This window comes from Nakamurella endophytica (assembly GCF_014646215.1).
In the GTDB taxonomy this organism is placed as follows: Bacteria; Actinomycetota; Actinomycetes; order Mycobacteriales; family Nakamurellaceae; genus Nakamurella; species Nakamurella endophytica.
The window spans coordinates 648,751-705,522 of the sequence record NZ_BMNA01000003.1 but is presented as its reverse complement, the minus strand read 5'-3'; the positions used below and the strand labels follow the sequence as shown (position 1 = coordinate 705,522).

Annotated in this window: 53 protein-coding genes (1 of these 53 only partly in view); 32 read left to right on the top strand and 21 right to left on the bottom strand. The window is 75.3% G+C overall.

Going from position 1 to position 56,772, the window contains the following annotated elements; genetic code table 11:
• The 6 genes from IEY37_RS10340 to IEY37_RS10315 form a co-directional block, all read left to right on the top strand.
• Positions 1-413, top strand: the 3' end of a protein-coding gene (locus tag IEY37_RS10340; protein WP_188941415.1) for a glycoside hydrolase domain-containing protein. Its footprint begins 448 nt before the window's first position; 413 of the gene's 861 nt are visible here — the last part of the coding sequence; its start codon lies beyond the left edge, outside the window; its stop codon occupies positions 411-413.
• A 149-nt stretch (positions 414-562) separates the two neighbouring features.
• Positions 563-1,039: an ATP-binding protein gene (locus IEY37_RS10335; protein WP_188941414.1), complete on the top strand. Its 477-nt coding sequence runs from the start codon at positions 563-565 to the stop codon at positions 1,037-1,039.
• Between the two features lie 142 nt (positions 1,040-1,181).
• Positions 1,182-1,634, top strand: coding sequence for a pyridoxamine 5'-phosphate oxidase family protein (locus IEY37_RS10330; protein ID WP_188941413.1), 453 nt, complete (start codon positions 1,182-1,184; stop codon positions 1,632-1,634).
• Between the two features lie 71 nt (positions 1,635-1,705).
• Complete coding sequence (locus IEY37_RS10325) at positions 1,706-4,096, top strand: ATP-binding cassette domain-containing protein (RefSeq protein WP_188941412.1); 2,391 nt, start codon at positions 1,706-1,708, stop codon at positions 4,094-4,096.
• Between the two features lie 95 nt (positions 4,097-4,191).
• Complete coding sequence (locus IEY37_RS10320) at positions 4,192-4,620, top strand: winged helix-turn-helix transcriptional regulator (protein WP_188941411.1); 429 nt, start codon at positions 4,192-4,194, stop codon at positions 4,618-4,620.
• A 127-nt stretch (positions 4,621-4,747) separates the two neighbouring features.
• On the top strand, positions 4,748-5,086 hold the full coding sequence (locus tag IEY37_RS10315; RefSeq protein ID WP_188941410.1) for a thioredoxin family protein: 339 nt from the start codon (positions 4,748-4,750) through the stop codon (positions 5,084-5,086).
• A gap of 48 nt (positions 5,087-5,134) precedes the next feature.
• On the opposite strand, the gene IEY37_RS10310 is transcribed toward IEY37_RS10315, so the two are convergent.
• The 3 genes from IEY37_RS10310 to IEY37_RS10300 are packed head-to-tail and all read right to left on the bottom strand — an operon-like array spanning position 5,135 to position 10,208.
• Positions 5,135-6,412 (bottom strand): PP2C family protein-serine/threonine phosphatase, encoded by a 1,278-nt coding sequence (locus IEY37_RS10310; protein WP_188941409.1) that lies wholly within the window; start codon positions 6,410-6,412, stop codon positions 5,135-5,137.
• Positions 6,409-8,931 carry a serine hydrolase gene (locus tag IEY37_RS10305; protein ID WP_188941408.1) on the bottom strand — a complete coding sequence of 841 codons (2,523 nt, stop codon included), beginning with the start codon at positions 8,929-8,931 and terminating at the stop codon, positions 6,409-6,411. Before IEY37_RS10305 ends, IEY37_RS10310 begins: the two co-directional genes overlap by 4 nt.
• Positions 8,928-10,208, bottom strand: coding sequence for a hypothetical protein (locus IEY37_RS10300; protein ID WP_188941407.1), 1,281 nt, complete (start codon positions 10,206-10,208; stop codon positions 8,928-8,930). The genes IEY37_RS10305 and IEY37_RS10300 overlap by 4 nt, the downstream gene beginning before the upstream one ends.
• Before the next feature lie 724 nt (positions 10,209-10,932).
• Here IEY37_RS10300 and IEY37_RS10295 point away from each other — a divergent pair.
• Complete coding sequence (locus IEY37_RS10295; RefSeq protein WP_188941406.1) at positions 10,933-12,618, top strand: cellulase family glycosylhydrolase; 1,686 nt, start codon at positions 10,933-10,935, stop codon at positions 12,616-12,618.
• A 39-nt stretch (positions 12,619-12,657) separates the two neighbouring features.
• Here IEY37_RS10295 and IEY37_RS10290 read toward each other — a convergent pair whose 3' ends face one another.
• Entirely contained in the window at positions 12,658-13,317 is a 660-nt protein-coding gene (locus IEY37_RS10290) for a hypothetical protein (protein WP_188941405.1), read from the bottom strand.
• A 370-nt stretch (positions 13,318-13,687) separates the two neighbouring features.
• Between IEY37_RS10290 and IEY37_RS10285 the strand changes: the two genes are divergently transcribed.
• The 11 genes from IEY37_RS10285 to IEY37_RS10240 all read left to right on the top strand — a co-directional run bounded on the left by IEY37_RS10285 (position 13,688) and on the right by IEY37_RS10240 (position 21,644).
• The gene (locus IEY37_RS10285) at positions 13,688-13,972 is read left to right on the top strand and encodes a hypothetical protein (RefSeq protein WP_188941404.1); all 285 of its coding nucleotides are present in this window, start codon (positions 13,688-13,690) and stop codon (positions 13,970-13,972) included.
• A gap of 112 nt (positions 13,973-14,084) precedes the next feature.
• Positions 14,085-14,333, top strand: a complete 249-nt coding sequence (locus IEY37_RS10280) for a hypothetical protein (protein ID WP_188941403.1) — start codon at positions 14,085-14,087, stop codon at positions 14,331-14,333.
• Positions 14,330-15,292, top strand: a complete 963-nt coding sequence (locus IEY37_RS10275) for a hypothetical protein (RefSeq protein WP_188941402.1) — start codon at positions 14,330-14,332, stop codon at positions 15,290-15,292. Before IEY37_RS10280 ends, IEY37_RS10275 begins: the two co-directional genes overlap by 4 nt.
• Before the next feature lie 92 nt (positions 15,293-15,384).
• The gene (locus IEY37_RS22540; RefSeq protein ID WP_268237997.1) at positions 15,385-15,519 is read left to right on the top strand and encodes a hypothetical protein; all 135 of its coding nucleotides are present in this window, start codon (positions 15,385-15,387) and stop codon (positions 15,517-15,519) included.
• Positions 15,516-16,934 (top strand): ferredoxin reductase family protein, encoded by a 1,419-nt coding sequence (locus IEY37_RS10270; protein ID WP_188941401.1) that lies wholly within the window; start codon positions 15,516-15,518, stop codon positions 16,932-16,934. Before IEY37_RS22540 ends, IEY37_RS10270 begins: the two co-directional genes overlap by 4 nt.
• Positions 16,935-16,938: 4 nt before the next feature.
• Positions 16,939-17,523, top strand: a complete 585-nt coding sequence (locus tag IEY37_RS10265) for an FMN-binding protein (protein ID WP_229674257.1) — start codon at positions 16,939-16,941, stop codon at positions 17,521-17,523.
• Between the two features lie 89 nt (positions 17,524-17,612).
• Complete coding sequence (locus IEY37_RS10260) at positions 17,613-18,332, top strand: FAD:protein FMN transferase (protein WP_188941545.1); 720 nt, start codon at positions 17,613-17,615, stop codon at positions 18,330-18,332.
• Between the two features lie 57 nt (positions 18,333-18,389).
• Positions 18,390-18,767: a BlaI/MecI/CopY family transcriptional regulator gene (locus IEY37_RS10255; RefSeq protein WP_188941400.1), complete on the top strand. Its 378-nt coding sequence runs from the start codon at positions 18,390-18,392 to the stop codon at positions 18,765-18,767.
• Positions 18,764-19,690, top strand: a complete 927-nt coding sequence (locus IEY37_RS10250) for a M48 family metalloprotease (RefSeq protein WP_188941399.1) — start codon at positions 18,764-18,766, stop codon at positions 19,688-19,690. The genes IEY37_RS10255 and IEY37_RS10250 overlap by 4 nt, the downstream gene beginning before the upstream one ends.
• Positions 19,691-19,859: 169 nt before the next feature.
• The gene (locus tag IEY37_RS10245) at positions 19,860-20,588 is read left to right on the top strand and encodes an SDR family oxidoreductase (RefSeq protein ID WP_188941398.1); all 729 of its coding nucleotides are present in this window, start codon (positions 19,860-19,862) and stop codon (positions 20,586-20,588) included.
• A 90-nt stretch (positions 20,589-20,678) separates the two neighbouring features.
• Positions 20,679-21,644 (top strand): ATP-grasp fold amidoligase family protein, encoded by a 966-nt coding sequence (locus IEY37_RS10240; protein ID WP_188941397.1) that lies wholly within the window; start codon positions 20,679-20,681, stop codon positions 21,642-21,644.
• On the opposite strand, the gene IEY37_RS10235 is transcribed toward IEY37_RS10240, so the two are convergent.
• The gene (locus IEY37_RS10235; RefSeq protein WP_188941396.1) at positions 21,634-23,220 is read right to left on the bottom strand and encodes a Na+/H+ antiporter; all 1,587 of its coding nucleotides are present in this window, start codon (positions 23,218-23,220) and stop codon (positions 21,634-21,636) included. The genes IEY37_RS10240 and IEY37_RS10235 overlap by 11 nt on opposite strands.
• A 227-nt stretch (positions 23,221-23,447) precedes the next feature.
• Here IEY37_RS10235 and IEY37_RS10230 point away from each other — a divergent pair, with 227 nt between their 5' ends.
• Positions 23,448-23,708 carry a UBP-type zinc finger domain-containing protein gene (locus tag IEY37_RS10230; RefSeq protein WP_188941395.1) on the top strand — a complete coding sequence of 87 codons (261 nt, stop codon included), beginning with the start codon at positions 23,448-23,450 and terminating at the stop codon, positions 23,706-23,708.
• 58 nt (positions 23,709-23,766) lie between these two features.
• Complete coding sequence (locus IEY37_RS10225; protein ID WP_229674255.1) at positions 23,767-25,044, top strand: MBL fold metallo-hydrolase; 1,278 nt, start codon at positions 23,767-23,769, stop codon at positions 25,042-25,044.
• A 62-nt stretch (positions 25,045-25,106) separates the two neighbouring features.
• Here IEY37_RS10225 and IEY37_RS10220 read toward each other — a convergent pair whose 3' ends face one another.
• Both IEY37_RS10220 and IEY37_RS10215 read right to left on the bottom strand, forming a co-directional pair.
• On the bottom strand, positions 25,107-25,355 hold the full coding sequence (locus tag IEY37_RS10220) for a mycoredoxin (protein WP_188941394.1): 249 nt from the start codon (positions 25,353-25,355) through the stop codon (positions 25,107-25,109).
• A 222-nt stretch (positions 25,356-25,577) separates the two neighbouring features.
• Entirely contained in the window at positions 25,578-26,045 is a 468-nt protein-coding gene (locus IEY37_RS10215; protein WP_188941393.1) for a hypothetical protein, read from the bottom strand.
• A gap of 427 nt (positions 26,046-26,472) precedes the next feature.
• On the opposite strand from IEY37_RS10215, the gene IEY37_RS22060 reads away from it, so the two are divergent.
• The 4 genes from IEY37_RS22060 (at position 26,473) to IEY37_RS10200 (ending at position 30,146) form a co-directional block, all read left to right on the top strand.
• Positions 26,473-27,006, top strand: a complete 534-nt coding sequence (locus tag IEY37_RS22060; RefSeq protein ID WP_229674254.1) for a phosphotransferase — start codon at positions 26,473-26,475, stop codon at positions 27,004-27,006.
• Positions 27,007-27,036: 30 nt separating this feature from the next.
• Positions 27,037-27,195, top strand: a complete 159-nt coding sequence (locus IEY37_RS22055; RefSeq protein WP_229674253.1) for a hypothetical protein — start codon at positions 27,037-27,039, stop codon at positions 27,193-27,195.
• Positions 27,196-27,381: 186 nt separating this feature from the next.
• Positions 27,382-28,944, top strand: coding sequence for a hypothetical protein (locus tag IEY37_RS10205; protein WP_188941392.1), 1,563 nt, complete (start codon positions 27,382-27,384; stop codon positions 28,942-28,944).
• Positions 28,944-30,146: a PucR family transcriptional regulator gene (locus tag IEY37_RS10200; protein WP_188941391.1), complete on the top strand. Its 1,203-nt coding sequence runs from the start codon at positions 28,944-28,946 to the stop codon at positions 30,144-30,146. The genes IEY37_RS10205 and IEY37_RS10200 overlap by 1 nt, the downstream gene beginning before the upstream one ends.
• A gap of 37 nt (positions 30,147-30,183) precedes the next feature.
• Here the strand turns inward: IEY37_RS10200 and IEY37_RS10195 are convergent, their stop codons facing one another.
• Entirely contained in the window at positions 30,184-30,741 is a 558-nt protein-coding gene (locus IEY37_RS10195) for a YceI family protein (RefSeq protein WP_188941390.1), read from the bottom strand.
• A gap of 343 nt (positions 30,742-31,084) precedes the next feature.
• Between IEY37_RS10195 and IEY37_RS10190 the strand changes: the two genes are divergently transcribed.
• Positions 31,085-32,227, top strand: a complete 1,143-nt coding sequence (locus IEY37_RS10190) for a TerC family protein (protein ID WP_188941389.1) — start codon at positions 31,085-31,087, stop codon at positions 32,225-32,227.
• Between the two features lie 135 nt (positions 32,228-32,362).
• On the opposite strand, the gene gloA2 is transcribed toward IEY37_RS10190, so the two are convergent.
• Positions 32,363-32,749, bottom strand: a complete 387-nt coding sequence (gloA2, locus tag IEY37_RS10185; protein WP_188941388.1) for an SMU1112c/YaeR family gloxylase I-like metalloprotein — start codon at positions 32,747-32,749, stop codon at positions 32,363-32,365.
• A gap of 96 nt (positions 32,750-32,845) precedes the next feature.
• On the opposite strand from gloA2, the gene IEY37_RS10180 reads away from it, so the two are divergent.
• Positions 32,846-34,297, top strand: a complete 1,452-nt coding sequence (locus IEY37_RS10180; RefSeq protein WP_188941387.1) for an IclR family transcriptional regulator domain-containing protein — start codon at positions 32,846-32,848, stop codon at positions 34,295-34,297.
• A 10-nt stretch (positions 34,298-34,307) separates the two neighbouring features.
• Here IEY37_RS10180 and IEY37_RS10175 read toward each other — a convergent pair whose 3' ends face one another.
• Positions 34,308-34,730 (bottom strand): MarR family winged helix-turn-helix transcriptional regulator, encoded by a 423-nt coding sequence (locus IEY37_RS10175; protein ID WP_229674252.1) that lies wholly within the window; start codon positions 34,728-34,730, stop codon positions 34,308-34,310.
• 143 nt (positions 34,731-34,873) lie between these two features.
• On the opposite strand from IEY37_RS10175, the gene IEY37_RS10170 reads away from it, so the two are divergent.
• Complete coding sequence (locus tag IEY37_RS10170; protein ID WP_188941542.1) at positions 34,874-35,824, top strand: zinc-binding alcohol dehydrogenase family protein; 951 nt, start codon at positions 34,874-34,876, stop codon at positions 35,822-35,824.
• 25 nt (positions 35,825-35,849) lie between these two features.
• Here IEY37_RS10170 and IEY37_RS10165 read toward each other — a convergent pair whose 3' ends face one another.
• The 7 genes from IEY37_RS10165 to IEY37_RS10135 form a co-directional block, all read right to left on the bottom strand.
• On the bottom strand, positions 35,850-37,427 hold the full coding sequence (locus IEY37_RS10165) for an amidohydrolase (RefSeq protein WP_229674250.1): 1,578 nt from the start codon (positions 37,425-37,427) through the stop codon (positions 35,850-35,852).
• A complete protein-coding gene (locus IEY37_RS10160; RefSeq protein WP_188941386.1) occupies positions 37,420-38,061 on the bottom strand; it encodes an FMN-binding negative transcriptional regulator in 642 nt (213 codons plus the stop codon). The genes IEY37_RS10165 and IEY37_RS10160 overlap by 8 nt, the downstream gene beginning before the upstream one ends.
• 10 nt (positions 38,062-38,071) lie before the next feature.
• Positions 38,072-39,343 carry an ArgE/DapE family deacylase gene (locus IEY37_RS10155; RefSeq protein ID WP_188941385.1) on the bottom strand — a complete coding sequence of 424 codons (1,272 nt, stop codon included), beginning with the start codon at positions 39,341-39,343 and terminating at the stop codon, positions 38,072-38,074.
• Complete coding sequence (gene solA, locus IEY37_RS10150; protein ID WP_188941384.1) at positions 39,343-40,512, bottom strand: N-methyl-L-tryptophan oxidase; 1,170 nt, start codon at positions 40,510-40,512, stop codon at positions 39,343-39,345. Before solA ends, IEY37_RS10155 begins: the two co-directional genes overlap by 1 nt.
• 264 nt (positions 40,513-40,776) lie before the next feature.
• Complete coding sequence (locus IEY37_RS10145) at positions 40,777-41,529, bottom strand: amino acid ABC transporter ATP-binding protein (protein WP_188941540.1); 753 nt, start codon at positions 41,527-41,529, stop codon at positions 40,777-40,779.
• A gap of 101 nt (positions 41,530-41,630) precedes the next feature.
• Positions 41,631-42,626, bottom strand: a complete 996-nt coding sequence (locus IEY37_RS10140; protein ID WP_229674249.1) for an amino acid ABC transporter permease — start codon at positions 42,624-42,626, stop codon at positions 41,631-41,633.
• Positions 42,619-43,701: an ABC transporter substrate-binding protein gene (locus IEY37_RS10135; protein WP_188941383.1), complete on the bottom strand. Its 1,083-nt coding sequence runs from the start codon at positions 43,699-43,701 to the stop codon at positions 42,619-42,621. The genes IEY37_RS10140 and IEY37_RS10135 overlap by 8 nt, the downstream gene beginning before the upstream one ends.
• 408 nt (positions 43,702-44,109) lie before the next feature.
• Between IEY37_RS10135 and IEY37_RS10130 the strand changes: the two genes are divergently transcribed.
• Complete coding sequence (locus IEY37_RS10130) at positions 44,110-45,144, top strand: zinc-dependent alcohol dehydrogenase (RefSeq protein ID WP_188941382.1); 1,035 nt, start codon at positions 44,110-44,112, stop codon at positions 45,142-45,144.
• Positions 45,145-45,306: 162 nt separating this feature from the next.
• A complete protein-coding gene (locus IEY37_RS10125) occupies positions 45,307-46,104 on the top strand; it encodes an Fpg/Nei family DNA glycosylase (protein WP_188941381.1) in 798 nt (265 codons plus the stop codon).
• Positions 46,105-46,126: 22 nt separating this feature from the next.
• Here IEY37_RS10125 and IEY37_RS10120 read toward each other — a convergent pair whose 3' ends face one another.
• Positions 46,127-48,088, bottom strand: a complete 1,962-nt coding sequence (locus IEY37_RS10120; protein WP_188941380.1) for a M13 family metallopeptidase — start codon at positions 48,086-48,088, stop codon at positions 46,127-46,129.
• A gap of 89 nt (positions 48,089-48,177) precedes the next feature.
• Positions 48,178-50,724: a glycoside hydrolase family 2 protein gene (locus IEY37_RS10115; RefSeq protein ID WP_188941379.1), complete on the bottom strand. Its 2,547-nt coding sequence runs from the start codon at positions 50,722-50,724 to the stop codon at positions 48,178-48,180.
• Positions 50,725-50,911: 187 nt separating this feature from the next.
• Between IEY37_RS10115 and IEY37_RS10110 the strand changes: the two genes are divergently transcribed.
• Together IEY37_RS10110 and IEY37_RS10105 are read left to right on the top strand one after the other, a co-directional pair.
• Positions 50,912-51,775 carry an NAD-dependent epimerase/dehydratase family protein gene (locus IEY37_RS10110; RefSeq protein WP_188941378.1) on the top strand — a complete coding sequence of 288 codons (864 nt, stop codon included), beginning with the start codon at positions 50,912-50,914 and terminating at the stop codon, positions 51,773-51,775.
• 104 nt (positions 51,776-51,879) lie between these two features.
• Positions 51,880-52,959: a glutathione S-transferase family protein gene (locus tag IEY37_RS10105; RefSeq protein WP_188941377.1), complete on the top strand. Its 1,080-nt coding sequence runs from the start codon at positions 51,880-51,882 to the stop codon at positions 52,957-52,959.
• 71 nt (positions 52,960-53,030) lie between these two features.
• Here IEY37_RS10105 and IEY37_RS10100 read toward each other — a convergent pair whose 3' ends face one another.
• On the bottom strand, positions 53,031-53,894 hold the full coding sequence (locus IEY37_RS10100; protein WP_188941376.1) for an NmrA family NAD(P)-binding protein: 864 nt from the start codon (positions 53,892-53,894) through the stop codon (positions 53,031-53,033).
• An 87-nt stretch (positions 53,895-53,981) separates the two neighbouring features.
• Between IEY37_RS10100 and IEY37_RS10095 the strand changes: the two genes are divergently transcribed.
• Positions 53,982-54,968: a TetR/AcrR family transcriptional regulator gene (locus tag IEY37_RS10095; RefSeq protein ID WP_229674248.1), complete on the top strand. Its 987-nt coding sequence runs from the start codon at positions 53,982-53,984 to the stop codon at positions 54,966-54,968.
• Here the strand turns inward: IEY37_RS10095 and IEY37_RS10085 are convergent.
• Complete coding sequence (locus IEY37_RS10085) at positions 54,953-56,482, bottom strand: dihydrolipoyl dehydrogenase family protein (protein WP_188941375.1); 1,530 nt, start codon at positions 56,480-56,482, stop codon at positions 54,953-54,955. The two genes, IEY37_RS10095 and IEY37_RS10085, sit on opposite strands and share 16 nt — an antisense overlap.
• Between the last annotated feature and the right edge of the window lie 290 nt (positions 56,483-56,772).

Sequence of the window (56,772 nt, the reverse complement as noted above, 5' to 3'; positions counted from 1 at the left end):
GGCCCACCGCCACGATGGGGACCGAGCGCGGGACGATCGTCGCCCAGAAGGCCCGCCAGGCCGGGTACCCGGCCGGCGCCCAGATCTTCCTCGACCTGGAGGACACCACGACGGCCTCGGCCGCGACCCTCCGGACCTGGGTGGCGAACTGGGCCAGGGCGGTCTCCGTCCGCGGGTACGTGCCGGCCGTCTACGTCGGCGTCCCGCAGCGGTTGACCGCGGCGCAGATCTCCGCTCTGCCCGGCGTGCAGGTCTTCTGGCGGTCCGCGTCCGGGTCGGCGCCGCAGGTCGCCCGCGGGTACGTCGTCCGGCAGACCGCCGTCCTCAAGGGCGCATGCCGGATCCCCGGCGGCATCGACACCGACGTCTCCGGGACGGACGCCGCCGGGCACCGGCTGATCGGCCAGGGGTGACGCCGGCGCCACCCGGGAGAGCGGTGCGCACCTCGATCCGGTGATGCTGCGTCGTGCGCTGCGTGACGACCCGCGCGTCCTGCCAGACTTCGGGGCGACGACGACACGGCGACCGAGCCGGGTGGCGACCACGGACGGAGGGGTGGGCGGTGGACACGACCGGGACCCGGACCACCGGCCTCGCGGCCCAGCGGGGCCCGGCGGAGTCGGTCGACACGACCCGGCCGGTGACGTCGCGGCTGTCCGTCGCCGCCGACCTGCTGTCGGTGCGCGAGGTGGGTCCGTGGCTGCGGGACCTGCTGGCCGCGACCGGTGCGGACGAGGGCGCACGGCTGCTCGCCCGGCTGGAGCTGGCGGTGCACGAGGTGTGCACCAATGCGGTGGACCACGCCGATCTGGCGCCGACCGACCGCATCCGGCTGGTGGGCCGGGTGCACCCGCACCGGGTGGTCGTCGCGGTGTCCGACGAGGGCCGGCCGTTCGACGGGGCCGACGCCCCCGAACCGGTGGCCGGCGTCGCGCAGGTCCGCGGGTACGGGCTGATGATCGTCCGGCAGCTGGTCGACGAGGTGGCCTACCGCCGCACCGGTACCTGGAACACCTGGCTGCTCACCCTGCATCGCTGAGCAGCCCGTCGCACGCCGGGCGACCCGGCCGCGCGGGCCCTAGCCTGACCGCCATGCCGGCCGCTGCTCCCGTCCCGACCGCCCACCGTGCCGGCCGACGACCGGCGCCCGGCCCGGCAGCCGCCCGCACGCCGGAGCCGGCGTGACCCCGGAACCGCGCACCCGCGCCGAGCGACGCCGGGACACCCTGGACCGGCTGGAACGGGACGTCGACCTGTGGGTCGCGACGGCGTCGGCGCGGGGTGTCCCGTACCTGGTGCCGCTCTCGTTCGACTGGGACGGCGAGGCCGTCTGGCTGGCCACCCCGGCCGACAGCCCGACCGGCCGGAACCTGGCGGCCGGCCGGTCCGTTCGACTGGCGCTGGGCCACACCCGCGACGTCTGCACCATCGACGGCGACGTCACGGTGCTGCCGATCGACGCGCGGAGCCGGGAGGAGGGTGACCGCTTCGCCGCGCGGACCGGCTTCGACCCGCGCACGCTGTCGACGCCGTACCGCTGGTTCCGCATCGTCCCCCGCCGGATCCAGGCCTGGCGCGAGGTCGACGAGCTGCCCGACCGTGAGCTGCTGCGCGACGGCACCTGGCGGGCCTGACGACCCGCACCCGGTCCCGAGCACCGCGCACCGCCCCGCGCGTCCCACGCCCGCCGACAGATGGAGACCCGATGAGCACCGCCGCCGCCGCCGGCACCGCAGCCCACGACGCGGACAGCCACGACCTGATCCGGGTGCTCGGCGCCCGCGAGAACAACCTCAAGGACGTCAGCCTCGAACTGCCCAAGCGCCGGCTCACCGTCTTCACCGGGGTCTCCGGCTCGGGCAAGAGCTCGCTGGTGTTCAGCACGATCGCCGCGGAGTCGCAGCGCCTGATCAACGAGACCTACAGCGCCTTCCTGCAGGGCTTCATGCCCACGCTGGCCCGGCCGGACGTCGACCTGCTCGAGGGCCTGACCACCGCGATCATCATCGACCAGGAGCGGATCGGCGCCGACCCGCGGTCCACGGTCGGCACTGCCACGGACGCGAACGCGCTGCTGCGCATCCTGTTCAGCCGGCTGGGCGACCCGCACATCGGCTCGTCGCAGGCGTACTCGTTCAACGTCGCGTCGATTAGCGGCGCCGGCGCGGTGTCCGTGCAGCGCGGCGGCGAGACCGTCAAGGAGCGGCGCAGCTTCAGCATCACCGGCGGCATGTGCCCGCGCTGCGAGGGCCGCGGCTCGGTCACCGACATCGACTTGTCCGCCCTCTACGACGACACGAAGTCGCTGAACGAGGGCGCGATCCGGATCCCCGGCTACAGCATGGACGGCTGGTACGGCCGCATCTTCCGCGGCAGCGGCTTCTTCGACCCGGACAAGCCGATCCGCGCGTACACCAAGCGCGAACTGCGGGACCTGCTGCACCGGGAACCGACCAGGGTCAAGGTCGACGGCATCAACCTGACCTACGAGGGATTGCTCCCGAGGATCCAGAAGTCCTACCTGAGCAAGGACGTCGACTCGCTGCAGCCGCACATCCGGGCCTTCGTGGAGCGTGCGGTCACCTTCACCACCTGCCCCGAGTGCGACGGCACCCGGCTGTCGGAGGCGGCCCGGTCGTCGAAGATCGACGGCGTCAGCATCGCGGACGCCTGCCGGATGCAGATCAGCGACCTGGCCGCGTGGCTGCAGGATCTCGACGAACCGTCCGTCGCTCCGCTACTCTCGACCTTGCGGCGGTCGCTGGACTCCTTCGTCGAGATCGGCCTGGGCTACCTGTCTCTGGAGCGCCCCTCCGGCACGCTGTCCGGCGGCGAGGCGCAGCGGATCAAGATGATCCGCCATCTCGGGTCGTCGCTCACCGACGTGACGTACGTCTTCGACGAACCCACGGTCGGCCTGCACCCCCACGACATCCAGCGGATGAACGAGCTCCTGCTGCGCCTGCGGGACAAGGGCAACACCGTGCTGGTCGTCGAACACAAACCCGAGACCATCGCGATCGCCGACCACGTCGTGGACCTGGGGCCCGGGGCCGGCGCGGCCGGCGGCACCATCTGCTTCCAGGGCACCGTCGAGGGACTCCGGGCCAGCGGCACGCTCACCGGCCGACACCTGGACGACCGCGCGACGCTGAAGCCCTCGGTGCGGACGCCGACCGGGGTGCTGCCCATCCGCGGCGCCACCGCGCACAACGTCCGGGACGTGGACGTCGACATCCCGCTCGGCGTGCTGGTCGCGGTGACCGGCGTGGCCGGCTCCGGCAAGAGCTCGCTGATCCACGGCTCGGTGTCCGGTCGCGACGGCGTCGTGTCGGTCGACCAGAGCGGCATCCGCGGGTCGCGCCGCAGCAACCCGGCCACCTACACCGGACTGCTGGAGCCGATCCGCAAGGCCTTCGCCAAGGCCAACGGCGTGAAACCGGCCCTGTTCAGCGCCAACTCGGAGGGCGCCTGCCCGAACTGCAACGGCGCCGGCGTGGTGTACACGGACCTGGCGATGATGGCCGGCGTCTCGACCCCGTGCGAGGTCTGCGAGGGCAAGCGGTTCGACGCGTCGGTGCTGGAGTACCGGTTCGGCGGCAGGGACATCAGCGAAGTGCTCGCCATGTCCGCCGCCGACGCGCTCGAGTTCTTCGGCAGCGGCGACGCCCGCACCCCCGCGGCGCACACAGTCCTGGCCCGGCTGGTCGACGTCGGCCTCGGGTACCTGTCCCTGGGCCAGCCGCTGACCACGCTGTCCGGTGGTGAGCGGCAACGCCTCAAGCTCGCCGCCCGGATGGTCGAGAAGGGCGGCGACCCGGCGGTGTACGTCCTCGACGAACCCACCACCGGCCTGCACCTGGCCGACGTCGCGCAGCTGCTCGCGCTGCTCGATCGGCTGGTGGACTCCGGACGCTCGGTCATCGTCATCGAGCACCACCAGGCCGTCATGGCCCATGCCGACTGGATCATCGACCTGGGGCCCGGGGCCGGACACGACGGCGGCCGGGTGGTCTTCGAGGGCACTCCGACCGACCTCGTCGCCGCCCGGTCCACGCTCACCGGGGAGCACCTGGCCGCCTACCTGGCGCGCTGACCGCCCACCCGGCACCGTCCACCGACCGACCTCGCGACCCTCCGTCCGACGCGCGGCTTGCTGGATGGCTGCATCCCGGGTCTAGACTCAGCACCGTGCAGACGGATCCGGTGGCGGACGTGCTCGAGATCGTGGGCGACCGGTGGGCGCTGCGCGTGGTGCGGGACGTCGCACTCGGTCTCCGCCGGTTCGACGACCTGCACCGCAGCACGGGCGCCCCGCGGACCGTGCTGGCCGACCGGCTGCGCCGGTTGACCGACGCCGGAATCCTGTCGCCGCGCAGCTACCGGGTGCCCGGCGCCCGGACCCGGTCCGAGTACGCCCTGACCACGGCGGGCGTGGACCTGCTGCCCGTGCTGGCCGCCCTGTCGGACTGGGGCGAGCGCCACCGCCCGGGCGGCGGCGAGCCGGAGATCGTCTACCGGCACATCGGGTGCGGCGGCCGGGTCACCGCGACCCTGCAGTGCGAGTGCGGCCGCACCACGGCCCCGGGCGACCGACTCGTCGCCCAGGTGAACCGCTGATCCCGCCGTCCCGGTCGAGCCGCGACCGGGTCACCACCGTCCCACCGGGGCTCCACCGCAGTCCCACGACCGACACCGACCTTTCCCGACCGTGTCCCGAGCACGGCCTCGAACCCCAGGAGCACCGATGACCCTGCCCGCCACCGGCGACGCCACCTTCGGCCGGGACGTCCTGGCCGCCGCCGAACCCGTCCTGGTCGACTTCACCGCCGGCTGGTGCCCGCCCTGCGTCATGGTGAAGCCGGCCCTGGAACGGATCGCCGCCGACCTGGCCGGCCGCCTGCGGGTGGTCACGCTGGACGTCGACCAGCACCCCGGGACGGCCGCCCGCTACCGGGTTCTCGGCCTGCCGACGCTGGCGCTGTTCGTCGGCGGCGAACTGGTCACCCAGCTGACCGGTGCTCGGCCGCGGGCGGCCATCCTGGCCGCCGTGGAACCGCACCTGGCGGCGGCCGCAGCTCGCTGACCCGCCGGGCTCGCGGCCGGGACGCCGGTCGCGGCGCCCGGTCCGGCGTCAGACGCCGCGCAGCAGGACCAGCGTGCAGTCGTCGGAGGCCGCCGTGCCGTCGGCGTGCTGGTCCACCGCGGCCAGCAGCGCCGGACCGAGCACGTCCACCGGCAGGGCCGCGGACTCGGCGAAGACCTGCTCCAGCGTGTCGTACCCGAACTGCGCGCCGGTCGGCCCCTGCTGGTCGACGAGCCCGTCGGATCCGATGAGCAGCAGGTCCTCCCGCCCCAGCGGCACCGCCTGGGTGCGGCCGCGGCTGTCCGGGACCACCCCGAGCGGCGGCATGGTCGCGGGCACGGTGCTGCACCGGTCACCCGCCCAGGACAGCACCGGCGAGTGCCCGGCGTTGCACAGCAGCGCCGCCGGCCGGCCCGGCCGGTGCACGCCGATGGTCATGGTGACGAACAGCCCGATGTCGCTGAGGAAGTCGTAGAGCTCCCGGCCGACGGCGGCGAGCGCGCCCGCCGGGTCGTCGTCCGCGTGGGTGTGGAAGGCGACACGCACCGCGCTGATCGCCCTGGTCATCACCACCGCGGCCGGCAGGCCCTTGCCGGCCACGTCACCGACCGCGAACCACAGTGCGCCACCCACGTTCTCGAACGCGATGAAGTCCCCGCCGGCCTGCCGGGCCGGGCTGGTGTGGGTGAAGATCCGCAGCCCCGGCACGTCCGGCGGGCTGGTCGGCAGCACGGCCTGGGCCAGCGTGCAGGCCAGCTGGTGCTCCCGCTCGATCGCGGCCCGCTGCACCCCTGCGCGGTGCAGCCGGGTCAGGGTGACCATCTTCTCCGCGGCCGCCACCACGGCCTCGATCAGCTGCAGGTCGCCGGTCGAGTACTCGGGCCCGCCCAGCCGCGCCACGCCCAGCACCGCACCGGTCACCGGGCCGCAGGCGCCGACCACCGCGGTACCGCCGAAGATCGGTACGGATCGCGGCTCGGCCACGAGACCGGCCGGCAGGCCGGCCATCCGACGGGTGAGCGTGCCGACGGCCGCCGCGTCCCCGACCGAGGTGACGGCACCGTCGTGCAGCAGCACGGCGCAGTCCGACCGGGTGAGCTCCACGGCGACGTCGAGGATGGTCTGCAGCGCCGAGTCCTCGTCCAGCGAGCCGACCGGCACCTCGATGAGCGCCCGCAGGTCGGCGATCCGGTCGTTGGAGTCGACCAGCTCCTCGACGACCCGGTTGCGCGACTCCTCGAGCGAGCGCACCAGCTCCCACGCCCGGTCGAGCACGGAGAGGCTGTCCGGGCCCACGCGCTCGTCCGCCGCCGCCGGGCTGCTCACGACGCCGCCTTCTCGACGGCGCTGAGCAGCTCGGCGACGTGCGCCTGGGTCAGGTGGTCGGTCCACATCGACTCGGTGAGGTTCTCGGCGATGACCAGGTTCTGCTGCGGCGCGTACTGCAGCGTCGCCTGGCCGCCGTTGTGGCCGATCGAGCTGTAGACCTTGACCCCGTTCCTCGTCGAGCACGGGCAGACCGGGAACGCGCCGAGACCGGTGTTGAACCGGTTGCCGATGTCGAGCATCCGGCCGAGAGACTCCTTGTCCAGCACGGTCCCGCGCCGGTAGAGCGCGTCGCCCCAGCGCAGCAGGTCCGGCACCGTCGAGACGACGCCGCCGGCCGAGAAGCCCGCCCAGCCCGCGGTCGGCGTCACGTCCAGGTGGCTGTCGGTCATCCCGGCCGGCCCGAAGACGCGCTGCTGCAACAGTTCCGCGTAGCCCGTACCGGAGAGCTGCTCGTCCAGCAGGCCGAGCGTGAGGTAGCCGGAGTTGGAGTAGCCGACCTGGCTGCCGGGCGTCCACTGCAGCGGCTGGTGGAGGACGAGCTGCAGCGCGGTCTGCGGCGTCAGCGCACTCCCCTTCACGGCGGCGTACCCGGGCGTGGTGTCGTACGGCTGGACACCGGCCGTGTGGTTGAGCAGCTGGCGGACGGTCACCTTGCCGACGTAGGGCAGCCCCGGCACCTCGCCGATCGCCGGCAGCGGGTCGTCGAGGCCGATCCTGCCCTCGTGGACGAGCTGCAGGGTGATCGCCGAGGTCATGGTCTTGGTGATCGAGGTGACGGGGAACGTCCCTGACGGGTCGAGAGCCGAGCCGTCGGTGGCCTTGCCGCTCACCAGGACGAGCTGGGAGCCGTCCGCGAACCGCACGCCGAGCTGCACGCCCGCGACACCGCGCGCGGACCGCCAGCTGTCGACCGCCGCCTGCACCTTGGCGGTCGCGGCCGACGCGGCACCACCGGCCACCGGCGCGGCGCCGGCCGGGGACGAGCCGCCACCGTCGCCCGTCGAGGCAGGACCGGCGGACGGCGCCGCGGCGGACGGCGCTGCCGCGGAGGCTGCGGCGACCGGCGCCGCTGCACCCGCCCCACCGGCCGGCTGGGCAGCGGCTCCTGCGTCGGTGCCCGAGGTCGCGGTGCCGTCGCCGGCGAAGTCGACCTGGTCCGGCTTGGCCGACGGCGCCGGCGGGAGGGCCAGCGAGTCGCCGGCGTCGGCCGCGCCGGCCGCGCCCGCCGAGGACGCCGAGGACGCCGAGGACGCCGACGTCCCGGCCGCGGCGGGCGCCGGCACCACGACGTCCACCACCAGTAGCGCGACGACCGCGCCGAGCACCATGGACCGCACCGACGAGACCCGACGCGGCACCCACCGCCCCCAGCGCTGCCCCCACCGGCGCAGCACGGCCGGGTCGTCGCGGCCCGGCCACCACTGCGCGGGCCGCCCGGCGGCGTGGTCCTCCACCCGTCCGAACAGCACCGACAGCACCACGACGAGCGGGAACACCACCAGCAGCACAGCGACCCTCGGGATGCCGGGCGCGAACTCGGCCCGCAACCAGTAGGCGCCGACGATCGCGATGGGGTGCCAGAGGTAGACGGTGATCGAGCGACGGCCCAACCAGGCGACGACGGGTGCGAAGAACCGGTGCGACGTCGCCCGCCCTATCCACCGCTCCCCGGCCAGGAACAGCCCCAGCCAGCCGACGCCCACGAACAGCAGCAGGGGGTACGAGTCGTTCACCACGAGCGTCGCCGGGTGCACCACCTGCACCCAGACGACCGCCGCCGCCCCGCCGATCGCGGCCCACTCCAGCCGCCCGAGCCGGTCGACCGTGCGCAGCGCGCCGTCGCTGTGGCTGAAGCCGAGCACCCAGAAGAAGCTGAACGTGGCGAGGTCGCCGAGGTAGTACTTGGCCACCGCGAAGCCCGGCGGCGCCATCCCGGGATTGCGGATGAGGAAGTCGACGACGAAGACGGCCGCCAGGGGGACGAGCAGGACCCGCAGTCCCCACCTGCGGTGCGCGCGCCGCAGCAGCGGCGACAGCAGCAACAGCCACAGGTAGCAGCGCAGGTACCACAGCGGCGCCGACGCCCAGCCGGCCTCCCAGGCCGAGCCGTGCGGGTCGACCAGCGGGAAGACCCAGGCCACCAGGGACAGCGGGTGCAGCGCGGTCTCCGGCGACGGGTCCAGCCGCTGCACCAGCACCAGCACGCTGAGCACCACGGCACCGAAGACCCAGAACGGCAGCAGCAGCCGCCGGAGCCGGCCGCGCAGCAGCTCCCGCCACGGGCGCCGGTCGAGGCTGCGGGCGAGCAGGCTGCCGGCCACGAAGAACATCGCCGGCATGGCCGCCACCAGCCAGCTCACCACCGCCACGGCGAGGGTGTGCCAGATGACGACGCGGATCAGGGCGATGGCCCGGACGGTGTCCAGGAAGCCGTCGCGGGCACCCGCCCGGCGCGGGGCGGGCGTGGCCGCGGCGTCAGGAGCCGGCGTGGCCGGACGGTCCAGGACGGCCGTCATGCGGGGGTCACCGTCCAGTCGTCGAACTCGACCGCCGACCGCGAGCTGACCAGGCCGAGGTGGCCGCCGCCGGTGCAGGTGAACTGCCCGACGCGCTTGCCGTCCCAGGACACCGTGCAGCCGGATGCGGCGACCGCCACGGACACCGTGTGCCACTTCTTGACGTCCTGCTGACCGGCCAGCGCGGCCCCGCCCAGGAACTTGTAGGTGCCCGACGTGGCGTCGTAGCGGCCCCAGCGGACGTAGTCCTGGCCGGCCAGGTCGACGATGACGGCGCCCTGCCGGGACCCGGCCGCCGGCTGCGCCAGCATCAGGCCGGCGTTCATGGTGCCGGAGGTGCCCCGCAGCCGGACGGACACCGTGTAGGCGGCCGGTGCGGCGCCGGAGTGCTGCGTGATGAAGTCGTAGCCCGAGTCGTCGGTCTGCCGGTAGGTGCCGCCCGACTGCTCCCAGCTGCCGGTCAACGGCTCCCACGCGCCGGAGTCCCGGACGAAGGGGTCCTTGGTGGCGGCCAGCACCGGGTCAGCGGCTGCGGGGGCCGAGCCGGACGCCGATGCGGCGGAAGCGGAGCCGGAGGCGGAGGCGGAGGCGGAGGTCGGAGCGGAAGTCGGGCCATCGACTGCGGTGTCGGCGGCGGGCGTCCCCGTGGCGGCGGACGTCGCCGTGGCGGCGGCCGCCGCGGGTGCGCCGGTGGCGGCCGGGTCCGACGGCGGCGCAGCGGCCGCCGCCGATCCGGCGGACGGCGCCGCGGTGCCGGCGGACGCTGTGGTCCCGGCTCCGGTGCCGGCTCCTGTGCCGACTGTGGTGCCGGCGGCGGTACCGGCGGAGCTGCCGGCGGCCATCGGGGCGACGGTCCACGACGCGGGCGTCGCGGCGGCGTCGCCGGGCACCCGGACGAGCCACTGCGCAGTGGTGCCGGCCGTCACGACGCTGGCCTGCCAGGACACCGCCTCGCCGCCGGGAAGGCCGGACAGGGCGGACGCCACCGGCGCGAGGGCCTGCTGCAGGATCCCCGTCAACTGGCTTTGGGTGACGTCGTGCAGCGTGCTCACCACGACGATCCCGGTGCCCGGGAGGTAGCCGGCCGTGGACTGGGTGACCGTGCTCTGACCGGTCAGCCCGGCGTTGACCGAGGTGGCCGTGGCCGCCCAGTCGCCGCCGGCGGGCGATCCGCCGGGCCGGACCAGGAGGACGCCGACGAGGCCGGCCAGCACGACCAGCAGGGCGACCCGGGCGCGGACGCCGAGCACCCGACGGGCCTGACTCTCCGTGTCCACCGATCTGCGGCGCCGCGGCGGGGACGGCTGCGCATCCGGAGCCGCAGCCGGCTCCGGCGGCGACGGGACCCGGGTGGTGTCCGGCGCGGTGTCCAACGACACGGCCGCCCCTTTCGACGATTGTCACTCCTCTGCCGCCGCACACTCCTCGCGACGGCGATGTACGAACTGTAGCGGACGTCTACCCTCCGTGACCATAGTTCGCCGGGCAGTTCTTCGCGCACCGCGTTCCGCCCGGAGTCCGCACGTCCGGCACCAGCCGTCGGACAGCCCTTCACCAGCACGGACGAACTCGCGGTGCGGCCGACGACGGGCCGGAGGACCCGCGACACCACCGCACGGCGGCGCCGTCCGCGGCTCCCCGACGATCCGCTCCTGCGGGACGGGCTTTCACCTGTTCGCCGCATCACCATGCCGCCTGCTGCAGCCGGTCAGCACCCCGCACACCGCCCGGGTGACACACCGCACGCCCGTTCCCCGGGATGCCGCAGGGCCCGGTCGACCGCCCGAACGCGGCTCACGCAGCGTGACAAGGCCGAGGGTCGCGTCCGTCCCCGCGCGCCCGGACGCGTGCCACACTCGACCGGCGGCCCGGATTCTGCCGGCGCCTCCGGAGCCGCCGGACCGGACCGGCAGCCGGGCGGCGTGCCGCCGCCGGTGCAGCCCCGGACGTCCAGGTGTCCCGACGAGGCGACGTCGAACCCGACCACCCAGCGAGGACCCCGTGACCCTCTCCCGTGTCGTCCGCCGGACCGTCACCGCGACGGCCGTCGCGGCCTGCGCCGCCGGGCTGTTCCTCGCGGGGACGGGCACCGCCCAGGCCGCCGCCGAGGAAAGGGGCAAGGACCCCTCGACCGCTCAGTCGCACCCCGGGGTGCCCGAGCGGGTCCGGCACCGGCCCGTCCCGCCGGCCGCCGGCGGCGCCGGCCCGACCGCGGGGGCCGCCGGCGCCACCGCGGCAACGTCCGGAGGAACGACCACCGGGGCCACCGCGGACCCAGCCGGCGGGCTGACACCCGCCTCACCGCGCCCGGCCCCGGGCGCCCTGCGGCTGCTGAACTACTACCCGGCGGACGACCCGTGGACGGGCATGTGGACCAACTACTCGCATGCCCGGACCGACACCGATTTCGCCGACATCGCGTCGCTGGGCGCCAACGCCGTGCGGGTCATCGTGCAGCCCGGCGCCGTCGGCTGGCCGACGGTCGGCGCGGCCGGCGCCGCAGCGCTGGCGGACATGGTCGACACCGCCGCCGCCCACGGGCTCTACGTGCAACTGACCCTGTTCGACCTGTGGTCGGCGTACTCGGACATCACCCGGTCGCGGGCCTGGGCGCAGCAGCTGCTGCATCCGTACCGCGCCGACGGCCGCATCGCGCTGGTCGAGCTGCAGAACGAGATGCCCACCACCGATACGGCTCTGGCCTGGGCGAAGGCGTTGCTGCCCGAGCTCGGCGCCCTGCTGCCCGGTGTCCCGCGGTCGGTGTCGGAGTACACGGCCGCCGCACTGCAGGCGGTCACGGCCGCGATCCCGGACAGCTCGCTGGACGTCGTCGACGTCCACCTCTACGGCGCTGTCGAGAACCTGCCCCGGCTGCTGCAGACGGCCACCGGCGTCGCCCGCGGACGGCCGGTGGTCGTCGGCGAGGCGGGCACCCCTACCGTCGGCGGCACCACCGGGGCCGAGCAGGCCCAGCTGTCCTACTACCAGACGGTCGCCCAGCTGGTGGCCGACCAGGGCATCCCGACCTTCGCGCCGTGGATCCTGTCGGACTACGTCCCCGACCGCACCCCCTCGGCGTTCCGTACGCCGACGCAGGTCTCGTACGGGTTGCGCCGACTGGACGGGAGCTGGAAGCCCGCTGCGGCGGTGGTGCGCGACATGTTCGCCGGCGCCGGCACCCTCGGCTACGGACCGGGCGAGCTCGCCGCGTCCCGGATCTCCTACGACGGGGACTTCGAGAACGAGGACGCGGCGGCGTCCTCGTCGGGCCTGCTCGGGTCCTGGCGCACCTTCGACGCGTCGGCCGCCGGCAGCATCGGCGTCGACGCCGGCGGCGGGGTCGACGGCTCGGCGTCCGCGGTGCTGGACCTGACCGGCGGCAGCAGCTCGGCCGTGCCGGCGGTGTACCAGAGCTTCCTGCTGCTGTCCGGCAAGCGGACCGTCACCGCGTCGGCGTCCGTCCGGCTGGTGGCGCCCACCGGGTTCAGCCGGATCGCCATCGCCTGGTTCGACGGCGGCACGTACCTGGGCAGTACCGAGTCGGTCAACGCGCGGAACACCGTCGCCGGCTGGCAGACCGTGGCGGCGACCGGCACGGCACCGGCGACCGCCACGGCGTTCCAGATCCACCTCAAGTCGGCCTACAACTCCGGGGAGGCCTACTTCGACGCCGTGCGCCTCGGCTGATCCGGCGAGCCGGGCCGACTGGTGCCGGCCGCCCCGGACTCAGCGCGCCGAGCCCCAGACCAGCACGCCACTGGCCATCAGCACCCCGACGGCCGCAGCGCCCAGCACGACGACCGTCACCAGGGGCAGCAGCACCGGCCGGGCGTCCGGCAGCGGCAACGCCCGCGGGTGCTCCCGCCGGATCCGCATCGGTCCCACGGACTCCGGCACGACGGTCCGCCGCGGCGCCAGCGCGGCGAGGTCCTCGAGCACGGCTGCGGGGAAGGCGTCGTCGGACAGCCGCAGCAATCGCCGGCCGGACGCGTCCAGCAGCACCAGCACGCCTCGGGTTCCCGAGACTGTGCGGAGCTGCGGCAACCACAGCGAGGCCACCAGCGCCGACCGGTCGACGGTCCGGACGCGGCCCAGCAGGTACCGGACCCGCACCGTGACCGCGTCCCGCTCGACGGTCCGCGGCGTCAGCCACACCGACCCGACGGTCAGCAGCACGGCGACGGCGGCCACCGCGCCGAAGAACGGGACGTCCACCCGCGGGTAGCTCCGGTCCAGCCGCGGGGAGACCCAGGTCATGAACGCGACGGCCGCCACCACGAGCCACAACGGCAGCAGGCGCCCGACGGCAAGCCGGCGCAGGCCGTGACCGGTCACCGAGCCGGCACGGCCGACGGCCGGCGTCGACGCACCGGACGGCGAGACCATCCGCGGACCGTACCCAAGCCCGGGCGTCCGCGGGCCCCGAATCGTCCGGTTCCGCCCACGGACCGACACCCGGGCGACCGCCGCCGGGCCGGCGGCACCGCCCCCGCGGCCGCCGGCCACGGCCCACCAGCGCCCGGCGTCACACCGGCCTCACACACCGTGTCCACCAGCAGGGACGCCACTCTCGGGGCCACCCGCACGGGGGTAGCCGACACGGCCGGGAGCCGTCAGGCTGTGCGGCGACCCGGCCGGCCCACGGCCGTGGTCGGCCGCATTGCCGCGGCGACCGGACGCCTGCCGGCGTGGCCGCGACAGCGCGCCGCGACCGGCACGGCTCCGTCGGCGGACATCCGAGACCAGGAGAGCTGAGATGGCATCGACGTACGACGGACACGTGATCTCCGGACTGCCCTACACGGTGGCGTCCGTGAACGGCCGGCCGCCGAGCGGGCTCGTCGACTTCGACGGGCCGTGCACGCTCACCGTCCGGCTCGACGGGCAGGCGCTCGAGATCGCCGGCGTCGGCCGGGTCGACACCGACACCGTGCGCTTCCACCAGAAGGACCACGGCATCGACGGCAAGGACACCCGGGTCTGGGCCATCCGCGACAGCGGAGACGGCACGGTCGTCGCCGAGGCGGTGGCCGCCTTCTGACCTCCGCTGGTCCGGCCGTCGGTTCCCGGGCCTCGTTGCACACCGGATACACAGGTCGCCGGCACCGCCGCCTCCCTACTATCGCTTCAGTAGTGAAGCGACGGGAGGTCCGATGGCGGCGTGTTCCTCGGCGAGCGGGCGACCCCGGCGGCGCTGGGCGGCGGGCGCGCGGGCGGTGGCCCGCAACCGGCGCGCGCAGCTGGTGGTCGCGCTGGTCACCGGCGCGGTGCTGGGCACGGGCCTCGGCGCGGTGCTCGCCGGCGGTGCGGACGGTGCCGGCGGGCCCGGCGCGGATCGGCCGGTGGGACAGGTCCACCCGGTCGGCCCCGGGCACCGCGGACCCTGGGGGGTCCACCGGTGACCGGCCGGTCCCCCGCCCACGGTCCCGCGGGCAGCACGGCCGGACCGGACGGCGACACCCGGGACGACCTGCGGGCCGAAGTGCTGCGGGACATCGCCGCGGTCCCGCGTTACACCGTCCCGCAGCACCCGGTCCACCGCTACGACGACCTGGTGCCGCCCGGGCTGGCCGCCCGCTGGTCCGGCGTCGACGGCGACCGGGCGGTGCTGACCGACCTCGCCGGCTTCCTGGTCGGCGCGGCAGCCGGGACGGCCGCCGTGGTCGCCGGTGGCGCGTTGCTGCTCGGGATCGGCCGGCCCGGTGCCGCCGTGGCGCTGCTCGGGGCGTCCGTGCTGGCCGCAGTGGTCGCGGTGCTGGCGCGCCGGCGTGACCGGGCGCGGTTCACCTCCGCCGAGATCGACCTGCTGCTGGCCCACCGCACGGCCCTGCCGCTGGACCGCTGGGCCGGCGGCGATCCGCCCCGGGAGGCCCGGGCGGCCGCGGTGGTGGATCTGTCGGCCGAGCGGTCGGCCGCGACTCCGGCCTGGCGCCGCCCCGGGTTCGCCGGCCTGCTGTCCGTCCCGCTCGCGGAGCAGCGGCGCCAACTGCACGTCCTGCTGTGGGAGCAGTACGAGCTCCGTCGCGCCCTGGGCGACCGGCCCGATGCGCGGCGGTGCGACCCGGCGACGTCCGCGGCCTGGCAGGCCTGCGCCGACCGGATCGACGCCGCGTGGCACGAGGTGGTCGACCGCATCGCCGCCTGGCGGGCGCTCGACGCGCGGGTCACCGACCTCGACCGGGAGCTGACCGTGCGCGAGATCGCGACCCGGCTCGAGGGCACGGCCGGCGGGTCGCCGAGCGGGCTGCTGGCCGCCACCGCGCAGCAGCAGCTGGTCACCGCGGAGCTCGACGCCCTGCGCCTGGACCTGGCCCGGCACGCCGAGCCGTGCCACGGCACCACGTCGGCGCCGCGGCGCTGACCGGGGCGTGAACCGCACAGCAGGCCCACAGCTGGGCCTCCGTCCGGCCACAGACGGGTACCTGAGGGTTGAAGTACTAGTGGAGGAGACCCATGGACACCACCCTGCGCGGCCCCGGCGGGACGCCGCCGGCCGCGGGCTTCCCCGCCCCCGGTGGCTACCCCGCGCTTGGCCTCCCGGCCGGCCGGCCCGGCGCCCCCGTCGACATCCCCGGCGGTGCCCGATGACCGCCGTCGCCGCCGAACGACCGGCGGTGGCCGCGCCGCCCCCGGCGCCCGCCGGCGGCGGCCGGTCCCGGGCACGCTGGGACGCCGGCGTCCGGCTGGCCGCGCTCGCCGGCCTGTGGGGCGCCGTGCTGCTGGTCTGCTTCTGGTGGGTGACCGGCGGCGGCGTGCAGGACCTCGGCGGCTGGGCGACCGGTCTGACGTCGACCGGCCGGCTGACCGGGCTGGTGGCGTCGGTGCTGCTGCTGGCGCAGGTGCTGCTGATGTCGCGCATCCCGCCGCTGGAGCACGCATTCGGTCAGGACCGGTTGGCCCGCATCCATCGCCTGGTCGGTTTCACGTCGTTCACCCTGATGATCGCCCACGTCGGGCTGATCACCTGGGGCTACGCCGCCGGCGACCTGGCCAGAACGCCCGGCACGCTGTGGGACCTGAGCGTCGACGACCCCGGCATGCTGCTGGCCGTCGCCGGCACCGTGTGCCTGGTGATGGTGGTGGTGACCAGCATCCGGGCGGCGCGCCGCCGGCTGCGCTACGAGTCCTGGCACCTGCTGCACCTGTACGCGTACCTGGGCGTGGGACTGGCGCTGCCGCACCAGCTGTGGACCGGACAGGAGTTCCTGGCCTCCACCGCCCGCACCGTCTTCTGGTGGGGGCTGTGGATCGCCGCCGCCGGCTCGGTGCTGCTGTGGCGGGTGGCGTTGCCGCTGTGGCGCAGCGCCCGGTACGGCCTGCGGGTGGCGGCGGTCGTGCCCGAGGCCGACGGCGCGGTGTCGGTCCACCTGGTCGCCACGGGGCGGGCCGTGCCCGCGGTCGAGGCCGGCCAGTTCTTCGGCTTCCGGTTCCTGCAGAGCCGCGGCTGGACCCGCGCGCACCCCTACTCGCTCTCGGCCGCGCCGCAGGACCGGACGCTGCGCATCACCGCCAAGGTGGTCGGCGACGGCAGCGCGGCACTGCGCGCCCTGCATCCCGGTACGCGGGTACTGGTCGAGGGTCCCTACGGCCGGCTCAGCTCGCGCGCGCGCACCCGCCGCGGGATCGTGCTGATCGGCGCGGGCGTCGGCGTGACACCGCTGCGGGCGCTGGCCGAGGCGCTGCCCTACGCCCCCGGCGAGGCGGTGCTGCTGTACCGGTTCTCGGGCCGGATGCTGTTCGAGCCGGAACTGCGCGCGCTGTCGCAGCAGCGCGGCCTCCGCGTGCTGCTGCTGCGCGGCCACCGCCGCGCGCCCGGCTCCTGGCTGGGCGACGGCGTCGGGCCGGCCGACGACCTCGCCGCGCTGCGCTACTGGGTCCCCGACATCGCCGACCGCGACGTCTACGTCTGCGGTCCGCAGGAGTGGGCCGCCGACGTCCGCCGCACCGCCGCGGCCGCCGGCGTCCCCGCCGACCGCTTCCACGTCGAGAGCTTCGGATGGTGACACCGTGAAGAAGATCGTCCTGTGGTCGATGAGCACGCTCACCGTGCTGGTGCTGCTGTTCGGCTATCACACCTCCACGTCCTCGCGGGCGACCGCGCTGTCGTCCGTGGTGGCGCCGGTGCGGGCGCTGTCCGGGTCGTCGCCGACCTCGTCCGGGAGGTCCGCCGGCTCCGCCCCGGACGGCAGCCCGGCGCCGTCGGCGATCACCGTCCCCTCCGCCGGCGCGGCCGGGCAGGGGACCTCGTCGGCCGGGTCCACGACCTCGGTGCCCGGCACCGGCGGGTCCACCTCGCCGTCCACGAGCGGGTCGGCGAGCCGCACCGTCACCGGCGATGCCGTGGACACCCGGTGGGGACCGGTCCAGGTGCAGCTGACCGTCGCCGGCGGCAAGATCACCGACGTCCAGGTCGTCGAGTACCCGGCGAACAACGGCCGGGACCAGGAGATCAACGCGCAGGCGCTGCCGGTCCTGGTGCAGGAGACGTTGAGCGCGCAGAGCGCCCGGATCGACATGGTCAGCGGCGCCACGGTGACCAGCGACGGCTACATCGGCTCGCTGCAGAGCGCGCTGGACCGGGCCGGGCTGTGACCGCGCCGGCCGGGGCCGCGCGGGACACCGCTGGACCGGACACCGCTGCAGCACCGGAGACCGCTCGCTACGTCGAGCACGTCATGGGGATGCCGATCAGCCTGGCGCTGCGCGGCCGGCACCGCCGGGACGCCGCCGCCCACCGGGCCTGGGACGCCGTGCTTGCGCAGCTGCGGCACGTCGACCGGGTGTTCAGCACCTACCGGGACGACTCGTGGGTGAGCCGGTTGCGGCGGGGCGAGGTGACGCCCACGGACTGCCCGGCCGAGGTGCGCGAGGTGCTGGCGCTGGGCGCCACGGCGGAGCGGGACTCCGGCGGGGCGTTCAGCGTGTACCTGCCCGGTCCGGACGGCCGGCGGCGGCTCGACCCGTCGGGCGTCGTCAAGGGCTGGGCGGTGGAACGCGCGGCCGCCGCGCTGGCCGGGCTCGACGACACCGACTTCTGCCTGTCCGCCGGCGGCGACCTGACGTGCCACACCGATCCGGGCCGGCCGCCGTGGCGGATCGGCATCGAGGACCCGGCCGATCCCGCCCGGGTGCTGGCCGTGGTGCCGGTGGTGACCGGCGCCGTGGCCACCTCCGGGACGGCGCACCGCGGCGCGCACCTGGTCGACGCCCGGACCGGGCGTCCGCCGACCGGCGTCCGGTCCGTCACCGTCCTGGCGCCCCGGCTCACCGACGCCGACATCGACGCCACCGCGGCCTACGCCCTGGGCGCGGACGCCGCGGAGTGGCTGGCCACCCGCCCGGGCCGGACGGCACTGGTCGTCCGGGCGGACGGCAGCACGACCACGGTCCCGGCCGGATGATCGCCGGCTCCGGTACAGCCCGGCACACTGTCGGGCGGACGAGCGGACGGAGGTCCCGTGGCCAGACGTGAGCCGGGGCAACTCGAGCAGGCGGTGCTGGGCATCGTGGCGTCGTTCGGGCCGGACGTCGCCGTCCCGGTCGCGCAGGTGCAGGCGCGGCTGCCGGGCTCCCCCGCGTACACCACCGTCATGACGACCATGGCGCGGCTGGCCGACAAGGGCGCGCTGACCCGCATCCGGGACGGCCGCGCCTACCGCTACCGGTTGTCGGCCCCGACCGGGTCGATCGACGACGCCATGGCCGCGCGGCGGATGCGCCAGCTGCTGTCCGACGGCGCCGACCGGGCCGGGGTGCTGGCCCGCTTCGTCGCCGAGCTGGACCCCGACGAGGAACGCCTGCTCGCCGACCTGCTCCGCCGGGAGGCCGGGCGATGACCACGCTGCTGCTGGTGGTGGCCCTGATGGTCGGGCTGTCCGCGGCCGTGCCCGCCGTGGCCCGCTGGGCGTCGGCCGTCCTGCCGCCCGCCCGCGCCGTCGCGCTGTCCGTGTCCGCCGCCGTCGCGGCGGCCACCGGGACGGGGCTGGCGCTGTCCGCCGTGGCGGCCGGCTACCTCGGCACGGCGGCCGGGCACTGGGCGGGACGGCGCGGACCGGCCGGTCCCGGCGCCGTACCCGTCGGGATCGGGCTGGCCGCGGTCCTGCTGACGGCGGGCCTGCTGGCCGCCGGGTGCACCCGCGCCGCCGTGCTCGGGCGGTCCGTCGTCCGCGCCCACCGGGCCGGCCGCGCCCTGCCCGGGGACGGGCCGGTGGCGTTCGTCGACGACGCGGACGTCTACACCCTCGCCGGCCTGCCCGGCCGGGTGGTGATCGGCACCCGGCTGTACGACCGGCTGCCGCCGGGAGACCGGTCCGTGGTCGCCGCCCACGAGCACAGCCACCTGCGGCGGCGGCACCACCTGTACCTGCACGCGGTGGACGTCGCGGCGGCCGCGAACCCGTTGCTCCGGCCGGTCCGCGAGACCGTGCGGCTCGGCGTCGAGCGCTGGGCCGACGAGGACGCCGCCGCGGCGGTCGGCGACCGCCGGGCCGCCGCGCTCGCGCTGGCCCGGGTGGCGCTGGAACGGCAGCGACTGCACCGGTCCCCCGGCGCCGGCGGACCGGCGCCCGTGCTGGCCGTGGCCACCCGGCACGTCACCGCGCGGGTGCAGGCGCTGCTCGACCCGCCGCTCCCGGCGCGGTCCTCGTGGGCGGTGACGGTGACGGCCGTCTTCGTCGCCGCGGCCGTGGTGGCCGCGGCGACGCTGGCCTCGACCGACGACCTGCTGCACGTCGCGCCGCTGCACCTGCACCACCGCTGAGGATGCCCCTGCCCCGCAGAACCGGTCGCGAGTGTGTCACCGATGACACACTGATCCCTGTCACCGGTGACAGCACCCCGTCCGTCCGTTACTGTCATCGTTGTCAGAGGCTGGCCGCGCCGTCGGGCACGGATCCATCCGCCGTGCCGACGAAGGGCGATGCCGCACCATGACCGGACCCAAGGGCCGCACCATCCTCGTCACCGGGGCGAGCGGCGGAATCGGCGCCGCGACCGTCCGCCGGCTGGTCCGCGACGGTGCGACGGTCGTCGCCGCCGGCCGCACCTCGGACTCGCTGGAGGCGCTGGCCGCCGAGACCGGTTGCGAGACGGTTGCTTTCGACCTCACCTCGGAGGAAGAGGTGCGGCAGGCGCTGGAGAACCTCGACCTGTGGGGCGTGGTGAACTGCGGCGGCTGGGGCGGCGAGATCGCCACCCCGCAAGACAGCGACATCGCCGTGTTCGACAAGGTGATCGCCATCAACGCCCGCGGCGCCCTGCTGGTCACCAAGTACGCCGCCCGCACGATGATCCGGCTGGGCGCCGGCGGCGCCATCGTCAACGTCTCGAGCCAGGCCAGCCTGGTCGGCCTGGCCGGCCACATCTCGTACGGCTCCTCCAAGGCCGCGCTGGACAACATCACCCGCGTGTCGGCCCTGGAGCTGGGCCGGTACGACATCCGGGTCAACAGCGTCAACCCCACCGTGGTCATGACGCCCATGTCGGCCTGGTACTGGGGACGCCCGGACATCGAGGGCCCGTTCCTGGAGCAGATGCCGCTCGGCCGCTGGGCGACCGAGGACGACATCGCCGGCCCGATCGCGTTCCTGCTGTCCGACGACGCGGCGATGATCAGCGGTGTCTCGCTGCCGATCGACGGCGGCTACACCAGCCGCTGACCCCGGCCGCCGGACACCGCGCCCGGCATCGACCCCCGCCGCCGGACCTGGCGTCGGGTCGGCCCCGGGCCGCTGGTTAGCGTGACGGTCATGTCGGACCTGACCGAGTGGCGCGCGCTGCTGGTGCACCGGCCGCTGCAGTGGCTGAGCCCCACCCTGCACCGCCAGCTCCGGTCACTGGTGAACCGGCGCCGGCTGCTCGACCTGCGGCACCCCGCCGCGTTCAACGAGAAGCTGACCTGGCGGTGCCTGCACGACCGGCGGGAGCTGCTCGCGGACACCTGCGACAAGCTGGCCATGAAGGACATCGCCGGCCGGCTGGGTAGGCCGTCGCTACGGATCCCGCGGACCTACTGGTCCGGGACCGACCTGGCCGAGCTCGTCGACATCGACCTGCCGGACCGCTGGGTGCTCAAGCCGAACCACCGCAGCGGCCTGGTCCGGTTCGGCGCCGGCCCGGTGTCGGCGGCCGACGTCGACGAGCTGCGCCGGGGCACCCGCGGCTGGCTGCGCGAGCACCTGGCCTCGGTCGAGGGCGAGTGGGCGTACTCCCGGGCCCGCCGGTGCTTCCTGGTCGAGGAGCGACTGCCCGGCGAGACCTCGCCCACCGACTACAAGTTCTTCACCTTCGCGGGCGAGACCCGGATCGTCGTGGTGGACAGCAGCCGGTACGGCGAGCACCGGCGCACCGTGTACACCCCGGAGTGGCAGCGGCTGGACGTCCGCATCGACCTGCCCGGCGGCCCGGCCGAACCTCCGCCGCCGCTGCTCGCCGACATGCTCGACACCGCCCGGCGGCTCGGCACGCCCTACGACTTCATCCGGGTGGACCTGTACGCGGTGGACGGCGAGCTGTGGTTCGGCGAGCTGACGCCCTACCCGGGCGGCGGCTACGGCGTGGTGACGCCGTGGAGCTTCGAGCTGTGGCTGGGAGAGCCGTGGGTGCTGCCCGACCCGGCCGCCCGGCCGGCCGGCGCCGGCGAGCCCGGCGACCGCGGCGATCCGGGCGGACCGGGGGACCGCGGCGATCCGGGCGGACCGGTGGTCACCGGCTGAGCCGGGCCTCCTCCAGGTCCAGCTCGCGCTGCACCCGGCGCAGCACCTCGTCGTCGATCCGGCCCTCGTCCCGGTAGCGGACGTAGACGGCCCGTTCGGAGGCGAGCATGTCCCGCCGCAACCGGCGGAAGAACTCCGAGGGCGTCTCCGAGCGGTGCGGGCCCTGCGGTCCGAGCCGCTCCCAGGCCGCATTGGCCCGGGCGGTGGCCATCTCCCGCAGCTCCTGGACGATGCCGTCGTAGCGCTGCCCCTCCTCGTCGTCGGCCAGCTCGTCGAGCCGGGACATCGCCGCGTCGCTGGCCTCCTGGGCCGCCTGCGCCTCCGCCAGCGCGTCGTCCCGTTCCTCGCCGCTGCCCAGGTGCAGCCGGCGGATCAGCCACGGCAGGCTGAGGCCCTGCACCATCAGGGTCGCCACCACGACGGCGAACGCGGCGAAGAGCACCAGGTCGCGCCCGGGCAGCGGCTGCCCCGCCTCGTCCCGCAGCGGCAACGCGAACGCGGCCCCCAGGGTGACGACGCCGCGCATCCCGGCCCAGGACAGCACGACGATGTTGCCGACGGGCGGCACCGGGTCCCGCTCGCGGATGCGCCGGGACAGCCGGCGCGGCAGGTAGGTGGCCGGGAAGATCCAGACGATCCGGGTCACCAGGACCACCGCGACGACGACCGTGACCAGCACGACCACCTCGCGCACCGGCCGGTCACCCAGCGACGAGATGACCGCCGGCAGCTGCAGGCCGATCAGCCCGAACACCACCGTCTCCAGCACGAAGTCGACGGTGGTGACCACCGAGCCGCCCTGCAGCCGGGTCGAGTAGTGCATGCGGTGCTGCTGTCGGCCGATCCACAGGCCCGCCGCCACCACGGCCAGCACGCCGGAGCCGTGCGCCTCCTCGGCGAGCGCGTAGGCCGCGAACGGCACCAGCAGGAAGACCGCCACCTCGACGGAGGCGTCGGAGAGCCACCGCAGCACCAGCGCGGCGCCGAAGCCCAGCACCAGCCCCACCGCCACGCCCACGCCGACGGCGAGCCCGAACGTCGCCAGCCCGTCCCCGACGGACAGCGTGCCGCCCACCGCCCAGGCCACCGCCACGCGGTAAGCGGTGAGCGCGGTGGCGTCGTTGAGCAGGCTCTCGCCGCCCAGCACCGTCAGCACCCGCCGGGGCAGGGCCAGCGTCCGCCCGATCGCGGTGGCCGCCACGGCGTCCGGCGGGGACACCACGGCCCCCAGCACCAGCGCCAGCGGCCACCCCAGGGTCGGCGAGACCAGGTAGGCCGCGGCGCCGACGGCCACCGTGGTGAAGAGCACCAGGCCGACCGACAGCAGCGCCACCGGCCGGATGTTGGCCCGCAGGCCCATGTAGCTGCTGTCCAGCGACGCACTGAACAGCAGCGGCGGCAGCACGCCGTAGAGCACCAGGTCCGGGTCGAGCTCGATGCTCGGCAACCCCGGGATGAAGGAGGCCGCCAACCCGGCGGCGACCAGCACCAGGGGCGACGGGAGCCCGTACCGGCGCGCCAGTGCGGCGATCGCGACCGCGGCACTGACCAGGGTCAGGACCAGGGCACCGGACATGGATCTCTCGCTTTCGCCTGGAAGGTCCGCCGCACCGGGGTCGCCGGGTGGATCCGAGGTGGACGGGCGGGTGGTGCTGGGTCGGCGGCCGGTCGGTCGGGCGTGCGCCCGGGACCGGATGGTGTTCTACCGTCGAGCGGCCGGGGTGTGCGACCGGGCACCGCCGCCCGGGTCCCGTGGTCCGTACCCCGGACGAGACCTGCCCGACCGACGAACCGGAGCTTCGCATGCCGTGCCCGCACCTGGAACAACTGCCACCGGAGCCGGCGCCGCGCACGCCCGGCCGGTGCGAGGAGTGCGACGAGGCGGGCATCCACGCCTGGGTGCACCTGCGCACCTGCCTGAGCTGCGGGCACGTCGGGTGCTGCGACTCCAGCCAGTTCCGGCACGCCACGGCGCACCACCGGTCCACCGGGCATCCCGTCATGCGCACCGCCGAACCCGGCGAGGACTGGCGGTGGTGCTACGTGGACCGGGCCGTGGTCTGAGCCGGCCCTGCGCCGCGGGACCCGGCGCGGCAGCCGCCCGAGCGCGCAGACTGGCCGGGTGAGCCCACGCCGCCGCATCGCCGCCGCCCCTGTCCTCGTCGGCCTCGCCGCCACCGGTGCGGCCCTGGCGGCCGCGGCGTCCGTGCTGCGGGCGGCCCGCGGCGTCCCGTCGGCCATCGGCGCGTCCGCGCGGGCCAGGGCAGCGGCGGCCCGCTCGTCCGGCGTGGCGGACGACCCGGGGCGGTACCACGACCGCACCTTCCGCAACCGGCTGCCCACCACGACCCTGCTGCCCGGCAGCACCGGGGCGCTGCTCGCCGCGGCGGCGCACCGCGGGTCCTCCGGCCACCCGGCGGGCGACGTGCCCCTGGTCCGGCCGTCCTTCCCGGCGGCCGCCGACCTGGCCGTCACCTGGTTCGGGCACGCCAGCGTGCTGGTGGAGGTCGACGGCGTGCGCATCCTCGCCGACCCCGTCTGGGGCGAGCGGGTCTCGCCGTCCGCGACCGTGGGCCCGCGACGGCTGCACCCGGTGCCGCTGCCGCTGGCCGACCTGCCGGCGGTCGACGCCGTCGTCGTCTCCCACGACCACTACGACCACCTCGACGCGCCGACGGTGCGGGAGCTGGTACGCACCCAGACCGCTCCGTTCCTGGTGCCGCTCGGGGTGGGCGCGCACCTGCGGCGCTGGGGGGTGCCCGACGACCGGATCGTCGAACTGGACTGGGACGGCAGCACCGCCGTCGGGCCGGTCACCGTCACCTGCACCGAGGCCCGGCACTTCTCCGGACGCGGGTTGCGCCGCAACGGGACCCTGTGGTCGTCCTGGGCGTTCGCCGGGCCGCGGCACCGGGTGTACTTCGGCGGCGACACCGGCTACACCCCGGCCTTCGCTGAGATCGGTGCCCGGCTGGGGCCCTTCGACCTGACGCTGCTGCCGATCGGCGCCTACGGCGACCACTGGCCCGACATCCACGTCGACCCGGAGCAGGCCTGGCGCATGCACGGCGACCTCGGCGGCCGGGTCCTGGTGCCGATCCACTGGGCGACGTTCGACCTGGCGTTCCACGGCTGGGCGGAGCCGGTCATCCGGCTGCTCGCCGCGGCCCACGGGAGGAACGGCACCGACAGCCGGATCGTGGTGCCGCGGCCGGGCGCCCGGCTCGACCTGTCGGGCCGCCCGGTCGACCGGCCGGCCGCCGCCGACGCGTGGTGGCTGCCGCTCGCGGTGGGCGGCGCCGCCGTCGCCGCGCCGGCGGCGCCGCAGTCCCCCGGCGGCTCGCCGAGCCGGCCGGCCGGCGCCGGGCCCCGCCCGGTGGGCCCGGACGGGCGGGACTGACCGCGGGTCGGCACGGTCACCGGGCTGCCTGGGCACGGACCGTCTCCGCTGCCCCGTCCGGCTCAGCCGAGCCGGGCGACGACCTGGCGCGCCGGCGGGTTGGTCAGGGACGACCCGTCCGCGAAGACCACGGTCGGCACCACCCGGTTGCCGCCGTTCAGGCTCATCACGAGCTCACCGGCCTCGAGGTCCTCGTCCACGTCGACCGCGCGGTACTCGACGCCGGCGGCGCGCAGCTCGGTCTCCAGCCGCCGGCAGAACGGGCACCAGCTGGTCAGGTAGACGGTGGGGATCTCGGTCGCGGTGGTCATGCCGTGACCAACCCGGGACGCCGCACCGTGATTCCGGCACGGAGCTTCCGGCACGGAGCTTCCGGCACGGAGCTTCCGGCACGGAGCTTCCGGCACGGTGGTTGCGGCACGGTGGGGCCGGCACGGTGGTTGCGGCACGGTGGTACCCGCGCTGCCCGGACCCCGCCGTGCCGGCCGCCGCGGCAGGTGTCCGCGGGTCAGGCCGAGGCGTCCGCCTCCGGCTCACGGGTCCTCGGCGGCCACCCCGGCCCCGGTCCCCTCGCGCTGCTCGGCGACCTTCATGTCCGACTCGTGGACGTGCGGTCGGCCGCCCATCAGGCGAGCCCGCACCTCGTCGGCGACGGCCCGGAACACCGACCAGTACTGGTCGTCGTAGGCCTCCACGAGCTGGTACGTCCAGCGACCGTCGACGACGCTGCGGCCGACCAGCACCTCGTCCACCTGGTCCGCCAGCTCGGGGTGGCCCGCCTCCCGCAGTGCCCGCACGCCCTCCTGCAGGGTCATGTCCGCCGTTCCGGTCAGCCGGTGGAACGCGTAGAGGAAGCCACGGGCGTTCTCGACGACCTCCAGCGCCGCGGAGATGGTCCCCACCGCCTCGACGGTCGCGTCGGACGTGCCGTCCGGTCGGGGATGGCGCGGCGGGTCCGGCCGCCTGGCGGAGCCGAAGCGGGCGACGAGGTCCTCGGTCATTGCGCTGGCTCCTGTCCACCGGACGTCCCGGACGGTGCGCCGGACGACGGTGTGGTTCCCCTCCGCTGTGCCGGCCGCACCCCACGCCGGCACCCTCCCCATCCTCATCCCGGCCTCACCGCGGCCACTGCTCCGGCCCCCGGCGGGACCCGGTCCCGTCCCCCGGCGGTGACGGCACGTGATCGGCCGAGCCGCTCGGTCACCCGCGCGACCTCGTTCCACAGACCGATTCATGGGTACCGACAGCCAAGGCGACGGTCCATCCCGGGATCGACCATTGCCGAGGGCCGGGCGGTTCAGCCAAGAGCCGCCCGGCCCGTCCCCTGCGGTACCGCCGCCGTGCCACGCTGGCCCGGTGCGTGCGGGACCACCCCCGGCCGGGACCCGGCTGCCTCGCCGGCTGCGGTGGCTGGCCGAGGGTCGGCCGGTGACGCCGGTGTGGCGCAACGAGGCCGGTGGCCTCACCGTGCACGACCGGGCGGCCGATCGGTTCGTCAAGATCAGCCCGCCCGGCGCGCCGGACCTCACCGCGGAGGCGGCGCGGCTGCGCTGGGTGCGCCACGTGGCGCCCGACCTGCCGGTGCCGGTGGTCGTGAACGCCGGGGCCGACGACGCCGGCAGCTGGCTGGTGACCAGGGCGCTGCCGGGGCGCAGCGCCGTCGATCCGTGGTGCCGGGCCCGGCCCGCGGTCGCGGCGGCCGCCATCGGCAGCGGGCTGCGCCGGTTGCACGACACCCTCCCCGTCGACCGCTGCCCGTTCGACTGGTCCGCTGCCGCCCGGGTGCGTCGAGTGCCGGACGCGGCCGGGCAGGATCCTCGGCGCTGGCACGCCGACCACCGCGAGGTCCCGGCCGCCGCCGCCGTCGCCGCCGTCCGGCGGCCGCCGCCGGTCGACCGGGCGGTGGTCTGCCACGGCGACGCCTGCGCGCCGAACACCCTCGTCGGTGCCGGCGGCACCTAGGCCGGGCTGGTCGACGTCGGCCGGCTCGGCGTGGCCGACCGGTGGGCCGACCTGGCGGTGGCGACCTGGAGCACCGTGTGGAACTACGGGCCCGGCCACGAGGCGGCCGTGCTGGAGGCCTACGGCGTCGAGCCCGACCCCGTGCGCACCGCCTACTACCGGTTGCTGTGGGACCTGACGCCGGACTGAGCGGGTCGCTCGCGCCGGGCCCGGCGCGCCGCACCGGGCTGTCGCGACACGCCGGAACCGTTGCGGCGCCTGGTCTACGGTGGGCCCCTGGGGGACGGGCGAACGCCCCCGGAGCGGACAGCGCCGTGGGGTGGCCGGCGCGCTGCGCCGGCACCCGACCGTGGTGGGAGATCGTGTGGGGTCTGCATGACGAGAGCTGTCCGCCGCTCGGTGGCGACAGCGCTCTGTGCCCTGCTGCTGACGGCCTGCAACAGTAGGGAGGGGGCCGGCGGCCCGGCCGGCCCGGCCTCACCGCCGGCGACGTCGACCCGGCAGACCACGGGCTCGGCCGCCGGTCCGCTGTCCGGGGTGGGGACGGCGGATCCGCCGACCACGGCGCCGCCGGCGTCACCGGTGTCGCCGGTGTCCGGAGCGCCGTCCACCGCGGGCGTCCCGTCCGGCCCGGCGGTCGACCCCGGGCCGGTGCCGACCGTGCGCACGTCGGTGCCGCCGCCGAGCCGGGGCCTGACCCTGGGCGACATCCGCGAGTCGAACGACGCCGTGCTCGACGCGACGCTGCGCCAGCTGGCCGGGGCCGTCGAGTCCGGCGGCCGGGCCGTCTTCGTCGCCCCGTTCGCCCCGGCCGTCGCCGGCCGCGTCGGGCAGTGGTTCGACAACACCCGCGCCCTGGGTGTCGCCGGGGCCCGGTTCGTCCGGACGCCCGGCTACTTCTCGCCGCGGCGCGACACCCCGACGTCCTTCACCCGGACCGTGGTGCTCGGCGTCCGCACCCCGTACGACGACGACGGCTCGCTGCCCGGCATCGCCTACACGGTCGGCATGGACCGGCGGGCCGGTCGCTGGACCGTCACCACCTGGGCACCGAGCTACGTCGACGACCCGATGAACTGCGGCTGCCGGTTGCAGGTCGTCCACCGCGGCGACGTGGCCGTGGTGTCCGAGGGCGGGCGGTCGCTCGCCGGGTGGCCGGCGATCGTGCTGGACCGTGCGCTCGAGGGCACCGCGTGGCCCGTGCAGCGGATGGCCGGGTCGGGGCTACGGGCGCCCGCCGGGCACGTGTTCTTCCTCGTCGACCACCCCTATCGCTGGTTCCTGTCCGCCACGGGCGCCCCGGAGACCTCGAACGCCACCGTGTCCCTGGTGGAGACCGACGGCCCGGCGCCGGGCACGCTGTTCTCCACCGCGTCGCGGATCGTGCTGATGCTCGCCGACACCGACGGTCGGACGGCGCCGCAGACCGCGGTCGGCCGGTTGTACGCGTGGGACGTCGTCACCCACGAGGCGACGCACCAGCTGATGAACCTCAACTCGCAGCTGTACTACGGCGAGGGCGACCCGATCGCCACCTGGATCGTCGAGGGCATCGCCGTCGCCGTCGAGGTGCTGCACCGGCGGGACCACCCGGAGACCGCGGACGCCGGCTACTACCTGCGCGACGACCCCCGCAACGTCGACCGCGGCTGGCTGCGGCGGCACCTCGCCGGCGACCTGCCCTCGCGGGAGCAGCTGTACGCGGCGCCCGGCGCGGAGCGCAGCAATTGGTACGCGCTGTCCGGGTCGGTCTTCCTGTTCCTGGCGGACCGGTACGGTTTCCCGACCATGATGCGCACCGCCCGGCTGATGTACGCCCAGAACGGCCGCAACCCGTTCGACGTCGTGCCCGACCCGGACCGCGCCGGCCGGTACCTGTCCCGTGCCGACGCGATGGCCGCCTGGCGCAGCTGGTTCACCGACAACTACCTCGGCTGATGACCGGCGGCCCGGCCGACGGCGAGCGGTGGCAGGCCGTCGCCGAAAGGGCGGCCCGACGCGCCGGGGTGGACCCGGCACTGCTCGCCGACCTGGTGCCGGCGCTGGCCGAGGCCGCCCGGACGGGCACCCGGCTGCACCGCCGGGACCTGCGCCGGTTCGCCGACCTCGGCCGGGAGTCCGCCGTGCGCGGCGTCTCCCCGCGGGCCCTGCTGGACGCCTACCTCTCGGCCGCCTGGCAACTCTGGCCGGAGCTGGCCGAGGTCCGCGCGGCCGGCTCCGGCGGCAGCGCCGCGGACGTCGTCCGGGCCGGTGAGGTGGTGCTCCGCGGTGTCTGCGACGCCACCGCCGCCCTCACCGACGGCGTCGCGCAGGCCCGGCGGGACGTGCTGCGGATCCGGACGACCGAGCGGCGCGAGTTCGTCGACGACCTGCTGCTCGGGGGCGCCCACTCGGAGTCCGGGATGCTCGCCCGGGGCGCGGAGTTCGGTCTGGACCTCGCCGGGCCGCACGGGGTGGCCGTGGTGGTCGCGGAGCAGCCGTTCGTCGACGGGTCAGCGGCGACCGCGCTGCTGGAGCGGGCCCTGCTGGAGGGCGCCGCGTTGGAGGGGGGCGCCGACGCCCTGGTCGCCACCAAGCAGGACGCCCTGGTCGTGGTGTTCGCCGCGCCGGACCGGGGGGCCGTCGACGAGGTGGTCCGCCGGCTGACCGCGTCGCTCCCGGCCGACCCCGGCACCGTGCGGCTGCAGCGCACCGCCCCGGTCGGCCGCTGGCGGATCGGCGTGGGCCGACCGCACGGCGGGTCGCCGGGCGTCCGGCTGTCCTACGAGGAGGCGCTGCAGTCGCTGGAGCTCGGGGCCAGGACCGGCGCGCCCGGGCCGGTCTTCGACGCCGCGGACCTGCTGGTGCAGCGCGTGCTGATCCGGGACGAGCAGGCCATGCGGGAGCTGGTGGATGCGCTGCTCACCCCGCTCGAGGCGGCCCGCGGCGGCGCCGAGCCGTTGATCGCCACGCTGGACGCCTACTTCGCCGCCGGCGGCAACGCCTCCGCGGCCGCCCGGGCGCTGCACCTGTCGGTACGGGCGCTGACCTACCGGCTGGACCGCATCCGGGCGCTGACCGGCCGGGACCCGGCCGACCCGGCCGACCGGTTCGCCCTGCAGGCCGCCGTCACCGGTTCCCGGCTGCTCGGCCTGCGCTGACGCCGGCCGGTCCGCGCGCGACCGGGGCCGCCGGGGATCAGGACCGGGTGGCGACGACCACCAGGTCGAGCTCCATGCTGCGGCCGAGCATGCGCTCCAGTCCGGGACGGGACAGCAGCCGCACCGCGTCCCGGGACGGCAGCGCCCCGGTCGCGTGGCACCGCAGCGAGCCGTCGGGCAACACCTGCGGCGTGGCCATCTCCAGTGTCACGTCGAGCAGCCCGCCCTCGGTGGCCAGCAGCCCGTCGAGCAGCCAGCGGTCCGGGTGGGCGGTGGGCCGGACACCGCACGAGGCGAAGCCCAGCATCGGGTTCCGCCGGGTGTCCACGACGCCGGCGCCGATGAGCACCGAGTCCACGGTGGACCGGCCGCTGGTGAGGCTGGCCGTGCGGATGGACACGGTGACCTGGCTGGCCAGCGGGTCGTCGGCCATCACGAGATCGCCGGTGACGTCCTGGAAGCGGCCGTGCACGGTGGCCAGCACCCCGACGCGGACGGCCACGCCGAGCGTCGACCGGGTGGCGTCGATCTGCCAGCGGCCGGTGGGGTCGGTCAGCGCCCCGGCGGTGCGGGTGGGGCTGGTGGCGATGCTCATGGCGGCGGTCCTGTTCACCTCGTGCGGGGGGGACGTGCGGTGTTCGAGTCGGCGCGGCGGCGATCGGTTCCCGCGGTGGCGCAGCGGCCCGTTCCCGGCCGGCTGTCGCCAGGCTCCGCCGGCTGCCGACGGCTCCAGGAGCCGGGCGCCCGCCCGCTGATACCGGTGCCCTCGTCTTGCCCGCCTCCGGCAACCAGGGCCGCCGGTTCTCCGCCGAAAACTGACCTGGGCTGCACGAGGTCTGCAAGTGATCCTGGTGGACGTACCCGGTGCGCCGGGCACGCACCGTCCTCACCGACACCCCGCGCCGCACGGCGCGGCCTCGACGCAGAAGGGAGATCCCGTGTCCGTACCGGTCTGGGCCTGGCTGGCCTTCGGGGCCGTGGTCCTGGTCATGCTGGCCATCGACCTGCTCGCCCACCGCGGCGCGCACGTCATCAAGTTCAAGGAGGCCGCGGTCTGGTCGGCGGTCTGGGTCGGCCTGTCCCTGGTGTTCGCCGGCATCGTCTGGGCGACGCTCGGGACCCAGCCGGCCGTCGAGTTCACCACCGCGTGGTTGCTCGAGAAGTCGCTGTCCGTCGACAACCTGTTCGTCTTCGCCCTGATCTTCGGCTACTTCCGGGTGCCCCGCGAGTACCAGCACCGCGTGCTGTTCTTCGGCGTCGTCGGCGCGCTGATCTTCCGCGGCATCTTCCTGGCCGCCGGCGTCGCCATCGTCAGCACCTTCACCGCGGTGCTGTTCGTCTTCGCCGCGATCCTGATCTGGAGCGCGATCAAGCTGCTGCGGGACCAGGACGACTCGATGGACCCGGGCCGGAGCCTGGCCGTCCGGCTGCTCCGCAAGGTCGTCCCGGTCTCCGACGAGTACCGCGGGACCAGGTTCTTCGTCCGCGAGGCCGGCAAGCGCGTCGCCACCCCGCTGCTGGCCGTGGTGGTCGCCATCGAGGCCGCCGACCTGGTGTTCGCGGTGGACAGCGTCCCGGCCGTGCTGGCCGTCTCCAGCGACCCGTTCATCGTCTACTCGTCCAACGCGTTCGCCATCCTGGGCCTGCGGGCGCTGTACTTCCTGCTCGCCGGGATGCTGCAGCGCTTCCACCACCTGGGCAAGGGCCTGGCCTTCATCCTGGCCTTCATCGGCGTCAAGCTGGTCCTGCAGGCCAGCCACAAGGTGATCAGCCCGGCGGTGCCGGAGATCCCCTCGCTGGTGTCGCTGGGCGTCATCGTCGTCACGCTGGCCGTGTCGATCGGCCTGTCGCTGCTGCGGCCCGCGCCGGAGGCCGACGACGAGCCGGCCGACACCGGCGAGCACGCCCCGGTGGACGGCGCCGGACCGGCCGCCCTGCCCGGGACGGTCGACCGGGTCGACCCGGTCGGCGACGGCGGCGTCCAGGACCGGACCGCCGGGGACGACGGCCACGCACCTGTCGGCACCGCGACCGGCCCAGCCGCGGGGATCGTCGCCGGGTCCGTCCCCGGGGACCGCTGACCCCGCCCCCGCGCCGGCGGCACCCGCCCGCAGCGGCGCCGCCGGCCGGGTGACCACCCGCCGCCGCCCCCGGCCCTCGCCGGGGGCGGCGGCTTCCGCCGTCAGTGTCCGATCACGGCGCCCGCGGGGCATCCGTCAGGCCTGGTACAGCTCCAGCGGCAGCCCGTCCGGGTCCTGGAAGAACGTCATGGCCCGCCCGGTGTAGGGGTCGGTACGGGCGTCCTCGCAGGCCACACCCAGCGCGGCCAGCTCCGTGACGGCGGCGGCGACGTCGGGCACGGCGAACGCCAGATGCCGCAGCCCCTGCGCCTCCGGGTAGGACGGCCGGGGCGGCGCATCCGGGAACGAGAACAGCTCCAGCACGCACGCGTCCCCCAGGGCCAGGTCGCCCTTCCAGGACCGGCGCTCCTCGCGGTAGTGCTCGGCCAGCAACCGGGCGCCGAGCACCTCTTCGTAGAAGCGCCGGGACCGGTGGTAGTCCGACGCGATGACGGCCACGTGGTGGATGCGGTCGACTCTCATCCCGGTCATCCTGCCGCCGGGGCCACCACACCGGGGCACTGCTCCGGACGTGTCAGACTCCGGGCGTCCGTCCACCGTCCGGGGAGCCACCGACCGATGCCCGAGCGTCTCGTCACCGCTCTGCGCCTCGTGCGCAGCGTCGCCGACCGCCCGGATCCCACGCTGCCGGTCGCGGTCGGGGCGCTGGCCGACGCGGCCGGCACCACGACGTCGTCGGCCTCGCGGGTCTGCGCCGCCCTCGACGCCCTCGGGCTGCTGCAGCGCGCCGAGGGCTACGGCGAGTACCGGCTGGGCCGCGGCGCCGTCGCGCTGTCCGGGGCGGCGGCCGCACCGTGGTCGGCCGCTGTGGACTGGGCGCTGACCCGGCTGGCCATCGCCACCCGGGAGACCGTGTGCCTGGTCGCGCCGGCACCGGGCGGCCCGCGGGTGGTGGCGACGGTGCCGTCCACCTGGACGCTGCACGTCGCCGCTCGGGTCGGCCAGCCTCCCGACGACCCCGGCGGTGCGGTGGCGCGCACGCTGCTGCCCGGGCCGTCCCGCGGTCCCGTCCTCCCCCGGCCTCCGGGGCCCGGCGGTCCCGCCGGGCAGGTGCTGGAGTCCCGCGGAGCCGAGACGTGCGTCGTGGCCGTCCCGGTCGTGGCGCGTGACGGCTCCCGGACGGCCGCCGTCACGGTGCACTGCCCGATCGGCCGGGCCGACCGGGTGGCGGCCGTCGCCCGGCGCCTGGCGCCGGCCGCCGCGCAGTACCTGTCCACCGCCGGGCCGCGGCCGGCAGCGCCGGGATCCGCACCCGACCACCCGCCGCCGGTGGGTGGCACGGCGCTGGACCTGGCGGCCGCCACGCTGGCGCAGGTGTGCGCCGGTCGCGGTCCGGTCGGCGAGCTGGCGCACCGCCTGGGCGCCCGCCCCGACCGCGTCGACCGGGTGCTCGACGTCGCTGAGGCGGTCGGTCTGGTGGTCCGCTGCCCGGACGAGACCGTGGCACCGGCCTGGTACCTGCAGAGCTGGCACCGCGCCGTGGCCGCGTCGGTGCTCGGCCCGCGGCTGGACCGGCTGCTCACGGCCGCGGCGGTCGAGGCGGCGGCCACCGCCTACGTCACCGTCCGGCGCGGCATGCGCAGCGTCACGGTCGCCGAGGCGTTCGGCGGCGGCCCGCTGAGCACGCAGAGCTGGCTGGGCCGGCCGGCGCAGATCGTCGGCGCCGACGGCGGGGCGCTGCTGGTCATGGACTTCGACGACGAGCAGATCACCGCGGTGCTGCCGGCCCGGCCGGTGCCCACCGCGGCCCGGACGCCGCGCGACGCCTCCGCCTTCCTGGCCACGGTGCGGCAGGCGCGGGCGAGCGGGCGGTTGGTGCTGGAGAGCTTCGGCGAGGACGGCCTGACCTCGGTGGCCGCTCCGGTCCGCGGCGCCGACGGGTCCGTCGCGGCGGCTGCCTGCCTGGTGGGTCCGACGGACCGGGTGGCGGCGGCCCGGCCGCGGATCGACGACGTCGCCGATCGGCTGGCTGCGGACGTGTCCCGGCTGCTGGGGGCGCCGCAGGCCTGAGCGGCGGCGGTCAGCCGACCGTCCGCATCAGCAGCTCACCCAGTCGCCGGCCGTCGGCCGCCGACAGCCGCCCGAGGAGCGGCGCCAGCACGTGCTGGATCTCGTGTTCGAGCGCCGCGGCGAGCCGGGCGCCGTCGTCGGTGAGCACCACGGTGGCGGCCCGGCCGTCTTCCGGGCTCGGCGCGCGCCGCAGCAGTCCGCGTCGCACGGCCCGGTCGACGAGCCCCGTGACGGTCGACTTCTCGAGTCCGAGGTGCGCGGCGAGCTCCGCCATCCGCGGCCGGTGGTCGCGCAGGATCGCCAGCACCCGCAGCTGGGTCAGCGACAGCTCGTGCCGCGCCGCGACCTGGGACAGCAGCGCCATCACGGTGAACGAGACCTGCGCGAGCGCGTCGGTGACGTCCCCGGACCACCGCTCGCCGTCCCGCTCCACGGGCGCAGCCTAGACAACGATTCGTAGAACGTACTAATTTGGTTGGTATCACCAACCAATCCGGTCCACCGGGCCGGGGAACGGAGACCGTCGTGGACACCACCGTGCAGGTCCCGACCACCACCGACGCGGGCACGGAGCTCGTGCCGGCCGCCGTCGTCACCGCGTTCGGCCGGCCGCCCGAGGTCAGGCCCTTCCCGGTGCCCGCACCACGCGCCGACACCGAGGTCGTGGTGGACGTGCTGGCCGACGGGCTGCACCCGCGGGTGCGCTCGCAGGCGGACGGCTCGCACTACACGAGCAGCGGCAGCCTGCCGCTGGTCCCCGGGATCGACGGGGTCGGCCGAGCGCCGGACGGCACGCTGCGCTACTTCGTCCTGCCGGAGACCACGCTGGGCACGATGGCCCGCCGCACCGTCGTCGACCTGCGGCGCAGCATCGTGCTGCCCGAGGGCACCGACCCGGTGCCGGTGGCCGCGGCGATGAACCCGGTGCTGTCCTCGTGGGTGGCGCTGCGCCGGCGGGTCGCCTGGCGGGCAGGGCAGAGCGTGCTCGTCCTGGGTGCGACGGGCAACGCCGGGCGGGTGGCACTGGGGGTGGCCCGCCGGCTCGGCGCCGGGACCGTGATCGGGGCGGGCCGAGGCCCCCGGCTCGAGCTGCTGCCCGGACTGGGTGCCGACCGCACGGTCGACCTGGCCGGGGACCCGGCCGAGGTGGCCGACCGGATCGGCGCGGCCGCCGCGGAGGTCGACGTGGTCCTCGACTACCTGTGGGGCGAGCCGGCGGCCGCGGCGATGGCCGCCATTGCCCGGCGACGGGTCGACGAGGCCCGGCCGGTGCGCTGGGTCGCCATCGGGTCGGTCGCCGGCTCGACCGCTCCGGTCCCGTCGGCGGCGCTGCGCGCGGTGGCGCTCGAGGTCGTCGGCAGCGGGCAGGGCTCGGTGCCCACCTGCGATCTCCTGGCCGAGCTTCCGGAGATGGCCGCGGAGATCACCGCGGGCACCTTCCGGGTCGACGCGCGGCCGGTGCCGCTGTCCGAGGTGACCACCGCCTGGGCGGACCGCGGCACCGACCGCATCGTCGTCATGCCCTGACCTGCCGGGCGCTGCCGGCTCCGGATCAGCCCAGCTCCGGGGCCAGGTGGGTCGGCGCACCGGCGACCGTGGTCAGCGCCACCGGCATGGCCCGCAGCTCCGGGGCCAGGTGGGTCGGCGCACCGGCGACCGTGGTCAGCGCCACCGGCATGGCCCGCAGCTCCGGTGCCGGGGCGGTCCACGGGTCGCGGTCCACCGCCACCACGTCGGCCGGGTCGCCCGGCCGGATCCGGCGCCGGCCGCGGGACGACGACGCCAGCGCGTCGGCGACCGGGATGGCCTGCTCGGGGTGCCAGGCCGGCAGGTCGCCGCGGGTCCGGGCGACCGCCGCCGCGACGGCGTGCCACGGGTCCAGCGGGGAGACCGGCGCGTCCGACCCGAAGGCCAGGGTGGCCCCGGCGTCCAGCAGCGACCGCAGCAGGAACGCCCGCGCGGTGCGGCCCGCCCAGTGCCGGTCGGCCACGTCCCGGTCGTCCATCGCGTGCTCCGGCTGCACGCTTGCGGTGACCCCGAGCGCGGCGAACCGCGGCACGTCCGCGTTCGCCACCAGCTGCGCGTGCTCGATGCGGCCGCCGCTGCCCAGCGCTTCGAAGGCGTCCAGGGCGATGCGGTTGGCCCGGTCGCCGATGGCGTGCACCGCCGGCACCAGACCGCCGCCGACCGCGCGGCGCAGCACGTCGAGCAGCTCGTCGGGCTGCACCGTCAGCAGGCCCGTCGAACCGTCCGGGTAGGGCTCGGCGCAGCAGGCCGTGCGGGTGTTCAGCGAGCCGTCGATCAGGATCTTCAGCGGCCCGACGGTGACCAGCCCGGCGCCGCCGGGGACCGGGTCGCCGGTGCGCAGCCCCTCGGCCAGCGCGCGGTCCAGGTGCTGCGGGTAGATCCCGGTGTCGACCCGGAGCGAGCGCATCCCGCCGGCCACCCGGCGGCCCCAGATCTCGGCGTTCCACGCCATCTCCAGGTCGACCACGCCCACGACGCCGCGGGCAGCGGCCGCCGCGGCGGCGTCCGCGGCCCACTGGTCGACCAGCTCGTCCGGCACCTCGGCCAGCCGGCCGGTGACGGCGAACGCGTGGTCCTCGACGAGCAGGCCCGTGCCGTCGGTGCCGCCGGGTGCGTCCCCCACCTCGCTCCGGTACAGGCCCAGCGCCGCGCTGTTCAGCCACAGGCAGTGCAGGTCGGCGGAGACCAGCACCACCGGCAGCGCGCCGGCCGCGCGGTCGAGCAGCTCGACCGACGGCTGGTCCGGCCACAGGCCGTCCCGGAAGCCGTAGCCGACCAGCGGGTGCTCCGGGTGCGGCGGGACCTCGGCCCCGTGCTCGCCCAGGTGCGCGGCCACCAGCGCGGCGGCCCCCCCGGCGGTGTGGGCGGCGGAGACGTCGATGCGCCGGCGGCTCAGCGCCCACTGGGTGAAGTGCACGTGCTCGTCCCACAGCCCGGGCAGCAGCCACCGCCCGTCGAGGGCGATCTCCCGGGCACCGGGCCGGGCCCCGGCGGCGACGGTGTCCGGTCCGACGGCGGCGACCACGCCGTCGGCCAGCAGCACGTCGACCGGGTCGGCACCGGACGCCGTCCGGGCGTCCCGCAGCAGCAGGGTCTCAGCCACCGGTCACCTCCGCGTGCACCCGCCGCATGTCGGCGGCCAGTGCCGGCGACGCGTACGGCCCCGGGCGGTCCAGCGCGGCGACGACCCGCTCGACCACCTCGGGCGGCTTGTCCTGGCTCAGCTTGGCCTTGGTGACGATCCGCGTCGGGGTGAGCCGGATGCCCAGCGTCCCGCCGCTGATCCGCCGGGCGTACGAGGCGTCGACCGGGTCGGCGAACAGCCGCCGCGGCCTGTCCACCCGATCCTCCATGTGGTCCACCAGCGCGGCCAGCACCGCCAGGTTCTCCTCCGCCCCGAGCACCTCGGGCACGCCGGACAGGTGGGCCACGGTGAAGTTCCAGGTCGGCACCGCCGGTGCGGCCGACACCGTGCCGTACCAGCTCGGCGAGATGTAGCCGTGCGGGCCCTGCACGATGACCAGCAGCTCGCCGCGGCCGATCTCCAGGATCTCCTCGTCCGGCCGGCCCAGGTGGGTGAGCAGGGACAGCTCCTGCCGGGTCTCGTCGACCAGCACCGGGTAGTGCGAGGCCACCAGCCCCGCCGAGGTGTGGCTGACCAGCGTCGCCCACGGGTTGTCCCGGACCAGCTGCTTGAGCCGGCCCGGGTCCATCGCGTAGTCGGGGTTGTCGCGCACGCCGCCGCCCCTACCGGTGCGCCCGGCAGCGGCGGACCGCGGCCAGCAGCAGAGTCCTGGCCACCTCGACGGTCTCGCCGATCCCTACCTGCTCCCGCGGGGCGTGGGCGTTGCGGACGTCGCCGGGCCCGTACAGCAGCGTGGGGATGCCGCCGATCCCGGTGTACAGCCGCAGGTCGCTGCCGTACGGGACGGCCCGCTGGCCCTCCGGGGGCCGGCCGCCGCTGTCCCGCGCGGCGGCCGCCACGTCGGCGATCAGCGGGTCGCCCTCGGGGGTGGCGCCGCTGGCGAACTGCCCGCCGGTCCAGGCCAGCCGGGCCGGGTGGTCGGCCAGCCAGGGGTCGCCGGCGCAGACCTGCGCCAGGGCCTGCTCCAGCGCGGCGCGGGCGTCGGCGGGGTCCTCGCCCAGCCGGACGCCCAGCCGTCCCTCGGCGGTCAGCAGGTCGGGGACGCTGCTGCTCCAGTCCCCGGCCACGATCCGGCCGATCGAGATGGGGTACGGCAGCCGGTTGTCGCCGAAGCGGGGGTGCGGGTCGGCGTTGCGGGCCCGTTCCAGCTCGAGGATCGCCCGGTGGATCGGCAGGTAGGCGTCGAAGGCGCTGACGCCCTCGGCGCGGGTGCTGCCGTGCGCCGCCCGGCCGGGGACCGACACGGTGAACGTCAGCGCACCGGCGTGGGCGGTGACGACCTGGCCGGCGGTCGGCTCGGTGATCACCGCGGCCTCGCCGGCGTGGCCACGGACCAGGGTGGCGAAGGCACCGAGGCCGCCGTCCTCCTCGCTGACCACGGAGTGCACCGCGAACGGGCGCTCCAGGTACAGCCCGGAGCGGTGCAGGGCCCGGGCGACCGCGGTGTTCACGGCCACCCCGGCCTTCATGTCGCAGGCGCCGCGGCCGTGCACGACGTCGCCGTCGATCCGGCCGCCGAAGGGGTCGTGCCCGGCCCAGTGCTCCAGGTCGCCGGTCGGCACCACGTCGACGTGCCCCTGCAGCACGAAGGCCGGTGTCCCGGCGCCCTCGGTGCGGGCCACCACGCCGTAGCCCTCGAGCCGCTCGGCCTCCGTCCCGGGGTACCGCGGGTCCGCCTGCAGCGCGGCCAGGTCCAGCCGCCAGCTGTCGACGTCCATGCCGAGCTCGGCCAGCTGCCCGGCCTGCCGGTGCTGCAGCTCGGACTCGGCGTCGGTGCCCGTCACGCTGGGGATGCGGATCAGTTCGACCAGGTCGGCGACCAGCTCCCGCTCGTCCAGCACGGACAGCGCGTGCTCCTCGTCGCGGGTCAGCATCAGACGTGACCCGGGACGAGCGCGGCGGGCTCCGAGGCGTCCGACCGGAAGGCCGCCCGGTCCGACCGGAACAGGCTGAGATCCTCCGCCGCCACACCGGTGGTGGCCAGGTCGGCCAGCACCCGGCCGAACGTCGGCGTGAACTTGAAGGCGTGGCCGGCGCCCAGGCCGAGGAACAGCCGGGGATGCCCGGGCAGCGAGTCCAGCACGAAGTGCCGGTCCGGGGTCAGCGCGTACTGGCAGGTCACGGTGCGCAGCGGCGCCCCGCTGCCGGGGATGGTGTCGGCCATGAACCCCTGCAGCTGCGCGAGCCGGTCGGCCGACGGCACGAAGGTGCGCTCGTCGGTGCCCATCAGGACCTCGGACACGTCCCGGGCGGCCTTGATCGTCGGCTCGCCGTAGCATGGGAAGCCGTAGTAGCAGACGTCGTCCTCCCAGATCCAGACCGGGAACCGGCCGATGGCGTAGTCGTCCGGCCGCTCGGGCTTGAAGTAGGTGACCTGCTCCTGCATCACCCGCAGCGGCACCGAGACCCCCAGCGGGTCCAGCAGCCGGTTCGTCCACGCGTCGGTGCACAGCACGACGGCGCCGGCCCGCACCGGGCCCGCCGCCGTCTGCAGCACGACACCGTCGGCGGTGTCCTCCAGCGCGGTGACCGAGCAGCGGTCGCGCAGCCGGGCGCCGTGGGCGCGGGCGTGCATCTGCAGGGTGGCCACCGAGCGCGAGGCGTGGACGATGCCGGAGTCCGGCGTCCACACCGAGGTGACGTCCTCGGGGATGGCGAACTGCGGCAGCCGCTCGCGGACCTGCCGGGCGTCCAGCTCCTCGTGCTCGACGCCGCAGGCGGCCAGGCTGTCCAGGTAGTGCCGGGCCGGCACCGGCGCGTCGGCCGGGCAGAACGTGATCCCGCCCGTCCGGGTCACCAACCGCTCGCCGGTGGCCTGCTCGAGGTCGGCCCAGTCCCGGTAGGCCGCGTCGGCCAGCTGCACGTACTCGGGCAGGTCGTAGGCCCGCCGGATGATCCGCGACGTGTCGTGGGACGCCCCGCGGACGTGACCCAGCTCGTACTGCTCGAAGCCGATGACGTCGGCGCCGCGGCGGGCCAGGTGGTACGTGGTGGCGCTGCCCAGGGCGCCGAGGCCGACCACGGCGTAGTCGACGTGCTCCATGGCGGATGCTTCTCCTTCTCTCCGGGGGTGACCCGTTCTCTGGTGGGTGGTGCGGGGTCGGACGGGGTACTGCAGCGGTGGCGCCGAGGCGCCGTCGGAGAGCCGGCTCCCCACGGGGCGCCGGCGGTGAGCCGCGCCCCACTGCTGCCGCGGCCGGGGCGACCGAGCGGGGGCGCCGCGCGGACCCGCCGGTGGTGGCGGATCCGGCGCGGACGGTCCGGGTGGTGCGTGTGCGGTGCCGGCGCGGTGCGCCGGCCGCGGCGGCTAGAGGACGCGGGCCAGGAACGCCCGGGTCCGCTCCTGGGACGGGTTGTTCAGTACCTGCCCGGGCGGGCCCTGCTCGACGATCACCCCGCCGTCCAGGAACGCCACCGTGTCGGCGACCTCCCGGGCGAAGGCGATCTCGTGGGTGACCACGACCATCGTCATGCCGTCGGCGGCCAGTGACCGCATGACGTCGAGGACGTCGCCGACCAGCTCGGGGTCGAGCGCCGAGGTCGGCTCGTCGAACAGCATCAGCCGCGGCTCCATGGTGAGCGCGCGGGCGATGGCGACCCGCTGCTGCTGGCCGCCGGACAGCTGCCGCGGGTAGGCGTCGGCCTTGTCGCCGAGCCCCACCCGCTCGAGCAGGGCCAGGGCGCGGCGGCGGACCGGTTCCGGCCGCTCGCGGCGGACGCGCAGCGGCGCCTCCATCAGGTTGCCCAGCACCGACAGGTGCGGGAACAGGTTGAACTGCTGGAACACCATGCCGATCCGGCTGCGGCGCTGGGCGATCTCGTGGTCGCGCAGCTCGTACAGCTTCTCGCCGCGCCGGCGGTAGCCGACCAGTTCGCCGTCGACGCTGATCCACCCGCCGTCGATCTTCTCCAAGTGGTTGATGCAGCGCAGGAACGTGCTCTTGCCCGAGCCCGACGGGCCGAGCAGGCACAGCACCTCGCCGGCGGCGACGTCCAGGTCGATGCCCTTGACCACCTCGTTGCTGCCGTAGGACTTGCGGACGCCGCGCGCCCGCACCATGGCCTCGGTGGCGACGCCGGGCGTCGCGGACGGCGCCGGCGAGGTCGCGGCTCCGGTGGGTGCCGCCGCCTTGCTCAGCCGGGTGGACCCCGTGGGTCCGGTCATCGGTGCTCCCCTCCGGCGACGGGCGCGCCGTCCGGCAGCCCGTCCTGCACGGCGGCCCTGGCGTCGGCCGCCGCGGTGCGCTCCCGCCGGCCGCGGCCGCCGTGCGCCGCGTCGCCCCGGCGCAGCCGGCGTTCCAGGAACGTCTGCCCGACGGTCAGCACCGTCGTCAGCAAGAGGTACCAGAGACTGGCCGTGATGAGCAGGGGGACGACCTGGTACGTGCGCGAGTAGATGATCTGGGACGCGTACAGCAGCTCCGGCAGCGCGATGACGCTGACCAGCGACGTGGTCTTGAGCATCGAGATGGTCTGGTTGCCGGTCGGCGGGATGATCACCCGCATGGCCTGCGGCAGCACGATGCGCCGGAAGACCTGCCGATTCGTCATGCCCAGCGCCTGCGCCGCCTGGGTCTGCCCGGCGTCGACCGACTGCAGCCCGGCCCGGACGATCTCGGCCATGTAGGCGGCCTCGTTCAGCCCCAGGCCGAGGATCGCCGCCACCACCGGCGTGATCAGCGCGTTGGCACTGCCGGAGACGAACGTCGGCCCGAACGGGATGCCCAGGCCGAGCGTCGGGTACAGCGACGACAGGTTGAACCAGAAGATCAGCTGGACCAGCAGCGGGGTGCCGCGGAACAGCCCGATGTAGAGCAGCGCGGCGTAGGACACGATCGGGTTCTTCGAGTCCCGGGCGACGGCCAGCACGATGCCGAGCAGCAGGCCGACGAGCATGGCCGCCACCGTCAGCAGCACGGTGTTGCGCAGCCCGGCCAGGATCGACCCGCTGACGAAGTAGTGGAACACCACGTCCCACTGGAAGTTCGGGTTGCGGATCAGCGAGGTCACCAGCACGACACCGATGACCACGACGACCGCCACCGCCACCCAGCGCCACGGGTGCCGCAGGCTCACCACCTGACCCGGCAGCTCGGCGGCCCCGTCGTCGGGGGCGCCGGGCTGCCGGGTGCCGGCGTGCAGGACAGGCTCAGCCACGGGAGATCGACGGATCGGTGATGGCGCCCGCGGTGACCCCCCACTTCTGCAGGATCTTGGTGTAGGTGCCGTCGGCGATGATCGACTCGAGCGCGGCCTCGATGGCCGGGGCCAGCGCGGAGCCCTTCTTCAGGGCGATGCCGTACGGCGCGGGCTGGTAGTTGGCGTTCAGCACCTCGAACTGCCCGTTCGCCTGCTGCGCGACGTACGCCAGCGGCCCGAAGTCGGACATGGTGGCCTCCGCCCGGCCGTTGCCGACGGCCAGCGTCGCCTGCGCCTGGTCCGGGTAGATGTCGACCTTGATGGCCTGCTGGCCCTTGGCGGTGCACGCGGCGGTGAACTTCGGCAGGTACTCGTCGGCGTAGATGGTGCCCTTCTGCGCCGCCACCGTGTGCCCGCAGAGGTTGTCCAGGTTCAGGCCCTGCGGGTTGCCCGCCTTGGTCATGATCGAGGTGCCGCCCTGGAAGTAGCTGACGAAGTCGACGACCTTGTTGCGCTCCGCGGTGATGCCCATCGCCGCGTCGCCGACGTCGTAGCGGCCGCCCTGGATGCCCGGGATGATGCCGTCGAACTTGAGCACCTGCAGGTCCGGCTTCAGACCCAGCTTGCCGGCGACCGCGGTGATGATCTCCGGGTCGACGCCCTGCAGCGTCTTGTTGTCCTCCGCGTAGAACTCGAACGGCGGGTAGCCCTCGCCGGTGGCCACCACCAGGGTGCCCTTGGCCTTCACGTCGGCCGGGACGAGCGAGGCCGGGTCGGCGCCCGCGGAGCCCGAGCCGGCGCCGGACGACGAGGACCCCGGCGCCGCGGCCGAGGATCCGGCCGACGCCGCGCCCGAGGTGGCCGAGCCGGCGCCGGAGGTGGCCGCACCGGCGGCCGAGGTGGCGGAGCCCGCCGCGGAACCGGCCGCGGACGTCGCCGAACCGACCGCCGAACCGGCGGCCGAGGTCGCCGACGAGACGGACGACGACGCGGACGACCCGCTGCCGCCGCAGGCCGCCAGCACCGTCGTGGCGGCCAGCAGGGAAGCCGCGAACGCGAACGTGCGGCGGGTCGGGGTCAGGGCTCTGGTCACGTGTCCTCTTCCGTCGGGCAGGTGCTGCTGGGCCGGTGGAGCCGTGGGGTCGGCGGTGCGCCGGTGGCTGCGCGGGTGGTGCGAACCGTGGTGCCCCGCGGTGCCGCGGGGCTGCCGCCGGGCGGTGCTGCGGGCCGAAAACTAGGAGCCGCGTGAAACGGCGTTGTTACGGAGCCCCCGCGTTGCAATACCCGCTCACCGAGATTGCAGGCGTCCGTAGTTCCCCGGGTCGGCACGGGCGGCCGGGGAACCGCTGCCGTCCCGCGCTCCGCCGCGGGTGAGCGGGGTCACGGGTGCACTACTGTCATCGTTGACAGAACCGGCGCGTGCGCCGGGCGGCCGGCGCGCGGACGCGCGTGCCGACGCCCGCCGGACGCCGGTCCCCGATCCACCCGCCCGGAGGTCCCGATGTCCGCGCCCACCGTCCGCCAGGTCGTCGTCGAAGCCCCGGGCGAGGTGCGGCTGGAGGAGGTCGCCGCGCCCGTGCCCGGGCCGGGCGAGGCCCTGGTGCGGATGCGGGCGGTGGGCGTCTGCGGATCCGACGTGCACGCCTCGCACGGCCGCCACCCGTTCGTCCCCTTGCCCTACCGACCCGGGCACGAGGTGGTCGGCGTCGTCGAGGCGCTCGGTCCGGCGGCGGACGGCCCGGCGGTCGGGACCCGGGTGGTCGTCGAACCGATCCTGTCCTGCGGGCACTGCAAGTACTGCACCGACGGGCGCTACAACCTGTGCGCCACCATGTCGTTCTTCGGCTGCACCGCACCCACCGGCGGCATGGCCGACCTGTTCGTGCTGCCGGCGGACCGGCTGGTCCCCGTGCCCGACGACCTGGACGACCTGCAGGCCGCGCTGATCGAGCCGCTGTCGACGCCGGTGCACGCGGTGCGGCTGGCCGGCCCCGACCTGTCGGGGCGCACCGTGGCCATCCTGGGTGCCGGGACGATCGGGCTGCTCACCCTGGCCGCCGCCCGCCGGCACGGCGCCGCCCGGGTGGCCGTCACCGACACCCTGCCCGCCAAGCGCGAGCTGGCCCTGCGGCTCGGCGCCGACGCCGCCTTCGACGCGGCCGCCCCGGGCACCGTGCAGGACGTCCGCGACTTCCTGGGCACCAGCGCCGACGTGGTCTTCGACTGCGTGTCGGTCCAGCGCACCGTCGACCAGGCCGTGGCCATGGCGGTCAAGGGCGGCACCGTGGTGATCGTCGGAGTGCCGGCCGCGCCGGTCACCGTGCCGCTGCCGGAGATCCAGGACCTGCAGATCCGCATCCAGGGCAGCGCCACCTACACCCGCGAGGACTACGACGAGGCGATCGCCCTGCTGCGCGACGGTGCGGTGCGGCCGGCGGACTTCGTCACCGCCCGGTATCCGCTGTCGCAGGCGCCCGCGGCGTTCGCCGAGGCATCGAGCGGCCGGCAGGTCAAGGTGGTCGTGCTCGCGGAGTAGCGCCGGACCGGCACCCGGACATCCCCGCCGGGGACCGTCGCCCACCGTCCGGGCGGACGGGTGCTGCGCGGGGGCGCACGTACAGTGCGCTGGTGCCTCGCCCCCTCGCTCCCACCGACGTGCCGGCACCGGCCACCGTCACCGCGACCCGGGGTGGCGCCGGTGCCTGAGGGCCACACGTTGCACCGGCTGGCGCGCGAGCACCAGCGGCTGCTCGCCGGCCACACCGTGCATGCGTCGAGCCCGCAGGGCCGGTTCACCGACGGCGCCGCCATGATCGACGGACGGGTCCTGCGCAGCGCCGACGCGTGGGGCAAGCACCTGTTCCACGACTACGGCGAGGACGTCACGCTGCACGTCCATCTCGGGCTGTACGGGAAGTTCACCGCCGGCACCGGCGAGCCACCGGAACCGCGCGGCGCGCTGCGGCTGCGGCTGGTGGCCGACGACGTCTGGACCGACCTGCGCGGCGCGACCGCCTGCGAGCTGCTGGAGCCGCCGCAGGTCGACGCCCTGCTCGCCCGGCTCGGACCGGACCCCCTGCGGCCGCGCAGCGACCCGGAGGTGGCCTGGCGCCGGCTGTCCCGCAGCCGGGTGGTGATCGCGGCGCTGTTGATGGACCAGTCCGTCCTGGCCGGGATCGGCAACGTCTACCGGGCCGAGATCCTGTTCCGTCACCGCGTCGACCCGTTCGCGCCCGGGCGCAGCATCGACCACGAGCTGTGGCAGCGGATGTGGGCGGACCTGGTCGTGCTGATGCGTGCCGGGGTCCGCTCCGGCCGCATCGTGACCGTGGACGGCGAGTACCGGCCGCGCCGGCGCGGACCGCTGACCCGCGAGGAGTCGGTGTTCGTCTACCGGCGCACCGGCGAGCCGTGCCGGGTCTGCGGCACGCCGGTCCGCACGCAGGTGCTGGTGGGCCGGAACCTGTTCTGGTGCCCCAACTGCCAGCGGCCCTGATGCCGGGGCCGGTGGCGCCGGCTCACCAGATCTGCACGCGGTCGCCCTCGTCGAGCCACAGCGCGTCGCCCGGCGCGGTGCCGAACGCGCGGTGGAACTCGTCCAGGTTGCGCACCGTCTGGTTGCACCGGAACTCCGGCGGCGAGTGCGGGTCGACGGCCAGCCGGCGCTGCACCTCGGCCGGCCGGGTCTTGGCGCGCCACACCCTGGCCCAGTTCAGGAACAGCTCCCGCACCGCGTCGTCGCCGGCGTCCCGGCCGGCGGGGGTGCGTCGCCACGCCTGCACCGCGATGCCGAGACCGCCGAGGTCGCCGATGTTCTCGCCGATCGTCAGCTCCCCGTTGACGAACCGCCCGTCGGCACCCTCGGGCGACAGCGCGGAGTACTGCGCGACCAGCCGCCCGGTCAGCCCCTCGAAGGCGGCGCGGTCGTCGCCGGTCCACCAGTCGCGCAGACCGCCGCGGCCGTCGTACTTGGAGCCCTGGTCGTCGAAGCCGTGGCCGATCTCGTGCCCGATCACCGCGCCGATGCCGCCGAAGTTGGTGGCGTCGTCGGCGGCCGGGTCGAAGAACGGCGGCTGCAGGATCGCCGCCGGGAACACGATCTCATTCATCCCGGGGTGGTAGTAGGCGTTGACCGTCTGCGGGGTCATCAGCCACTCGTCCCGGTCGACCGGGCCGCCGATCTTGGCCAGCTCGTGGTCCAGCTCCACCGCCTCGGCCCGGCGGACGTTGCCGAGCAGGTCGGTCCGGTCCACCACCAGGCCCGCGTAGTCGCGGAACCGGACCGGGTAGCCGATCTTGGGCCGGAACTGGGACAGCTTGTCCAGCGCGCGGTCCCGGGTCTCGTCGGTCATCCAGGACAGCCGGCCGATGCTGTCCCGGTACGCGGCCAGCAGGTGCCCGACGAGCTCGTCCATCCGGGCCTTCGACTCGGGCGTGAAGTGCTCGCGGACGTACAGCTCGCCCAACGCCTCGCCGACCGCGCCCTCGACCAGCGACACCCCGCGCTTCCACCGCTCGCGCAGCACCGGGGTGCCCGACAGCACCCTGCCGTAGAAGTCGAAGTTGGCCCGCACCAGCACATCCGGGCCGTAGGGCGCCCACGCCCGGACCACCCGCCAGGTCAGCCACGCCCGCCAGTCGGGCAGCCGGTCCTCGGTGAGCAGGTCGCCGAGCGCGGCCAGGAAGCTCGGCTGCATCAGGTCGACCCGCTCGAGCAGCGCGGCCGGTGCCTGCAGGCCGTCCAGCCAGGCGTCCCACAGCACCGCGGGCACCAGCGAGTCCAGCTCGGCGCGCTCCGTGGGGTTGTGCGTGCGGGTGCGGTCGCGGGAACTGACCCGGTCCCAGTGCGCCGCGGCCAGCTCGGTCTCCAGCCCGACGGCCGCGGAGGCGACCAGCGGCGCCTCGTCCACCCCGGCGAGCTCGAGCATGCGGGTGACGTGCGGGGTGTACGCGTCGCGGATCGCGGCGAACGCCTCGTCCCGGTAGTACGACTCGTCCGGCAGGCCGATGCCGCTCTGGTACAGGTGCGGCAGGTAGTGGTCCGGGTCGTCGGCGTCCGGCCCGACGTAGAAGCCGACCGGACCGCCGACGCCCTCGCGGCCGAACCGGCCCAGCACCTGAAAGAAGCCGACCAAGTCGATGGCCCCGCCGATCCGGTGCAGCGCGTCCTGCAGCGGCGCGACACCGCGCGCCTCGACGAGGTCGGTGTCCATGAAGGACGTGTAGAGGTCGCCGATGAGCTGCCCGGGCGTGCCGGGGGCACCGGGCTCCGCGGCCGCGCGCTCGACGATCGCCCGGCAGGCGGCCTCGCTGGCGTCCCGCAGCTCCATGAACGCGCCGTAGGTGGACTGGTCCTCGGGGATCTCGGCGGTGGCCAGCCACTCGCCGTTCACCGCCCGGAACAGGTCGTCCTGCGGGCGGGGCCGATCGGCCTCCGCCGGGCCGGCTGCGCTGTCCGGTGTCGTGCTGTCGGCGACCACTGTTCCTCCCTCACGGCCCGGCGCCGCCGCCGGACCCGTCCTGCCACGCTACCCAGCCGGCCGCGGCGCACTCCGCCGGCCGTGGCGGGTCAGCGCCGGGTGACGCCGTGCAGGGTGCGCAGCCCGTCGCCGTCCCGGACCGCGCCCGGCGGCCGGGCGCCGGTGACCTCGAAGGCGTGGGTCCGGCCGGGCAGCAGGGTGACGGCGCCGTCGCCGCACCGGGCGTCGTCGTCCCAGCGGTCGGCCAGCACCACCACGTGCCGGGCCAGCCGTTCCGCGCGGACGGTCACCCGGCAGCCGTCGCCGGACGGCGCCACCTCGACGTCCAACCCGGGGTCCGGCAGCGCCAGCTCGCGGTCGGGCACGAAGAACCACAGCGCCTGCTCGCCGTCGCCGGTCTCGGCGACCAGCACCTCCGCGGACGGTCGGTCCGGAGTGCAGACCGCGGCCGGCAGCGCCACCTGGGCGACGGCCCGGCCGGCCACCTCGAAGGATGCCGACCACTCCGCGAGCACGTCACCGTCCAGCGACATCCGGCGCACGGTCAGCGGGCCGGACCAGGTGTCGCCGCCGTCGTTGACGGCGCACACCGCGAGTCCCTCGTCGCGGGGCTGCACGGTCAGCAGCCGGTCCGCGTAGGCGTCGCGCAGCCCGTACCACAGCAACTTCCGCCGGCCGTCGCCATCCACCGCCGCCCACGAGGTGACCGGCCAGCAGTCGTTGAGCTGCCACACCACCGACCCCATGCACCGGCCGCGCAGCGACCGCAGGTGCTCGACGCCGAACCGGACCGCCTCGGACTGCTGCACCGACATCAAATAGTGCCAGTCCTCGAACGTCGCGGCCTCCGGCAGGTGCGGGGCGGCGCCGCGGGCCAGCTTGCCGTTGCCGTCCTCGGCCTTCTGGTGGTGCAGCATCCCCGGGGAGTCCGGCCGCAGCGGCTCGTCGTGCACCGCCCGCCGCAGGGTGGGCAGCGTCGGCGGGCCCTGGTAGCCGAACTCGGCGGCGAACCGCGGGCGGTGCTCGCGGTAGGCGGTGTAGTCCCGCTGGTTCCACACGTCCCACAGGTGCATCGGGCCGTGCGTGTCCAGGTTGGGGTGCCGGTCCATCGACCCGGAGTACGGGCTGCCCGGGTAGTACGGCCGCGTCGGGTCGACCTCGGCGACGACGGCCGGCAGCAGGTCGAGGTAGTAGCCCGCGCCCCAGCTCCGGCCGGCCAGCTCGTCCCGCCAGCCCCAGTCGAAGTAACCCCAGATGTTCTCGTTGCAGCCGTTCCACAGCACCAGGCTGGGGTGCGGCATCAGGCGCTGGACGTTCTCCCGCGCCTCGGCCAGCACCTCGGACCGCAGGGGCTCCTCCTCGGGATACGCCGCGCACGCGAAGAGGAAATCCTGCCAGACCAGCAGTCCCCGCTCGTCGCAGAGCTCGTAGAAGTCCTCGGATTCGTAGATGCCGCCGCCCCACACCCGCACCAGGTCGACGTGGGCCTGGACCGCCTGGTCCAGCCGCGCCGCGAGGCGTTCCCGGGTGATCCGCGACGGGAAGCAGTCGTCGGGGATCCAGTTCACCCCGCGGGCGAACACCGGCACGCCGTTGACCACCACGGTCCACGCGGAACCCGTGGCGTCGGGCGAGGTGTCGAGCTCGACCGTGCGGAACCCGATGCGGCGGGACCACGCCCCCAGCAGCTGCGGCCCGGCGTCGCCGAGGTCCCCGGCGGCCGCCGCGTGGAGCTCCACGTCGAGCCGGTACAGCGGCTGGTCGCCCAGGTCATGCGGCCACCACAGGTCGACGTCCGGGACCGCCAGCTCGACCGTCACCGTCCCCGCCCCCGGCGCGACGGCCACCTCGGCACGCTGCCCGGCGACCGCCACCGCGGCGGTCAGCGCGGCGTCCCGGCCGGCGCTGCGCTCGACGTCCACCTCGACCCGGACCCGCCCCACGGCACCGTCGACGGTGACCAGCGGGCGGACGCCGGCGATCCGTGCGGTGTCCCAGGTCTCCACCGCCACCGGCCGCCAGATTCCGGCGGTGACCAGCGACGGACCCCAGTCCCAGCCGAAATTGCAGGCCATCTTGCGGACGAACTGGAACGGGGTCGGGTAGGCGTTCGGCCGCGGACCGAGCATGCGCTCCAGGTCGCGGGCGTACTCCCACGCGGAGTCGAAGACCACCTCCACCTCGTTGGGGCCGGGGCGCAGCACCTCGTCCAGCGCGATCCGGTGGCTGCGGTGCTGGTTGGCGAAGCGGCCGACCGGCACACCGTTGACCAGGACCGTGGCCACGGTGTCGAGCCCGTCCAGGGCGAGGTCGGTGCGCTCGGCGGCGGGCGGGGCGTCGAACCGGCAGCGGTAGGACCACCGCTGGTGGCCGATCCAGTCCAGGTCGAGCTCGTTGCGGTCCAGGTAGGGATCCGGGATCAGCCCGGCGGCCAGCAGGTCGGTGTGCACCGTGCCCGGGACGGTCGCCGGCACGCTGTCCGGCAGGGTGTCCGGCAGGGTTTTCGGCACGGTGACCGGCGTTTTCGGCACGGTGTCCGGCGACGGCGGCGCGGGGTGGCCGTCCGCCGCGCCGTCCCCGGGGCCGGCCAGGGCCAGGGTCCAGCCGTCGACGAGCGGGGTCCGGGACCGGGTCATGGCCGGAGCGTAACGACGGGAGTCGGTGCCCGCGCCGGCCGCGGCGCCCGCGGCGGCCCCGTGGTCACCGGGCGCTCGGCGGCGGTGGCCGGCGCTGGTGCGGTCCGCAGGTGTCGTCCCGTCCCGGGCCGGGGACCATCACGGGGACGGCGGGCCGGCTGGCCGGCGCACAGCACAGGAGGTGTCCATGGCGAGGATCGCGGTGACCGGTGGCAGCGGGAAGCTCGGCAGCGCGGTGGTGCGGGACCTGGTCGACCACGGCCACGACGTGGTGAACCTCGACCGGGCACCGTCCCCGGACGCCGTCGCGCCGTTCGTCCGCGTCGACCTGACCGACTACGGCCAGGCCGCGCAGGCGCTGCAGGCCGTCGACGACCGCTATGACCGCATCGACGCGGTGGTGCACCTGGCGGCGATCCCGGCGCCCGGCCTGACGACGAACGCCGCCACCTTCGGCAACAACATCCTGGCCACCTACCACGTGTTCTCCGCCGCCAGGGCGGCCGGCATCCGCCGGGTGGTCTGGGCCTCCAGCGAGACGGTGCTCGGACTGCCGTTGGGGCCGGACGCCCCGCCGCCGTACCTGCCGGTGGACGAGGAGTACCACCCGCGTCCGAACAGCTCCTACTCGCTGGCGAAGACGCTGGAGGAGGAGATGGCGCTGCAGTTCTGCCGGTGGGAGCCGGGGATGACGATGATCGGGCTGCGGTTCTCCAACGTCATGGCACCTGGGGACTACGCCGCCTTCCCCGGCTACGACGCCGACCCCGCCGTCCGGCAGTGGAACGCCTGGGGCTACATCGACGCCAGGGACGGCGCGCAGGCCGTGCGGCTGGCGCTGACCGCCGACCTGACCGGCCGCCACGTGTTCGTCATCGCCAACGCGGACACGGTGATGTCTCGGCCGTCGGCCGAGCTGGCCGCCGAGGCCTTCCCCGGGGTCGAGGTGCGCCGCGAGCTCGGCGAGCACGAGACCCTGCTGGGCATCGACAAGGCCCGCCGGCTGCTCGGGTACGAGCCGGCGCACAGCTGGCGCGACCACGCCGGCTGAGCCACGCAGCAGCTCCCGGTGTTGCCGGGACCCTGCCGGTGGGACCCTCGTCCCGACCGTCCCACGGATCCGCACCCGCCCGCCCGAATCGTCCAGGAGACCCCGTGACCGACACCTCCACGCAGAGCCCGACGTCGAGCACGGCCCACGAGGGCTCCGGCGCCGGCGGCTACGTCACGAAGGGGCAGGAGTTCAACCGGGACACCAACTACATCACCACCCGGATCACCGCCGACGGCCGCGACGGCTTCCCGGTCGAGCCGGGCCGCTACCGCCTGGTGGTGGCGCGCGCCTGCCCGTGGGCCAACCGCGCGATCATCGTGCGGCGGCTGCTGGGCCTGGAGCCGGTGCTGTCCATGGGCGTCTGCGGCCCGACGCACGACGAGCGCAGCTGGACCTTCGATCTCGACCCTGGTGGGGTGGATCCGGTGCTCGGGATCCCGCGGCTGCAGGACGCCTACTTCCGGCGCGACCCGGACTACCCCCGGGGCATCACCGTGCCGGCCGTCGTCGACATCCCGACCGGCGCGGTCGTCACCAACGACTACCCGCAGATCACCCTCGACCTGTCCACGCAGTGGACGGCGTTCCACCGCGAGGGCGCGCCGGAGCTGTATCCCGAGCGGCTGCGCGACGAGATCGACCACGTCGCCGATCTCGTCTTCCGGGACGTCAACAACGGCGTCTACCGCTGCGGTTTCGCGGGCTCGCAGGAGTCGTACGAGCGGGCCTACCACCGGCTGTTCGACCGCCTGGACTGGCTGCAGGAGCGGCTGTCGACGCAGCGGTACCTGGTCGGCGACACCATCACCGAGGCCGACGTCCGGCTGTTCACGACGCTGGCCCGGTTCGACGCGGTCTACCACGGCCACTTCAAGTGCAACCGCAGCAAGCTGTCCGAGATGCCCGTGCTCTGGGCCTACGCCCGCGACCTGTTCCAGACCCCGGGTTTCGGCGACACCACGGACTTCGTGCAGATCAAGCAGCACTACTACATCGTCCACAAGGACATCAACCCGACGCAGATCGTGCCGGTCGGGCCGGATCTGCGCGGCTGGCTCACGCCGCACCACCGGGAGGAGCTGGGCGGCCGCCCGTTCGGCGACGGCACCCCGCCGCCGCCGCCCGTGCCGTCCGAGGTGGTCGATCCCGAGCACTGGGTGACGGACGGCCGCGCGCACTGAGCTGCGGCGGCCGGCATGGTCAGTCGGTACTGCCGGCCGTACTGCCGGCACTGCACGGTCAGTCGGCACGGTCAGCCGGCGGGGACCCCGGCGTCCAGCACGGTCGACACGGGCTGCGGTTCCCGCCCCACCAGCTCGGCGAGGGTGGGCGCGGTGACCGCGAACTCGCCGCGGCGGGCGGCCAGGAAGAGCGTGAGCAGCATCCGTGCCGCCGGTTCCGGGACGCCGTGCCGGACCAGCCCGGCGACGTAGTCCTCGTCGCCCACGACGACCCGCCGGACGGTCCGCCCGGACCGCTCGGACAGCAGGTCGGCGACCTGCTCCAGGGTGACCGCCTCCCGTGCGGTGAGCACCGAGGTGTCCCGCTCCGGCCGGTCGGGGTCGGCCAGCACCGCGGCCGCGGCCTCGGCGAGGTCGTCGTGGGTGGTCCAGGAGACCGGTCCGTCCTCGGGCGCGACCAGCTCGCCGGTCTGCAGCGCCGCTCCCACCAGGCGCGGCACGGTCGACGCGTGGAAACCGTCGCGCAGCGCGGTGAACGGCACACCCAGCCCGGACAGGTGGGTCTCCGTCGCGGCGTGGTCCCGGGCAGGCTCGAACAAGGAGTCCGGGCCGGCGGCCTGGTGGCTGGTGTAGAGGATGCGCTGGGCGCCGGCCTCCAGAGCCGCGTCCAGGGCGACCCGGTGCGCGGCGACGGCCTCCTCGCCGAGCCGGTCGACCGAGACGACGAGCACCTGCGAGGCGCCCTCGAACGCGGACGCGAGCGTCGACGGATCGGCGAAGTCGCCGCGCCGGACCCGCACTCCTCGGTCCGCCAGCTCCGCGGCGGCGTCCGTGTCACGGACGCTCACTCCGATCCCCTCGGCCGGGACCCGTTCGAGCAGATGCTGGACGATCCGCGAACCGAGCTGCCCGGTCGCTCCGGTGACGACGATCATGCGTTCTCCTGATGCCTCGCTTTATCACTGCTAACACACAGACGTTATCACCGGAATGGAGCGATAGACGGCGGCTAGGGTCGACCCGTGACCCAGGTCGAGCCGCGGACCCCGCCGCGGAGTGGGCGCCCGGAGGTGCGGACGCGCATCGTGGACGCCGCGGCCCGGTTGCTGCACGACGGCGGTGCGGCGGCGGTGACCACCCGCGCCGTCGCCGAGGCGGCCGCCGTGCAGGCGCCGACGATCTACCGGCTGTTCGGCGACAAGGACGGGCTGCTGGACGCGGTCGCCGAGCACGCGATGAGCCGCTACGTCACGGCCAAGGCACCGGTCGGCCCAGTCGGCGCTGTCGGCGCTGTCGGCGCTGTCGGTGCTGTCGGCGCGGCCGGCGCAGTCGGCGCGCCCGGCGACCCGGTCACTGACCTGCGCGCGGCATGGGACAACCACATCCGCTTCGGCCTCGACAATCCGGTGCTCTTCGCCTACCTCGCGGACCCCGACCGCGCGTCCCGGTCGCCGGCCGCCGCGGCCGGCCTCGACGTGCTGCGGGCCCGGGTCCGCCGGCTGGCCGCCACGGGTCGGCTGCGGGTCGCCGAGCGGCACGCCGTCGACCTGATCCACGCCGCCGGCACCGGCGCCGTGCTGACCTTGCTGGAGAGCGCCGCCGGGGACCGCGACCCCCAGCTGGCACCCGCCCTGCTCGACGCCGTGCTGAGGACCGTGCTCACCGACGCGCCGGCCGACAGCGTCGACCGGCCCGCCGGTCTCGACGGCGGCGGCCGGTTCGACGGTGTCGGCAGCGTCGAGCGTTCCGACACCGTCGACGGGAGCGACACAGAAGCCGCCGGAGGCGGTCTCGCCGGCGCCGACCCCGCCGGCACGGCAGCCGCCGCCGACACCGTCACCACCGCGGCGGTCACCCTGCGGGCGGCCGCGGCGGACCTGCCGGAGCTCACGGCCGGGGAACGCGCGCTGCTCGTCGAGTGGCTGGACCGGGTGGCGGCGACACCACGCCCGCCGCGCGGTCCCGCGGGACCGCGCCCGCGGGACCGGTCGGGTCAGGACGGCGAGTAGCGGCTCTCCAGCAGCCGCAGCCAGATCTCGCTCGCCGTCGGGTACGACGGCACGGCGTGCCACAGCGTCGGCAGCGGCACCCGGCCGACGACGGCGACGGTCGCGGAGTGCAGCAGCTCGGCGACGTCCGGGCCGACGAAGGTGGCACCGACCAGCACGTCGGCCGCCCGGTCGATCACCAGCTTGGCCCGGCCCCGGTAGTCCTCGCGCAGCAGGTAGGTGCCGGCGACGGACGCCAGGTCGTACTCGACGGCCTCCACGTCGACACCCTTGTCCCTGGCGTCCTGCTCGGACAGCCCGACGGAGGCCACCTCGGGATCGGTGAAGGTGACCTGGGGCACCTGGTCGTGGTCGGCCGTGTCCCGGTACCACGGGCCGTCCAGCGACCGACCTTCGGCGCGGGCGGCGATCACCGCCCCGGCGATGCGCGCCTGGTACTTGCCCATGTGCGTCAGCAGTGCGCGACCGTTGAGATCGCCGACCACGTACAGCCAGTCGCCCTGGGCGCCGGTCACCGTCAGGTGGTCGTCGACCGGGAGGTAGCCGCGCCGGTCCGTCGCGTCGGTGAGACCGACGGTGTCCAGGCCGATGTCGCGGCTGGCCGGGACACGGCCGGTGGCGACGAGGATCTCGTCCACGGTGACCGACCCGTCGCCGAAGTGCACGGTCACCGGCCCGCCGTGCACGTGGCCCTCGCCGGTGTCCCGCGCGTCCGCGCGCTCCACCCGGTCCACCGAGGCGCTCAGGTGCACGGTGACCCCGAGCTCCTCCATCCGCTGCCGCACCAGGTCCCCGGCGAACGGCTCGTTCCGCGGCAGCAGGCCGGGGGCGTTGCCGATCAGTGTCACCTGGGAGCCGAGCGCCTGCAGCCAGGTCGTCGCCTCGCACGCCACCACCCCGCCGCCGACGACCGCCACCCTGGCCGGCACCTCGTGCTGGTTGGTGACGTCCCGCGACGTCCACGGCAGGGCCTCGCGCAGCCCGGGCACCGGCGGCACCGCGGCCGTCGTGCCGGTGGCCAGCACGACCGCGTGCCGGGCGTGCAGGGTGCGCACGCTGCCGTCCGCCGCGGTGACCTCGACGGTCCGCTCGCCGGCCAGCCGCCCGCGTCCGCGCACCACGTCGATGCCCGCGCCGTTGGCCCACTGCACCTGCGAGCCGTCGTCGTGGTGGTTGACGATGGTGTCCCGCCGCTCCAGCACGGCCGCCACGTCCAGCCCGCGGTCGCCGACCAGCGACTTCACCCCGGGCATGTGGCGGGCGTCGTCGAGGACGTTCCACGGCCGCAGCAGCGCCTTGCTGGGCATGCACGCCCAGTACGAGCACTCGCCGCCGACCAGCTCGGCCTCGACGATCACCGCCGTCCGGTCGCTGCCCTGGATGGCGTACTGCGCGGCGTTCTCGCCGGGCGGACCGCCGCCGACGACCACCACGTCCCAGGTGTCGGCCGGCGCGCCGGACTGTGCGGTCCCGTCAGGAGCCGGGGCGGACGCGGAGGCGGAGGCAGCGGTCATGCCTGCACGCTAGTGGCAGCCGGTGCGCGGCGTCCTCCCTCGCTGGGAGGGAGGACGGCGCCGCCCGCGGACCGGGAGGGACACGTGCCGACGTACGGGGTGGAGGTCGACGTCGCTCTCGGCCGGCCACCGCGGTGCGACGGCACGCGCTACTACCGCGTCCAGGCGCGGTCCGGGTCCGCCGCGGAACTGCTCGCCTGCCAATGGGCGGCCCTGCGGTCGGTCATGCCGGTGGCCTCGCGCGTCGTCGACTGGGACGACGAGCCGCCCCTGCCGGGCCGGCCGTGGGG

Coding starts and splice junctions, on each gene's coding strand:
- IEY37_RS10205 (WP_188941392.1), top strand. CDS start 27,382: ATGACGAGAGCTGTCCGCCGCTCGGTGGCGACAGCGCTCTGTGCCCTG.
- IEY37_RS10235 (WP_188941396.1), bottom strand. CDS start 23,220: ATGTCCGGTGCCCTGGTCCTGACCCTGGTCAGTGCCGCGGTCGCGATC.
- IEY37_RS10180 (WP_188941387.1), top strand. CDS start 32,846: ATGCCCGAGCGTCTCGTCACCGCTCTGCGCCTCGTGCGCAGCGTCGCC.
- IEY37_RS10250 (WP_188941399.1), top strand. CDS start 18,764: ATGACCACGCTGCTGCTGGTGGTGGCCCTGATGGTCGGGCTGTCCGCG.
- IEY37_RS10115 (WP_188941379.1), bottom strand. CDS start 50,724: ATGACCCGGTCCCGGACCCCGCTCGTCGACGGCTGGACCCTGGCCCTG.
- IEY37_RS10220 (WP_188941394.1), bottom strand. CDS start 25,355: ATGACCACCGCGACCGAGATCCCCACCGTCTACCTGACCAGCTGGTGC.
- IEY37_RS10290 (WP_188941405.1), bottom strand. CDS start 13,317: ATGGTCTCGCCGTCCGGTGCGTCGACGCCGGCCGTCGGCCGTGCCGGC.
- IEY37_RS10145 (WP_188941540.1), bottom strand. CDS start 41,529: ATGGTGCGGGCGCGCGGCGTCCGCAAGTCCTACGGCAGCAACGAGGTG.
- IEY37_RS10270 (WP_188941401.1), top strand. CDS start 15,516: ATGACCGCCGTCGCCGCCGAACGACCGGCGGTGGCCGCGCCGCCCCCG.
- IEY37_RS10155 (WP_188941385.1), bottom strand. CDS start 39,343: ATGCTGACCCGCGACGAGGAGCACGCGCTGTCCGTGCTGGACGAGCGG.
- IEY37_RS10195 (WP_188941390.1), bottom strand. CDS start 30,741: ATGAGCATCGCCACCAGCCCCACCCGCACCGCCGGGGCGCTGACCGAC.
- IEY37_RS10110 (WP_188941378.1), top strand. CDS start 50,912: ATGGCGAGGATCGCGGTGACCGGTGGCAGCGGGAAGCTCGGCAGCGCG.
- solA (WP_188941384.1), bottom strand. CDS start 40,512: ATGGAGCACGTCGACTACGCCGTGGTCGGCCTCGGCGCCCTGGGCAGC.
- IEY37_RS10260 (WP_188941545.1), top strand. CDS start 17,613: ATGCCGATCAGCCTGGCGCTGCGCGGCCGGCACCGCCGGGACGCCGCC.
- IEY37_RS10240 (WP_188941397.1), top strand. CDS start 20,679: ATGTCGGACCTGACCGAGTGGCGCGCGCTGCTGGTGCACCGGCCGCTG.
- IEY37_RS10285 (WP_188941404.1), top strand. CDS start 13,688: ATGGCATCGACGTACGACGGACACGTGATCTCCGGACTGCCCTACACG.
- IEY37_RS10130 (WP_188941382.1), top strand. CDS start 44,110: ATGTCCGCGCCCACCGTCCGCCAGGTCGTCGTCGAAGCCCCGGGCGAG.
- IEY37_RS10215 (WP_188941393.1), bottom strand. CDS start 26,045: ATGACCGAGGACCTCGTCGCCCGCTTCGGCTCCGCCAGGCGGCCGGAC.
- IEY37_RS10230 (WP_188941395.1), top strand. CDS start 23,448: ATGCCGTGCCCGCACCTGGAACAACTGCCACCGGAGCCGGCGCCGCGC.
- IEY37_RS10085 (WP_188941375.1), bottom strand. CDS start 56,482: ATGACCGCTGCCTCCGCCTCCGCGTCCGCCCCGGCTCCTGACGGGACC.
- gloA2 (WP_188941388.1), bottom strand. CDS start 32,749: ATGAGAGTCGACCGCATCCACCACGTGGCCGTCATCGCGTCGGACTAC.
- IEY37_RS10200 (WP_188941391.1), top strand. CDS start 28,944: ATGACCGGCGGCCCGGCCGACGGCGAGCGGTGGCAGGCCGTCGCCGAA.
- IEY37_RS10280 (WP_188941403.1), top strand. CDS start 14,085: ATGGCGGCGTGTTCCTCGGCGAGCGGGCGACCCCGGCGGCGCTGGGCG.
- IEY37_RS10315 (WP_188941410.1), top strand. CDS start 4,748: ATGACCCTGCCCGCCACCGGCGACGCCACCTTCGGCCGGGACGTCCTG.
- IEY37_RS10100 (WP_188941376.1), bottom strand. CDS start 53,894: ATGATCGTCGTCACCGGAGCGACCGGGCAGCTCGGTTCGCGGATCGTC.
- IEY37_RS10325 (WP_188941412.1), top strand. CDS start 1,706: ATGAGCACCGCCGCCGCCGCCGGCACCGCAGCCCACGACGCGGACAGC.
- IEY37_RS10305 (WP_188941408.1), bottom strand. CDS start 8,931: ATGACGGCCGTCCTGGACCGTCCGGCCACGCCGGCTCCTGACGCCGCG.
- IEY37_RS10245 (WP_188941398.1), top strand. CDS start 19,860: ATGACCGGACCCAAGGGCCGCACCATCCTCGTCACCGGGGCGAGCGGC.
- IEY37_RS22540 (WP_268237997.1), top strand. CDS start 15,385: ATGGACACCACCCTGCGCGGCCCCGGCGGGACGCCGCCGGCCGCGGGC.